The organism is Veillonella sp. KGMB01456 (genome assembly GCF_023051165.1).
In the GTDB taxonomy this organism is placed as follows: Bacteria; Bacillota; Negativicutes; order Veillonellales; family Veillonellaceae; genus Veillonella_A.
Genome location: NZ_JALKIG010000002.1, coordinates 57,672 through 115,342 on the forward strand (window position 1 = coordinate 57,672; position 57,671 = coordinate 115,342).

General features: G+C 42.2%; 52 protein-coding genes, 1 tRNA gene and 1 riboswitch (1 of these 54 only partly in view). Of the genes, 50 read left to right on the forward strand and 3 right to left on the reverse strand.

Annotation, left to right across the window (positions count from 1 at the left end):
- Positions 1 to 155 precede the first annotated feature (155 nt).
- Positions 156 to 431 (reverse strand): hypothetical protein, encoded by a 276-nt coding sequence (locus MXE28_RS00860; RefSeq protein WP_021841034.1) that lies wholly within the window; start codon positions 429 to 431, stop codon positions 156 to 158.
- Between the two features lie 71 nt (positions 432 to 502).
- On the opposite strand from MXE28_RS00860, the gene rpsB reads away from it, so the two are divergent.
- The 46 genes from rpsB (at position 503) to MXE28_RS01090 (ending at position 51,528) form a co-directional block, all read left to right on the forward strand.
- Positions 503 to 1,285 (forward strand): 30S ribosomal protein S2, encoded by a 783-nt coding sequence (gene rpsB / locus MXE28_RS00865; RefSeq protein WP_021841033.1) that lies wholly within the window; start codon positions 503 to 505, stop codon positions 1,283 to 1,285.
- Between the two features lie 271 nt (positions 1,286 to 1,556).
- Positions 1,557 to 2,237 (forward strand): translation elongation factor Ts, encoded by a 681-nt coding sequence (tsf, locus tag MXE28_RS00870; RefSeq protein WP_021841032.1) that lies wholly within the window; start codon positions 1,557 to 1,559, stop codon positions 2,235 to 2,237.
- A gap of 69 nt (positions 2,238 to 2,306) precedes the next feature.
- Positions 2,307 to 3,035, forward strand: a complete 729-nt coding sequence (pyrH, locus tag MXE28_RS00875; protein ID WP_021841031.1) for a UMP kinase — start codon at positions 2,307 to 2,309, stop codon at positions 3,033 to 3,035.
- Positions 3,035 to 3,595, forward strand: coding sequence for a ribosome recycling factor (gene frr / locus MXE28_RS00880; protein WP_021841030.1), 561 nt, complete (start codon positions 3,035 to 3,037; stop codon positions 3,593 to 3,595). Before pyrH ends, frr begins: the two co-directional genes overlap by 1 nt.
- Positions 3,595 to 3,855: a hypothetical protein gene (locus tag MXE28_RS00885; protein WP_021841029.1), complete on the forward strand. Its 261-nt coding sequence runs from the start codon at positions 3,595 to 3,597 to the stop codon at positions 3,853 to 3,855. Before frr ends, MXE28_RS00885 begins: the two co-directional genes overlap by 1 nt.
- Positions 3,833 to 4,609: an isoprenyl transferase gene (locus tag MXE28_RS00890; protein ID WP_021841028.1), complete on the forward strand. Its 777-nt coding sequence runs from the start codon at positions 3,833 to 3,835 to the stop codon at positions 4,607 to 4,609. The genes MXE28_RS00885 and MXE28_RS00890 overlap by 23 nt, the downstream gene beginning before the upstream one ends.
- 1 nt (position 4,610) lies before the next feature.
- Positions 4,611 to 5,423 carry a phosphatidate cytidylyltransferase gene (locus MXE28_RS00895; RefSeq protein ID WP_021841027.1) on the forward strand — a complete coding sequence of 271 codons (813 nt, stop codon included), beginning with the start codon at positions 4,611 to 4,613 and terminating at the stop codon, positions 5,421 to 5,423.
- 143 nt (positions 5,424 to 5,566) lie between these two features.
- On the forward strand, positions 5,567 to 6,712 hold the full coding sequence (locus tag MXE28_RS00900) for a 1-deoxy-D-xylulose-5-phosphate reductoisomerase (RefSeq protein ID WP_021841026.1): 1,146 nt from the start codon (positions 5,567 to 5,569) through the stop codon (positions 6,710 to 6,712).
- Between the two features lie 8 nt (positions 6,713 to 6,720).
- Positions 6,721 to 7,740 carry an RIP metalloprotease RseP gene (gene rseP, locus MXE28_RS00905; RefSeq protein ID WP_127058669.1) on the forward strand — a complete coding sequence of 340 codons (1,020 nt, stop codon included), beginning with the start codon at positions 6,721 to 6,723 and terminating at the stop codon, positions 7,738 to 7,740.
- Between the two features lie 14 nt (positions 7,741 to 7,754).
- The gene (gene ispG / locus MXE28_RS00910; protein ID WP_021841023.1) at positions 7,755 to 8,834 is read left to right on the forward strand and encodes a flavodoxin-dependent (E)-4-hydroxy-3-methylbut-2-enyl-diphosphate synthase; all 1,080 of its coding nucleotides are present in this window, start codon (positions 7,755 to 7,757) and stop codon (positions 8,832 to 8,834) included.
- Positions 8,835 to 8,838: 4 nt separating this feature from the next.
- Entirely contained in the window at positions 8,839 to 10,557 is a 1,719-nt protein-coding gene (locus tag MXE28_RS00915) for a proline--tRNA ligase (RefSeq protein WP_021841022.1), read from the forward strand.
- Between the two features lie 81 nt (positions 10,558 to 10,638).
- Complete coding sequence (locus MXE28_RS00920) at positions 10,639 to 11,460, forward strand: PHP domain-containing protein (RefSeq protein ID WP_247239714.1); 822 nt, start codon at positions 10,639 to 10,641, stop codon at positions 11,458 to 11,460.
- A 111-nt stretch (positions 11,461 to 11,571) separates the two neighbouring features.
- On the forward strand, positions 11,572 to 12,420 hold the full coding sequence (locus MXE28_RS00925; protein ID WP_021841019.1) for a hypothetical protein: 849 nt from the start codon (positions 11,572 to 11,574) through the stop codon (positions 12,418 to 12,420).
- Between the two features lie 138 nt (positions 12,421 to 12,558).
- Positions 12,559 to 13,869, forward strand: a complete 1,311-nt coding sequence (gene miaB, locus MXE28_RS00930) for a tRNA (N6-isopentenyl adenosine(37)-C2)-methylthiotransferase MiaB (RefSeq protein ID WP_156705684.1) — start codon at positions 12,559 to 12,561, stop codon at positions 13,867 to 13,869.
- Between the two features lie 140 nt (positions 13,870 to 14,009).
- Positions 14,010 to 16,742: a DNA mismatch repair protein MutS gene (gene mutS, locus MXE28_RS00935; RefSeq protein WP_021841017.1), complete on the forward strand. Its 2,733-nt coding sequence runs from the start codon at positions 14,010 to 14,012 to the stop codon at positions 16,740 to 16,742.
- On the forward strand, positions 16,742 to 18,949 hold the full coding sequence (mutL, locus tag MXE28_RS00940) for a DNA mismatch repair endonuclease MutL (RefSeq protein WP_021841016.1): 2,208 nt from the start codon (positions 16,742 to 16,744) through the stop codon (positions 18,947 to 18,949). The genes mutS and mutL overlap by 1 nt, the downstream gene beginning before the upstream one ends.
- A gap of 2 nt (positions 18,950 to 18,951) precedes the next feature.
- On the forward strand, positions 18,952 to 19,761 hold the full coding sequence (locus MXE28_RS00945) for a class I SAM-dependent methyltransferase (protein WP_021841015.1): 810 nt from the start codon (positions 18,952 to 18,954) through the stop codon (positions 19,759 to 19,761).
- Between the two features lie 81 nt (positions 19,762 to 19,842).
- Positions 19,843 to 20,775 (forward strand): tRNA (adenosine(37)-N6)-dimethylallyltransferase MiaA, encoded by a 933-nt coding sequence (gene miaA, locus MXE28_RS00950; protein ID WP_021841014.1) that lies wholly within the window; start codon positions 19,843 to 19,845, stop codon positions 20,773 to 20,775.
- Positions 20,776 to 20,812: 37 nt separating this feature from the next.
- Complete coding sequence (locus MXE28_RS00955; protein WP_021841013.1) at positions 20,813 to 22,060, forward strand: methionine gamma-lyase family protein; 1,248 nt, start codon at positions 20,813 to 20,815, stop codon at positions 22,058 to 22,060.
- A 339-nt stretch (positions 22,061 to 22,399) separates the two neighbouring features.
- On the forward strand, positions 22,400 to 23,461 hold the full coding sequence (mnmA, locus tag MXE28_RS00960; protein WP_021841012.1) for a tRNA 2-thiouridine(34) synthase MnmA: 1,062 nt from the start codon (positions 22,400 to 22,402) through the stop codon (positions 23,459 to 23,461).
- 281 nt (positions 23,462 to 23,742) lie between these two features.
- Positions 23,743 to 25,545, forward strand: a complete 1,803-nt coding sequence (lepA, locus tag MXE28_RS00965; RefSeq protein ID WP_021841011.1) for a translation elongation factor 4 — start codon at positions 23,743 to 23,745, stop codon at positions 25,543 to 25,545.
- Positions 25,546 to 25,648: 103 nt separating this feature from the next.
- The gene (gene hemW, locus MXE28_RS00970) at positions 25,649 to 26,827 is read left to right on the forward strand and encodes a radical SAM family heme chaperone HemW (RefSeq protein ID WP_021841010.1); all 1,179 of its coding nucleotides are present in this window, start codon (positions 25,649 to 25,651) and stop codon (positions 26,825 to 26,827) included.
- 152 nt (positions 26,828 to 26,979) lie between these two features.
- Positions 26,980 to 27,055, forward strand: a tRNA-Ala gene (locus MXE28_RS00975).
- Positions 27,056 to 27,201: 146 nt separating this feature from the next.
- The gene (locus MXE28_RS00980; protein WP_021841009.1) at positions 27,202 to 27,786 is read left to right on the forward strand and encodes a hypothetical protein; all 585 of its coding nucleotides are present in this window, start codon (positions 27,202 to 27,204) and stop codon (positions 27,784 to 27,786) included.
- A gap of 227 nt (positions 27,787 to 28,013) precedes the next feature.
- Positions 28,014 to 28,739 carry a hypothetical protein gene (locus MXE28_RS00985; RefSeq protein ID WP_021841008.1) on the forward strand — a complete coding sequence of 242 codons (726 nt, stop codon included), beginning with the start codon at positions 28,014 to 28,016 and terminating at the stop codon, positions 28,737 to 28,739.
- Between the two features lie 253 nt (positions 28,740 to 28,992).
- A complete protein-coding gene (locus MXE28_RS00990) occupies positions 28,993 to 29,616 on the forward strand; it encodes a nitrate/sulfite reductase (RefSeq protein ID WP_021842072.1) in 624 nt (207 codons plus the stop codon).
- A gap of 248 nt (positions 29,617 to 29,864) precedes the next feature.
- Positions 29,865 to 31,238: a potassium transporter TrkG gene (locus tag MXE28_RS00995; protein ID WP_021842073.1), complete on the forward strand. Its 1,374-nt coding sequence runs from the start codon at positions 29,865 to 29,867 to the stop codon at positions 31,236 to 31,238.
- Between the two features lie 64 nt (positions 31,239 to 31,302).
- On the forward strand, positions 31,303 to 31,953 hold the full coding sequence (locus MXE28_RS01000; RefSeq protein ID WP_021842074.1) for a TrkA family potassium uptake protein: 651 nt from the start codon (positions 31,303 to 31,305) through the stop codon (positions 31,951 to 31,953).
- 397 nt (positions 31,954 to 32,350) lie between these two features.
- Positions 32,351 to 34,282, forward strand: a complete 1,932-nt coding sequence (locus MXE28_RS01005) for an oligopeptide transporter, OPT family (RefSeq protein WP_021842075.1) — start codon at positions 32,351 to 32,353, stop codon at positions 34,280 to 34,282.
- Positions 34,283 to 34,588: 306 nt separating this feature from the next.
- Positions 34,589 to 35,611, forward strand: coding sequence for a heat-inducible transcriptional repressor HrcA (gene hrcA, locus MXE28_RS01010; RefSeq protein ID WP_247239715.1), 1,023 nt, complete (start codon positions 34,589 to 34,591; stop codon positions 35,609 to 35,611).
- A 31-nt stretch (positions 35,612 to 35,642) separates the two neighbouring features.
- Positions 35,643 to 36,227, forward strand: coding sequence for a nucleotide exchange factor GrpE (grpE, locus tag MXE28_RS01015; RefSeq protein WP_021842077.1), 585 nt, complete (start codon positions 35,643 to 35,645; stop codon positions 36,225 to 36,227).
- A gap of 117 nt (positions 36,228 to 36,344) precedes the next feature.
- Positions 36,345 to 38,198: a molecular chaperone DnaK gene (gene dnaK, locus MXE28_RS01020; protein WP_021842078.1), complete on the forward strand. Its 1,854-nt coding sequence runs from the start codon at positions 36,345 to 36,347 to the stop codon at positions 38,196 to 38,198.
- A gap of 18 nt (positions 38,199 to 38,216) precedes the next feature.
- A complete protein-coding gene (gene dnaJ, locus MXE28_RS01025; protein WP_021842079.1) occupies positions 38,217 to 39,395 on the forward strand; it encodes a molecular chaperone DnaJ in 1,179 nt (392 codons plus the stop codon).
- Between the two features lie 41 nt (positions 39,396 to 39,436).
- Entirely contained in the window at positions 39,437 to 40,285 is an 849-nt protein-coding gene (locus MXE28_RS01030) for a 50S ribosomal protein L11 methyltransferase (RefSeq protein ID WP_247239716.1), read from the forward strand.
- 306 nt (positions 40,286 to 40,591) lie between these two features.
- Positions 40,592 to 41,335, forward strand: a complete 744-nt coding sequence (locus tag MXE28_RS01035) for an RsmE family RNA methyltransferase (RefSeq protein WP_021842081.1) — start codon at positions 40,592 to 40,594, stop codon at positions 41,333 to 41,335.
- A 143-nt stretch (positions 41,336 to 41,478) separates the two neighbouring features.
- Positions 41,479 to 42,777, forward strand: coding sequence for a tRNA (N(6)-L-threonylcarbamoyladenosine(37)-C(2))-methylthiotransferase MtaB (gene mtaB / locus MXE28_RS01040; protein ID WP_021842082.1), 1,299 nt, complete (start codon positions 41,479 to 41,481; stop codon positions 42,775 to 42,777).
- Positions 42,778 to 42,895: 118 nt separating this feature from the next.
- Complete coding sequence (locus MXE28_RS01045; RefSeq protein WP_021842083.1) at positions 42,896 to 43,243, forward strand: histidine triad nucleotide-binding protein; 348 nt, start codon at positions 42,896 to 42,898, stop codon at positions 43,241 to 43,243.
- Between the two features lie 208 nt (positions 43,244 to 43,451).
- Complete coding sequence (rpsU, locus tag MXE28_RS01050) at positions 43,452 to 43,631, forward strand: 30S ribosomal protein S21 (protein WP_004695751.1); 180 nt, start codon at positions 43,452 to 43,454, stop codon at positions 43,629 to 43,631.
- A gap of 21 nt (positions 43,632 to 43,652) precedes the next feature.
- Complete coding sequence (locus MXE28_RS01055) at positions 43,653 to 44,108, forward strand: GatB/YqeY domain-containing protein (protein WP_021842084.1); 456 nt, start codon at positions 43,653 to 43,655, stop codon at positions 44,106 to 44,108.
- A gap of 133 nt (positions 44,109 to 44,241) precedes the next feature.
- Complete coding sequence (locus tag MXE28_RS01060; RefSeq protein ID WP_021842085.1) at positions 44,242 to 46,134, forward strand: glutamine synthetase catalytic domain protein; 1,893 nt, start codon at positions 44,242 to 44,244, stop codon at positions 46,132 to 46,134.
- A gap of 752 nt (positions 46,135 to 46,886) precedes the next feature.
- Positions 46,887 to 47,681, forward strand: a complete 795-nt coding sequence (gene thiD, locus MXE28_RS01065; RefSeq protein WP_021842086.1) for a bifunctional hydroxymethylpyrimidine kinase/phosphomethylpyrimidine kinase — start codon at positions 46,887 to 46,889, stop codon at positions 47,679 to 47,681.
- A 46-nt stretch (positions 47,682 to 47,727) separates the two neighbouring features.
- Positions 47,728 to 48,573: a hydroxyethylthiazole kinase gene (locus tag MXE28_RS01070; protein ID WP_021842087.1), complete on the forward strand. Its 846-nt coding sequence runs from the start codon at positions 47,728 to 47,730 to the stop codon at positions 48,571 to 48,573.
- Between the two features lie 4 nt (positions 48,574 to 48,577).
- Complete coding sequence (thiE, locus tag MXE28_RS01075) at positions 48,578 to 49,228, forward strand: thiamine phosphate synthase (RefSeq protein ID WP_021842088.1); 651 nt, start codon at positions 48,578 to 48,580, stop codon at positions 49,226 to 49,228.
- 127 nt (positions 49,229 to 49,355) lie between these two features.
- Positions 49,356 to 49,691 carry a hypothetical protein gene (locus tag MXE28_RS01080; RefSeq protein ID WP_247239717.1) on the forward strand — a complete coding sequence of 112 codons (336 nt, stop codon included), beginning with the start codon at positions 49,356 to 49,358 and terminating at the stop codon, positions 49,689 to 49,691.
- 324 nt (positions 49,692 to 50,015) lie between these two features.
- A complete protein-coding gene (locus MXE28_RS01085) occupies positions 50,016 to 50,270 on the forward strand; it encodes a helix-turn-helix transcriptional regulator (protein WP_021842090.1) in 255 nt (84 codons plus the stop codon).
- A 469-nt stretch (positions 50,271 to 50,739) separates the two neighbouring features.
- Positions 50,740 to 51,528, forward strand: coding sequence for a hypothetical protein (locus MXE28_RS01090; RefSeq protein ID WP_021842092.1), 789 nt, complete (start codon positions 50,740 to 50,742; stop codon positions 51,526 to 51,528).
- A gap of 509 nt (positions 51,529 to 52,037) precedes the next feature.
- On the opposite strand, the gene MXE28_RS01095 is transcribed toward MXE28_RS01090, so the two are convergent.
- On the reverse strand, positions 52,038 to 52,625 hold the full coding sequence (locus MXE28_RS01095) for a GH25 family lysozyme (protein ID WP_021842093.1): 588 nt from the start codon (positions 52,623 to 52,625) through the stop codon (positions 52,038 to 52,040).
- A gap of 95 nt (positions 52,626 to 52,720) precedes the next feature.
- Positions 52,721 to 53,332, reverse strand: coding sequence for a sigma-70 family RNA polymerase sigma factor (locus MXE28_RS01100; protein WP_021842094.1), 612 nt, complete (start codon positions 53,330 to 53,332; stop codon positions 52,721 to 52,723).
- Positions 53,333 to 53,998: 666 nt separating this feature from the next.
- Between MXE28_RS01100 and MXE28_RS01105 the strand changes: the two genes are divergently transcribed.
- The 4 genes from MXE28_RS01105 to MXE28_RS01120 all read left to right on the forward strand — a co-directional run.
- Positions 53,999 to 55,063 (forward strand): hypothetical protein, encoded by a 1,065-nt coding sequence (locus MXE28_RS01105; protein ID WP_247239718.1) that lies wholly within the window; start codon positions 53,999 to 54,001, stop codon positions 55,061 to 55,063.
- A gap of 83 nt (positions 55,064 to 55,146) precedes the next feature.
- A riboswitch (FMN riboswitch) is annotated at positions 55,147 to 55,281 on the forward strand.
- 182 nt (positions 55,282 to 55,463) lie between these two features.
- Positions 55,464 to 56,756, forward strand: coding sequence for a bifunctional diaminohydroxyphosphoribosylaminopyrimidine deaminase/5-amino-6-(5-phosphoribosylamino)uracil reductase RibD (ribD, locus tag MXE28_RS01110; RefSeq protein ID WP_021842096.1), 1,293 nt, complete (start codon positions 55,464 to 55,466; stop codon positions 56,754 to 56,756).
- Complete coding sequence (locus MXE28_RS01115) at positions 56,737 to 57,438, forward strand: riboflavin synthase (protein ID WP_156705632.1); 702 nt, start codon at positions 56,737 to 56,739, stop codon at positions 57,436 to 57,438. The genes ribD and MXE28_RS01115 overlap by 20 nt, the downstream gene beginning before the upstream one ends.
- Before the next feature lie 90 nt (positions 57,439 to 57,528).
- Positions 57,529 to 57,671, forward strand: the 5' end (the start) of a protein-coding gene (locus tag MXE28_RS01120; protein ID WP_021842098.1) for a bifunctional 3,4-dihydroxy-2-butanone-4-phosphate synthase/GTP cyclohydrolase II. 1,054 nt of this gene lie beyond the right edge of the window; the window shows 143 of its 1,197 coding nt (coding positions 1-143); its start codon is at positions 57,529 to 57,531; its stop codon lies off the right edge, out of view.

Consider the following 57,671-nt stretch of genomic DNA (forward strand, 5'->3'; position numbering starts at 1 on the left):
TTGTAACCGATGTGTGGGATGGTTGAAGCTGTATGATAGGGAAGACGATAGCCATGTCATTCGAAGCGATTTTTTTGCTTGCAAAACCTGGAGCAAGACCGCACCTAGAGTCCACCTCCCACCAATTGAATACTTTTATAGCACACGAACCTTTGCTAACAGGCAAGCCGTTTAAGAGTAAGTTCTTTGACGGACAGTGAGGCTCTAAACGGAATAGCTGCTATGAAAGGAAAGGCACTAGCCATGTCATTCGCAGCGATTTTTTTGCTTTGCAAAACCTGAGCAAGAATGACATGGCTAATGCCTCTATTATTTCCGTTTAGAGCCTCACAAGTGCCAAAAAGAAATTCTTCTAAACCGCTTGCCAGAGCAACAGTTCGTGTGATATACTCATAAAGTATGAAATTACGCACGCACGTCTGATCCGACATCTGTGTCAGGGCTTTTCCTGATTTTTACTCGGATATGAAGCGGCGGAGGTTTATTAACAGGAGGTGCCAACATGGCAGTAGTATCAATGAAACAATTATTGGAGGCCGGCGTACACTTCGGTCACCAGACAAGAAGATGGAACCCTAAGATGGCTAAGTTCATCTTCACTGAACGTAATGGTATTTATATCATCGACCTTCAGAAAACAGTTAAAAAAGTAGAAGAAGCTTATGACTTCCTTCGTGAAGTTGCTCAGAACGGTGAAGTAGTTCTTTTCGTAGGCACGAAAAAACAAGCTCAGGAATCCGTTAAAGAAGAAGCTATCCGCGCTAACATGTTCTATGTAAACGAACGTTGGTTAGGTGGTATGCTTACTAACTTCAAAACTATCGAAACTCGTGTAAAACGTTTAAAACAGCTTGAAACAATGGCTGAAGACGGCACATTCGAACTTCTTCCTAAGAAAGAAGTAATCGGCTTGCGTCATGAAATGGAAAAATTGGAAAAATACCTCGGCGGTATCAAAGATATGCCTAAAATGCCGGGCGCATTATTCGTAATTGACCCTAAAAAAGAACGCATTGCCATTGCAGAAGCTAAAAAATTGGGTATCCCTGTGGTAGCTACAGTTGACACTAACTGTGACCCAGACGAAATCGATTTCCCAATCCCTGCAAACGATGACGCTATTCGTGCCGTTAAATTATTAACCGGCAAAATGGCTGACGCTGTATTGGAAGGCCGTCAGGGCGAATCCTTGGATGACCAGGGTGAACACCAGGAAGCTGCCGATCAAGCTTTAGCACAAATGGTTTCTGACTCCGTTGACATGGTTCAGGACGGTCAGGGCTAATAAGAGCTTTTAAAAGCACAGCTTTACAAACTTAAAATGTATCATACGTTGAATAAATTTCGGCTCAAAAATATTTGATGAATACACTTTTGACGATAATGCGAAATTGTGAAATCAGCGCTATTGCTTTTTCACAGAGCGGGCTGTCATTTGAAGTATAAAATATTATATAATCGGCAAAAATTTATTTGATAAAAAATGTAGAACGATATAAAATTAAGGTAAGGCTTTATGACCTTACCTTAATTATTGTATAGGAGGTATATATTAAATGGCGATTACTGCTGCATTAGTAAAAGAATTGCGCGAAATTACAGGCGCAGGCATGATGGATTGCAAAAAAGTATTAACCGAAGCTAATGGCGATATTCAGAAAGCAATTGACTTACTTCGTGAAAAAGGCTTAGCCGCTGCTGCTAAAAAAGCCGGTCGTATTGCTGCTGAAGGCGTAGTTTCTTCTTATATCCATGGTGGCGGACGTATTGGTGTTCTTGTTGAAGTTAACTGCGAAACAGACTTCGTAGCTAAAACCGAAGACTTCCAAGCTCTCGTTAAAGACATTGCTATGCAGATTGCAGCAGCAAACCCTGCGTACTTGAACCGTGAAGAAGTTCCTGCCGAAGTTATTGAACACGAAAAAGCTGTTCTTTTAGAACAAGCTAAAGCAGAAGCTGAAGAAGATGTAAAAGCAGGTCGCAAACCAAAACCTCAAGCCGTTCTTGAAAAAATGGTTAACGGTCGCGTTGAAAAATTCTATAAAGAAAACTGCCTTATGGAACAGGTTTTCATTAAAGATGGTGACAAAACTATTACTGATGTTATTACTGAAAAAATTGCTAAAATCGGTGAAAACATTAACGTACGTCGTTTCGTTCGCTACGCTTTAGGCGAAGGAATTGAAAAGCGCCAGGACGACTTCGAAGCTGAAGTTCGTGCAGCCGCTGGTCAATAAGAGTTAAAGAGATAAGAGAACACCGTCACGTGTTCTCTTATTTTGTAATAGCAGAGGAGTAATAAAGCAATGAGTAATAGAAATTTTAAACGTATCGTCTTGAAGTTGAGTGGTGAAGCCTTAGCCGGTGATCAAGGCTTTGGTATTAACCCGTTAGTAGTAGAAGAAATTGCTAAAGAAATCGCTGAAATTGCCCGCACTACGGATTTGCAGATTGCTATCGTAGTAGGTGGCGGTAACATTTGGCGTGGCCTTGCCGGCAGTGCTAAAGGCATGGATCGTGCTTCTGCTGACTATATGGGCATGATCGCTACTGTTATGAACTCCTTAGCATTACAAGACGCCCTTGAAAATGCCGGAGCGGCTACTCGTGTTCAGACTGCCATTGCTATGCAGGAAGTGGCTGAACCATATATTCGCCGTCGTGCTATCCGTCATTTGGAAAAAGGTCGTATCGTTATTTTTGCCGCCGGAACGGGTAATCCGTATTTCTCCACCGACACTACAGCTGCTTTACGTGCTGCCGAAATCGAAGCCGATGCTATTTTAATGGCTAAGAAGTTTGCGGACGGTGTCTATGATTCGGATCCACGCACCAATCCGGATGCTAAGAAATTTGATGAGCTTACATACATGGACGTAATTAGTCGCGAACTTAAAGTTATGGACGCTACTTCTACGACCTTGTGTAAGGATAATAATATTCCAATCGTAGTGTTCAGCATGGATATTCCTGGCAATATCACACGCGCTGCGAAAGGGGAAGTTGTTGGTACTATTGTAAGAGGTGAAGAATAATGGAAATTCAAGAACTGTTAACCCGTGAAGAAGGCCGTATGGACAAAACCATCGAGGCTTTAAAACATGAGTTTGCTTCCATTCGTACCGGCCGTGCCAGTACAGCCTTATTGGACAAAGTTATGGTTGATTACTATGGCACACCATCGCCAATTAACCAGGTCGCTAATGTAACGGCTCCGGAACCGCGTTTAATTTTGGTTAAACCATGGGAAAAATCCATGATTGGACCAATCGAAAAAGCAGTTTTACAATCCGATTTAGGACTTAACCCAAGCAATGACGGTGAAACTATTCGCTTGGCGATTCCGCAACTTACGGAAGAACGTCGTAAAGAACTCGTTAAAGTAGTAAGCAAAAAAGCGGAAGAAGCTAAAGTTGCCGTTCGCAATATTCGTCGCGATGCCAATGACGCTCTTAAAAAAGAAGAAAAAGCAAAAACTATCACCGAAGATGATGCTAAACAAGGTCAAGAAAAAATCCAAAAATTAACGGATAAAAAAATTAAAGCTATCGATGATTTAAAAGACAAGAAAGAAAAGGACGTATTAGAAGTATAATGAATACGCCGAACTTAATTGTTGGATTACCTTGGCAGCTTGCACAGAAGATGTTGCAGGCTGCCAATATCCCTTTTTCAGTAACTATAGGTGAGAACTACAATAGATTTTTTACTGTTGCTGACAATGATTTTTATGTAGGCCGAGTGACCTATGTAGAGGAAACGGGCACATGGCAAGTTTTGCTATATCGCCCTATGATAGCAAGCGGTTTTGAAAACTGCACTGAGGTACAATATGCTAAAGAATTTACTTCGTAAAAAAGAAGGAACTGCGTCAACGTCAGGCGTTACTCTGGATCCTAACAATATACCTCACCATGTAGCTATTATTATGGATGGCAATGGTCGTTGGGCGAAACGCCGTGGTTTACCGCGTACGATGGGACATCGTGCAGGTGCTGATGTATTAAAGAAGATAGTGATTGCCGCTGATGAAATCGGCATTAAAGCATTAACTGTGTACGGTTTTTCCACTGAAAACTGGAAACGTCCGGCTACAGAAGTGTCTTTATTGATGAGTTTAATTCGTGAATATTTGCTTGGTAATGTACGCGATATGCATGAACATAATGTGCGTATTCGTTTTATCGGCTATATCGGTGGTTTATCCGAAGAATTGCAACAGATTATTGCTGATGCAGAACAATTAACTAAGAATAATACGGGTCTTACCTTACAGTTAGCTATTAACTATGGGGGACGCGATGAAATAGTACGAGCTGTTAAAGCTACGGTAGCTGAAGTGACTGCCGGCACTATGACAATTGAAGATATTAATGAAACATCTTTTGGTGAACATTTATTTACCAAAGAATTCAGTGATGTAGATTTATTGATTCGTCCAAGCAATGACTATCGAATCAGTAATTTCCTATTATGGCAATTGGCGTATGCCGAATTTTGGTTTACCGAAACTCATTGGCCTGATTTTACAGCTCAAACTTTATTAGATGCTGTGTATGCCTACCAGCAACGAGAACGGCGCTTCGGCGGTTTAAAGACGGAGGAATAATATGCTGAAAACTCGTGTGATTACGGCATTGATTGGCCTTGTAATAGCCATTATTGCTATTACGGCAGGCGGTTATATTTTTAATGGCATTATTCTTTTACTGGCCTTATTGGGTTGGCGAGAATATGTGCGCATACTTCGTAATATTAAGATAGTATTGCCGGAACGGTGGGGCTATTTATTTACACTCCTTATGATGGGAGCCATAACTTTTGGTTTATATAAATGGGCAATTATTGCGGGGGCAGCTTCAGTATTGGTAATAGGCTTATTGTATATTTTTGGGCCGGCCAGACTGGATTTATCCGTGATCAGTACGTCCTTGTTAGGGTTCTTTTACATAAATGGTGGCTTTGCTGCCTTCATGGCATTACGTGAAAACTCTCTCTATGATTTATTACCGATTGGCTTGGCTAATGCTCATATAGGTGAACTTGTTATTTGGTTATTGTTACTTACCACCTGGGCCAGTGATACTTTTGCTTATTTTGCGGGCGTTAAATGGGGTAAACGTAAGATTGTACCCAATATCAGCCCTAATAAATCATTGGAAGGGTATGTGGGCGGTTTTATCGGTTGTTTATTAACCGGTATTATTTATGCTGTAATCGTAGGTATTCCGTTCTCCTTAGGTCTTGGCGCCGGCCTTTTAACCGGTATTGCAGCACCTTTGGGCGATTTATTTGAGTCTAAGTTAAAACGCGCTTGTGGTGTTAAGGATTCCGGCGTTTTGTTGCCGGGCCATGGCGGTGTACTCGATCGTTTTGACAGCTTGTTATTTTCAGCGCCAATGGTATTGGTTTACCTTTTGTAATCGCGATATAATAAGTAGAGAACAGTATAACAGCGTTAAGTTAGTAAGACTTAAACAGTTAGTGATACTTAAGTCGTTGGTAATACTTAACCGGTTAGTCATATAAATATAGTAGTAGTACAAAGATAAGCAAAGGAGTTTCTATGAAAACACTGAGTATTCTTGGGAGTACCGGTTCTATCGGCACGCAAACTTTGGATGTGGTACGACAGCATCCCGATTTATTTTCGGTAAAAGGGCTGGTAGCATACCGCAATGTGGATATATTGGAAGCTCAAATTAAGGAATTTCAACCGGAAGTAGCAGGTCTGGTTGATGAAACGGCTTTTTTAGAATTAAAAAAACGCTATCAAGGTCCCACAAAGTTGGTAGGCGGTAAAGACGCATTAATTGTTGCCGCCACCTTGACGAGTGCTGAACTTGTGGTCACTGCCGTAGTCGGTGCAGCGGGCATCGAGCCGACTGTAGAGGCTATTAAAGCGAAGAAGACCATCGGACTGGCCAATAAAGAAACCTTGGTGGCCGGTGGGCCGCTTATTACGGCGTTATGCAAAGAATATGGTGTTCAATTATTACCGATTGACAGTGAACACAGTGCGATTTTCCAATGCTTGGAAGGCCAGACTCGTGAAAATGTAGATTCTTTGCTCATAACGGCATCGGGTGGACCATTACGTACATGGCCGTCTGAAAAAATTGCAACAGCCACAGCAGCCGATTGTTTGCGTCATCCGACGTGGAATATGGGCAATAAAATTACCATCGATTCGGCCACTTTATTCAATAAAGGGCTTGAAGTGATAGAAGCTCATTGGTTGTTCGGCTTTGATTTTGATCATATTAAAGTGACTGTTCATCCGCAAAGTATAGTTCATTCCATGATCATGATGAAAGACGGTGCTATTTTGGCGCAGTTAGGTAATCCTGATATGCGTGAACCGATTCAGTATGCTTTGACGTATCCCGAACGTAAACCTCTCAAGATGGATACACTTACTTTTGCCGATGCGTTGACATTGGAATTCTTCCCGCCTCGTTATGATGACTTTCCGGCGCTTAACCTCGCCTATGAAGTCGGTCGTGCAGGTGGTTTTAAACCGGCTGTGTTTAATGCAGCCAATGAAATTGCGGTGTATGCGTTCCTTGACGGTAAGTTGAAGTTTGCCGATATTTATAAAACGGTGTTGGCTGTTTTAGAAAAAATGGAAACAGAACCGGACTTTACGTTGGAACATTTACGTGAAATTGATTTATGGGCTCGTGAAACAGCCAAAGCTTTGATTAAATAGGAGAGATTATGTTAACTATTGTTGCCACAATCTTCGTATTTGGCATTATTGTGTTTATTCATGAATTTGGTCATTTTATTACGGCCAAAGCAAGCGGCATGCGAGTTGATGAATTCGCTATCGGTTTTGGTCCGGCTATTGCTAAAAAACGCAAGGGCGAAACATTGTATTCTATCCGAGCCATTCCTCTCGGCGGTTATAATAAAATCGCCGGTATGGATCCGGAAGAGCCGCTCGATGACCGTTCGTTTTTAAATAAACCGGTATGGAAACGTTTTGTCGTTATTGCTGCCGGTGCAGTATTTAACTTCTTATTGGCATTAGTTTTATTTTTTATAGTTTATGTGGCCAATGGCATTCAGACACCTTCTATGGAACCGGTAGTAGGGAACATGATGAATGGCTCACCGGCTATCAATGCTCAGATGGAGCTTAATGACCGTATCGTATCGATTAACGGAAAGCCTGTAAATGAATGGACGGATATTTCAAAAACACTACAGGGAACGGCTAATACGATTGTGCCGATTGTAGTAAACCGTAATGGTGTCAATCAAGAATTGACGGCTATTCCGGAAGCGGTTGGTGATGACGGGCGTGCCGTCATTGGTATTAATCCGGTTATGCACTCCCAGCCGTTAAGTCTTGGTGAGTCTGCTATACAGGCTGTTCATACAACCGGTTTTGTTTTAGTTAGTATGGTGGATGGCATTTGGTCCATGATTACAGGTCATGCCAATGCGGAACTTGCCGGACCTATCGGGGTAGCCCAAATGGCCGGTCAAGTGGCTGAAAGCGGTTTTTGGAACTTGCTTCAATTCACCGCCTTGTTAAGTTTGAATTTAGGCGTCATCAACTTATTGCCGATTCCGGCATTGGATGGTGGTCACCTAATTGTTTTAATCATTGAAGGAATTACGAGACGACGTTTGCCGGCGAAAGCATTGTATTATATACAAATGACGGGGGTTTTCATTTTATTGGCTCTCTTTGTATATGCTACGACTCATGACATTAGCCGTCTGTAATATAGGAGTTACCTATGATTAACAGAAAAGAAACAACTCGAATTAAAGTGGGTAATGTACCAATCGGTCATTTTGCACCGGTTAGTGTTCAATCCATGATAACTACGAATCCGGTAGAAACGGAGAAGGCCATTGCCGAAATTAATCTCCTCGCTGAAGCGGGCTGTGATTTAGTACGCCTCGCTGTGCCTGATATGGCAGCCGCTAAGGCTATCAAAGCTGTTAAAGCGGGTGCTCAAATCCCATTGATTGCGGATATCCATTTTGACTATACCTTGGCGCTTGAAGCTATCGACAGCGGTGTTGACGGCTTGCGTATCAATCCGGGGAATATCGGCGGCATCGACAATGTGGTGGCCGTTATTAAAAAAGCTAAACCAAAACAGATTCCTATTCGTATCGGCGTTAATGCCGGTTCGTTGCCGGCTCACATTTTGGAAGCCTATGGTGGTCATCCTTGTGCGGATGGCATGGTAGAAGCGGCTTTGGAACATGTGCGCATTTTAGAGTCTTTGGATTACCGCGAAATGAAGTTATCCATTAAAGCGACTGATGTGCCGCTCATGATTGAAGCCTATCAGAAGCTATCTGCCAAAGTTCCGTACCCCCTCCATTTAGGCGTTACGGAAGCCGGTACAATTACGCAGGGAACGGTTAAATCTTCCATCGGTATCGGTGCTTTGTTAGCGCAAGGTATCGGTGATACCTTACGAGTTTCCTTGACAGGGGATCCGATTCATGAAGTGGAAGTGGGTAAAACAATTTTAAGCTCCTTGGGCCTTCGTACCTATGGGGCGACCATGATTTCCTGTCCGACTTGTGGACGTTGCCGCGTTGATTTATTCAGCATGGCAGAAACAGTGGAAGCACGCCTTAAGAGTATTAAAGAGCCGATTCGCGTAGCCGTTATGGGCTGTGTGGTAAATGGTCCCGGCGAAGCGCGTGAAGCTGATTTCGGGATTGCCGGCGGTGATGGCCGCGGTATTGTTTTCCGCAAGGGAGAGGTCATTAAAACCGTTGACGAAAGTGAATTAGTGGATGCTTTATTCCATGAAATAGAAATGTATTTAGAGTCAAAAGCAAAGGAGTCGTAATTCAATGTTAGCCAGTAAATTATATGCCCCTACATTACGGGAAACACCTGCCGATGCAGATGTAGTCAGTCAACAGTATATGTTGCGTGCCGGTATGATTCGCAAGATGGCCGGGGGGATTTATTCCTATTTACCGTTAGCTTGGAAAAGTATTCGTAAAATTGAAGCTATTATTCACGAAGAAATGGCCAATATCGGTGCTCAGGAAATTATGATGCCGATTATTCAACCTGCTGAAATTTGGCAGGAGTCGGGCCGTTGGAATGTATATGGTGCGGAAATGATTCGCTTTAACGACCGTCATGATCGCTCCTATTGCTTAGGACCAACTCACGAAGAAATGATTACGACCCTAGTAAAAGATGAAGTAAAATCCTATCGTCAGTTGCCTTTGACTCTATATCAAATTCAAAATAAATATCGTGATGAACGTCGTCCCCGTTACGGTTTAATGCGTAGCCGCGAATTCATCATGAAAGATGCGTACTCTTTCGACCTTGATGAAGCTGGTCTCGATAAATCCTATTGGGATATGTATCATGCTTATGAAAATGTATTCAGCCGTTGTGGTTTATATTTCAAACCGGTAGAAGCCGACTCCGGTGCTATTGGTGGCAGCAATAGTCATGAATTTATGGCGTTAGCCGATTCCGGCGAAGCTGATGTAATTCACTGTGAGAACTGTGATTATGCGGCTAATATTGAAATTGGTAAACCGGGTGTCATGAAACAGACGGAAGAACCTTTATTGGAACTTACGGAAGTAGCTACACCGGATGCTAAAACAATTGAAGCTGTAGCTGAGCAGTTATCATTGCCTTTGGATAAAACCATGAAAGCCGTTGTATTGTCCATTGATGGAGTGGTAGTATTAGCTATGGTTCGCGGTGACCATGAAGTGAATGAAATTGCCGTGCAACACGCTGTTGATGGCGGTATTGAGCCTGAAATGGCCAGCGAAGAAGAACTCTTGGCTGCCGGTTTAACCGGTGGCTTTATCAGTCCGGTAGGCTTAAAACAAACGGAAACATTCAAAATTGTTGTTGATGAATCCGTTATGGAAATGTTTAATGCTTGCGGCGGTGCCAATAAAAAGGATGCTCATTATATTAATATCAACCCAAAACGTGATTTTAATTTGGAAGATATCATTGTAGCGCCAATTCGCTTGATTACCACTGATGATGTATGTCCAAACTGTGGCGGTCACTTAGGTATCGCTAAGGGGATTGAAGTAGGTCAAGTATTCAAACTGGGCACTAAATACAGTGAATCCTTAAACGGTACTTATCTCGATCAGAATGGTCGCCCTAATCCATATATTATGGGGTCCTATGGTATTGGTGTTTCCCGCACTTTAGCCGCGGCAATTGAGCAATTCCATGATGAAAATGGTATTATTTGGCCACGCGCCATTGCTCCATTTGAAGTGGTAGTCGTACCAATTAATGCTAAAGATGATGCACTTATGGAAGCAAGTACTAAGATTTATGATGAACTTAAAGCGGCCGGTGTGGATGTATTGCTTGACGATCGTAAAGATCGTGCCGGTGTTAAGTTTAAAGATGCTGATTTAATTGGTTATCCTTTACGTATTACGGTAAGTAAAAATACCTTGGAATCAGGTGCTGTAGAATTAAAAACTCGTAAAACCGGTGAAGCTGTGGAAGTAGCTATTACTGATGTAAAAACAGCTGTAATCGATACGTTAAATACCTTATAATCTATGGCAGTCGATGGGATTCTATCGACTGCCTTTGCTGTCATTAATTCTGATTCGGTGTCAATTAAGGAGGTAATTATCATGTTAGTAGATTTTCATATGCATAGTACGGCGTCTGACGGTGTAATGCGTCCTTTGGATTTACGGGCGGCTAACAAGGCGGCGGGGATTAAAATGATGTCACTTACCGACCATGATACGATTGATGGTTTTATGACTATGTTGAAAGAGCCTGATTTAGATATTGCCGTTATTCCGGGCTGTGAGTTCAGCTCTACTTACAAAGACAAAGACGTTCATATCCTCGGTTATGCTTTTGACTACACGAATAAAGAATTGAATGATTATCTAACATTCTTCAAAGAATCACGTGAAAATCGTATTTTTAAAATGATTGATTTATTGGTTAAAGACGGTTACGATGTATCGGTAGAAGAATTTAAAGAAACATTTCCTAATGCCAGCTCCTTGGGACGTCCGCTGTTGGCACAACTTTTGATTAACAAAGGCTATTTAAAAACTGTTGATGAAGGGTTTGAAACTTTACTTCGAAGAGGAAGCCCTTACTATGTGCCTAAATTTAAGGCTGATCCGTTAGATGTAATTAATTTAATTCATGATGCCAATGGTTTAGCCGTTATGGCACATCCGAAATTAATTAAAAACGATGACTATGTTCAAGAACTGCTTCAATTACCATTTGATGGTATCGAAGTGTATCATATTATTCATAAAAAAGAAGATGAAGCTCGTTATCGTAAAATGGCTATTCTGCGTAAATTGTTAATTACGGGCGGTTCTGATTTCCACGGCATTGAAACGAAATTACCGAAAGCCATCGGTGATTATTTGATTCAGAGCGAAAGCGTAGCTGACTTTTTACATGTGCTGCAAGCACATTAAGCTAAGTTAACCGCCATTGGCCGTTGGTGAATTTAAAATTCAAAGTGAGAATATAGCAGAATTTTTAAAAGTTTTAGAATCACGTTAAGTACTGAGAAATCGGAGACAGCTATGGAAGTTATTGCTTTTGTAGGCCCAAGCGGTACAGGCAAAAGTCATCGTGCCCTTGTGGTTGCTCATGAAAATAATGCAGAATGCATCATTGATGATGGTATTTTGATTCACAACAATAAAATTGTAGCCGGCTTTTCCGCCAAAAAAGAAGCCAGTCGTCTAAAAGCGGTTCGTCGCGCTATTTTTCAGGACCCGGAACAAATTCGTTCGGTTAAGGAACAATTGGATATAATAAAACCGGCTCGTATTCTTATTTTGGGGACGTCCGAAAACATGGTTAGTAAAATTTCTACCGCCTTAGGTATCGGTAAGCCGTCCCGTTATATTCATATTGAAGACGTGGCATCTACCCGCGAGATTGAAAAAGCGCAAAATGCACGCCTGAAAGAAGGCAAGCATATTATTCCGGTACCGACGATGGAACTGAAACCTCATTTTAAAGGCTATTTGATTGACCCGATTAAATCTATTCTGCGCCGCACTCGTACGAATAAACCGAATGGCACCGGTGCGGAAGATTTTGAAAAATCAGTCATTCGTCCGGTATTCAGTTATTATGGTCGCTTAACTTTTTCAGACCAAGTCATTGAATCATTGATTAAAAACAGTCTCATCAAAGTGCCGGGCATTGCGGGCTGCGAAGATATTAAAATCAAAAAGACGACGAAGGGGACTAATGCGCTGAAACTTGAAATGGGCGTATCTATTTATCGCGGTCGTCCGGTGAAAAAAATAATGAGTGAAATGCACAAAGCTATCAGCAATGAAATTGAATACATTACAGGCATGTCGGTGGAGCGACTGGCCATTGTAGTGGATAATATGGTAGATCCTAAACGAGCCTAATACGTATAAAAGGTTTGAAATAATTTTACTAAATGTATATACGTAGTAAGATAAGTTAAGCAGTATAAGCTGTAAAGCAGTAGAAGAAGTAAGAAGTAAAAAGTAAAGAAATACAAGAAAGACATCTAAGGAGACGATATGAAGCAGTATTATATATTTACCTATGGTTGCCAAATGAACGAAAGTGATTCGGAGCGTTTGGCCCATCAGTTAGAAACAGCCGGTTATACAAATACAGAAAATTTTAAAGAAGCGGATTTGATTATTTTAAATACTTGTTGTGTACGTGAAACGGCAGAACATAAGATTTATGGTCGTATCGGTGAACTCAAGCATTTAAAAGAGAAGAATAAAAATTTAATCATCGCTATTACCGGTTGTATGGCTCAGAAAAACCAGGCGGATATGTTTAAACGAGCACCTCATATCGATATCGTATTGGGGACTCATAACTTGCGTCATATCAATGAAATGGTTGAAGAAGTACAACGCACGCATAAACATCAGATTAATATCGAAATGGATAATTCCGTGCTTCATGAATTGGAAGCGAAACCAATGGGGACATTCTCCGCTTGGGTGCCAATCATGAACGGTTGTAACAAGTTCTGTACCTATTGCATCGTACCTCATGTGCGCGGTCGCGAAATCAGCCGTCCCATCGCAGCGATTGTGGAAGATGTTAAAAAACTCGGCGCCAGCGGTCATAAGGAGATTACCTTGCTTGGCCAAAACGTTAACTCTTACGGCTTAGACTTCAAAGACGGGACGCATTTTGGCGACTTAATCGACGCCCTTGACGGGATTCCGGGGATTGAACGCATTCGGTACATGACGAGTCATCCGCAGGATATGAATAAAGAAATGATTGATGCACTCGGTCGTTCCTCGAACGTAGTTACGCAGCTTCATTTGCCGATTCAATCCGGCTCTAATCGCATTTTGCAGAAGATGAATCGCCGTTATACGGTTGAACATTATAAAGCGTTAATTGATTATTGTCGTGAAAAAATCGACGGTCTTACTTTGACAACAGACTTAATTGTTGGGTTCCCGGGGGAAACGGAAGAAGATTTTCAGGCAACTTTGCAATTATTAAAAGACATTCGCTATGACATGGCCTATACATTTATTTTCTCCAAACGCTCCGGCACGCCGGCAGCTACCATGGAAGACCAAGTTCCTGAAGAAGTAAAACGCGTACGTTTACAAGCTTTGATGGACGTGCAAAATGAAATCTCCTTGGAACTTAATAAGGAAATGGAAGGCAAAACCTATGAAATTATCGTGGAAGGCCCAAGCCGTAACGATGAGGACGTTTGGTTCGGCCGTACGTCCGGCAACAAGATGATTTTATTTCCTAAGGATGAATCCCTAGAGATTGGCCAAACCGTAAATGCGCGTGTTGACCGTGCGCAAACTTGGATTTTATACGGCACTATCATATAATTAAATTCTGACATAAATTATCATTAAATTTTGATATGAATTATCATTAAATTAATCAGACCTAAACAGCTTACTGTGTAAAGTTTTAGGGTCTGATTAATGACTTACTATACAGTGTTTTTAGAAAAGTGGAGGCGTCTATGAGCAAAAAACAAACGCCCATGATGGATCAGTATTTTTCCATAAAAGATAAATACAAAGAAGAGTTGCTGTTTTTCCGTCTCGGTGACTTTTATGAGCTCTTTTATGACGATGCTCTAACAGCCTCGCGAGAACTCAACATTACCCTTACCGGACGTAATTCCGGCGAAGCGGAGAAAGCGCCCATGTGTGGCGTGCCGTATCATGCAGCGGAAAGCTATATTGAAAAGTTAATAAAAAAAGGCTATAAGGTAGCGATTTGCGAGCAGGTGGAAGACCCCAAAGAAGCGAAGGGCATCGTTAAACGCGATGTAATTCGTGTGATTACGCCGGGCACGGTACTTACGGAAAACGGCACGGAAGCGCGTGAAAACAACTTCCTGGCGCTCTTCTACCGCACCGATGAGGCGTTAATTCAGATTTTTTGCGATGTTTCCACCGGTGAAGTGATATGGGATAGAATCAGTCATGGTCAGCGTCAAAACGCCATTCAGGATGCTTTGTCCATGTATCGTCCTTCGGAAATTGTTACCGTCGGCAGCCTGCCTTTGGGCAAAGAGTTACAGGATTTTATCGATGTTCAATTAGACAATGTAGCCTTATCGCCGTTTATGCCGAACTTACCGGTAGCTGATGTGCGCGAGCAGGGCATGATTCACTTTGCCGACGCCGGTTTATTGGAAGAAGATGTATTGGAAGGTTTGGGGTATTTATTGACCTATCTTTCCACCGTAATTAAAACTGATATTTCTCATATCAACTATATCCATCCGCTCCATATCGGCGATCGTATGGTGCTTGATACATCGAGCCTTCGTCATTTGGAAGTAACTCATAATCTTCGCGATGGCGGTGTTAAAGGTACCCTCTTACAGGTATTAGATAAAACCTTGACGCCGATGGGCGCTCGTCTTTTGAAACAATGGGTGGAAAGTCCGCTCATGGATATTCATCATATCGAACGACGTCAGCGTGCCATTACGGAATTGATTGCTAAACCTACGGAACAGGGACGCTTACGGGAATTGTTAAAACTGATTTTTGACTTTGAACGTATTTTGGCTCGTGTAGAGACCGGCTCCGTATCACCCCGTGATTTCACATCACTTCGTGAATCACTCCGTATTTTGCCTGACTTAGTACATATTGCCGGTGCTTTTGAAAGCACTTTACTGCAAGAAGTGGTGAGCCAGATAGACTGTCATGCCGATGTGTATGATTTATTAAATCGTGCTATTGCGGAACAACCGGCCCTTACTTTAAAAGACGGTCGCGTTATTCGCGATGGTTTTAATCAGGAATTGGATGATCTTCGCTCTATGGCGACAAATAGTCAGGAATGGCTACATCGCTTGGAAGAAGAAGCCCGTTCCAAAACCGGCATCCGCCTAAAAACCGGCTACAATAAAGTGTTTGGCTATTATTTTGAAGTATCTCATGCTAATGCAGCCGATGTACCGGATTATTTTATTCGTAAACAAACGTTGGCCAATGCGGAACGCTATATCACACCGGAACTTAAAGAGTTTGAAGTTAATATATTAAGCGCTAAGGACAAGATTATTTCCTTAGAGCAAAAGCTATATCAAGAACTTCGTGAAGCCGTTAAAGAAGCGGTAAAACCGATTCAGGCAACGGCTAGGGCTCTAGCTAATCTTGATGTTTTATCCGGTCTGGCTCAAGTGGCTTATGAAGAGAATTACATTTGCCCGACTATGACCATGAACGGCCAAATCACAATTCGTGACGGTCGTCATCCGGTTATTGAAAAATACTTGAAACGGGAAGTGTTTGTGCCGAATGATGTAACGCTAAATCACAGCGGCGAAGAATTCTTGCTCATTACAGGGCCTAACATGGCCGGTAAGTCCACGTATATGCGCCAGGTGGCGGTACTCATGATTATGGCGCAAATCGGTTCTTTCATTCCCGCTCGTGAAGCCGTTATTTCACCGGTTGATCGTATTTTTACCCGTGTGGGTGCCAGCGATGATATATCTACCGGTCAAAGTACATTCATGGTAGAAATGAAGGAAGTTGCGTATATTCTTAACAATGCAACATCCAATAGTTTGCTCATTCTTGATGAAATCGGTCGCGGTACCAGTACCTTTGACGGTCTCAGCATTGCGCAAGCCGTGGTGGAACATATTTGTAAACATATTCACGGTAAAACCTTGTTTGCAACGCACTATCATGAGCTTATTTGTTTGGAAGAACAGTATGAAAAACTTAAAAACTATACGGTAGCCGTTAAAGAAAAGGGGAAAGATGTTGTCTTCCTCCGTCGTATTGTACGGGGCGGTGCGGACCGCAGCTACGGTATTCATGTTGCCAAATTGGCAGGTCTGCCAAATTCCGTATTAAAACGGGCAGAAGTTATATTAGCTGCCTTAGAAGGCTCGGCCGTTGAAGAAGCCGCCACATCACGTGGTAACAGCGGTGCCGTGCGGGAAGCTCGCATGAGTACTTCCGGTGGTTCGCAAGAGGCTATGCCGTTGAACGGTGCAGGCGCTTCGGCTAACGCCGGTGCTGATAGTTTCGTCAATGAAAGTGGCAAGGGGAATGGAGCTAATGATACAACCTTTGCCATGCCGACTAATGCCAATTTATTCACTACGTCCGTATTGGATGATTTACTGGCGGTCGACGTAATGAGTTTGACGCCGATTGAAGCACTTAACGTACTCTATAAATTACAGGAAGAGGCCCGCAAGGGAGGTGGCCGTTAATGGCTCTGATTCATGTTCTTGATGAAGTTACAATCAACAAAATAGCGGCCGGAGAAGTAGTTGAAAGACCGGCTTCAGTTATTAAAGAGTTATTGGAAAACTCCCTCGATGCCGGCGCCACTTCCATTGAAGTCGAAATCGCCAACGGCGGGACTACGTATATGCGTGTTACCGATAACGGTTCAGGCATGACCGAAGAAGATGCGCGCTTGGCGGTTTTACGTCATGCTACCAGCAAGATTCGTTCGGTGGATGATTTATTTGATATTGCGTCCTTAGGCTTTCGCGGTGAAGCCTTGGCCAGTATTGCCTCCGTGTCACATTTCAGTTTAATCACCCGTAAAGTTGATCAGGAATTGGGCACACGCATCCTGATTGATGGCGGTAAATTTACCGATTGCCTGCCTTTTGGAGCGCAACCGGGCACGACCATTGAAGTGCGTGATTTATTTTACAATACACCGGCACGTCGTAAGTTTTTAAAAACGGATCGTACGGAAGCGGCTAAGATTCAGGATATCGTCGGCAAATTGGCCCTTAGCAATCCCCATGTGGCCTTTAAATTGATTAATAATGATACTGTGAGTATCGTCGTGCCGGGGAATAGTAATCTCGTCGATACAGTATCCGCTTTATACGGTTATAAAGTGAGTGATGATATTTTCCCCATTGCTTATGAATCGGAAGGCATTACGATTCATGGTGTGGTAAGTAAGCCGACCTTATTAAAAAGTAGTCGTATTTGGCAGACTGTAGTGGTTAATAATCGTGTTATCGGCGATAAAGCCATCACGAAAGCCATCGACAATGCGTATCATGCGTTGTTACCAAAGGGCGGCTATCCTTTGGTGTTGCTAACGATTACGGTACCACCGGGCACTGTTGATATTAATGTGCATCCGCGTAAGAGCGAAGTTAAATTCGAAGATGATAAGCCTGTATTTAAGGCCGTGTATCATGCGATTTTGCAAGCTTTACAAAATCCGATGCAGCAGATGGCCGGCCGTGATAATTCCGGCATGGACGGTTTAGAAGGTTTTGGTGGCGGCGATGACAGTATTACTACCGCCGTTAATTATGAAAAAGCCTTTACCAATCATGATTTGGCAAAAATCAATGATATTGACATCACTTCCGATGGTGGTTCGGCCATTAATCTTGAGTTTGATACGGTCGGTTTTAATGATGCCACAGCTAATCGAAGTAGTACCGGTCAAATAGGTAGTGTCAATTCCACCGGTTCGGCAGCTTATCCGTTCGCGGAAGTTTCTCAGCAGGCTCGTGAAAAAACAAATGAATTTGTGAATCGAATTCGCCGTGAAGGTTTTGAAGCGCCAACGCGGGCGACCTATGAACAAAGTTCTTGGATTGAGTCGGGCGATTTTAACGATGCTGTTGTGCCAAAAAGCTATACGGAAGAAGATAAAGAGAAATTCCGGCAGTTAGCTTCATCCCTACGGGGAAACGCCGGCTATGGTTCCGATGGCACAGGCGGTTACGGCGCTAATGGTGGCGTCGGTTATGCGTCCGATGGTGCAGTCGGATCGGGTTCCAATGATTCCGGTACAGCAGAAATGCCTTCAGGGGTAGATACTGCACTTGGAAGTACAGCAAATGGCAATAGTTTCAACGTCAATACGACCGGGCTCTTGCCATTGGGTCAGGTTGCGGCTTGTTATATTTTGGCAAAAAAAGGCGATAATCTGTATATCATTGACCAACATGCGGCGCATGAACGGATTCGTTATGACCAACTTTGTAAATCCGCTGAGGCTATTCCGATGCAGGAACTTTTGATTCCACAATATATTGAAGCCAATGAGGAAGAGTTAATTATTGCGGAAGAACAAAATAACACCCTTCTTAACTTAGGTTTCCAAGTTGTGCAAGGCGGACCTACTCAGTTAAAAATTGAAGGACTGCCTATCGATCTGGTGGAAAGCAAGGGCGAAGAAATCTTGCGCTATGTTTTTTCATTGTTAAAAGATTATCAGACGCCCACAAAAGCGCAACTTCGTCATGAAATGCTCGCTTATGCATCGTGCCGGGGGGCTATCAAAGCGGGTCATACCTTGAATACCTATCAGATGTCCGTTTTGATTGAGGAATTATTCCATACGGATAAACCGTATGTTTGCCCGCACGGTCGTCCGACGATTATAAAATTTACGCCGGAAGAATTGGGCAAATTATTCTTACGGAGTTAATGATGATTAGTGAAACATTGAATTGCGGAGCCATTGTGACGACGTCGCAAAAAGGTAAGGGTGATTTGATTCCCCGAGCTAAAGGGGCCGCCAAACTGCTTAGGATTCCTTATGTAGAGCGGAAGCGCTTGTCCTTGGCTAATTTACAAGCTAATCATAAAAATAAAGATATTTTAATCTTCAGTCAAAAGGGGCCGCAGCTTTTTACGGGCGAAGGTAAGGCTCATGAATTCCACCTATCTATGGCGCAACTTCGCCTCATCGCTTATGACAGAGGCGAAACCGATCATTTGGTGGAAGCTCTCGGCCCCGAAGCGATATCATCGTTTTTAGATTGTACGGCCGGTCTTGGCAGTGATAGTTTGGTGGTAGCCTATGCTAAACGGTCATGTAAAAAGATGGTAGCGCTTGAAGGTAATCCTTTACTGGCGTATATTACAAATTACGGCTTACGTCATTTTGTCCACGAAAATGACACTGTAACGGCAGCGCTGCGGCGTATTCAAGTTTGCGCCGTGCGATTTGAAACCTTTTTACAAAGGGCCAAAGACGATAGCTTTGATGTTGTCTATTTTGATCCTATGTTTGAAGTGCCCGTTACGGAAAGCCCACAGTTTTTAAGCTTGCGCGGCCATTTAGTGGAAAGCGTTTTTACCGAAGCAATATTACGCGAAGCGAAACGTGTAGCCAAAGAAAGAGTTATTGTAAAAGAACGACCATTCAGTTCGATTTTTCAAACTATGGAGCCTGATGAACTGTTAGGCGGTAAATATAGCCGCGTAGCCTATGGCGTCTATAAAGTAAAAGGGTAGCCGTGATTCGGTTTATATAATAAAACAGCTTGAATCTTACAAGATGGCTTACCAATAGTTTTCATAGGAAGGAGGTATCGTATGGAACAATTGATTACTATTTTAGGGCCTACGGCTGTGGGCAAAACCGATTTAACGTTGCGACTCGCAGAGAAACTTAATGGAATAGTTATTTCCGGCGATGCCTACCAAATTTATAAAGGCCTTGATATTGGTACAGCGAAACCGTCTCGTGAAGAACTCGAAGCGGTGCCGCATCGTTTGATTGATATTCGGTCTGCCGATGAATCGTATAGTGCCGCCGATTTTCAGGAAGAAGCACGTCGGGAAATTACAAAAGCTCATACAGAAGGCCATATGCCGATTCTGTCAGGTGGTACCGGTTTTTATGTACAATCCTTGTTGGAAGGCTTTGATTTTTCAGTGGAAGGACCGAATACAGGCATTCGTGAACGGCTCGATGAATTATGGCAAACAAAGGGCGATGAAGGTCTTTTGGTCTATGCCGAAGAATTAGCCAAAAAAGGCGGTATTGAGCTTCGCTTCACCGATAAACACCGCTTATTCCGTGCCATTGAATTGATGGAGCAGGGTAACTATGAGGCCTTGACTAATCAGACGAAAGCAGGCTTATCCTTTGAAGGTCCGGTTATCGGTTTGCGCCGTAATCGTGAGGAACTGTATGAACGAATTAATTTACGGGTCAACATCATGGTAGAGCAGGGCCTTTTTGAAGAAGTGGAAAGGCTCGTGGCGGCCGGTGTATCGCCTGATTGTCAGGCGTTTAAAGGCATCGGCTACAAAGAAGTGGTGGCATATTTTAACGGTGAATGCACCAAAGCCGAAGCCATCGCTGCCATACAGCAAAATACGCGCCGTTTTGCCAAACGTCAAATTACTTGGTATAAACGTATGCCTTATATAGTTTGGATTGATTGCGATAATGGTCGCAGCGGTGATTCGATTTTTGAAGAAGCGATGAGTTTAATTCAAAAATCGGGCATCATAGTATAAGTTGAATTTAATTTTTAAGTTAGGATGTTTTGAGATAATGAATTTAGATAGTATACGGGACGAAGCTTTGCGTATGGCAGAGCCTCAATTTAAACAGTTTGAACCAATTGCCTTGCACAATACTAAGAAGGTGTTGGAAGCCTTTAAAGAATGTCAGCTCAGTGATTATCACTTCAACGGCTCCAGCGGTTACGGTTATAATGACAGTGGTCGTGAAAAGTTGGACGAAGTGTTCGCACATGTGTTTAAAGCGGAAAAGGCCTTAGTACGTGCCCATTTCGTGTCGGGCACGCATGCTTTGGCAACGACGTTAATCGCATTGCTCGGCAGCGGTAAGCAAGGTAAAGAGTTTGTGTATGCTGTAGGCGCCCCGTATGATACGATGCAGTCTGTCATCGGTGTACCCCATCCTGTGCGCAATTCTTTAGTGGAACGGGGCTTTATTTATAAAGAAGTACCGCTAAAAGACAATACCTATGATTTGGACGGTATTGCCGAAGCCGTAACCGAAAATACCCGGGTAGTCGTAATTCAACGCTCGCGCGGTTACAGTACCCGTGAACCACTTTCCGTTACGGATATTGAAAAAATCTGTAAAGTAGTTAAAGCCAAGAATCCCGAAACAATTTGTTTCGTAGATAATTGTTATGGCGAATTTACCGAAATGTCGGAACCGCTTGAACACGGTGCCGATATCATGGCCGGTTCTCTAATTAAAAATGCCGGCGGCGGTATTGCTCCGACCGGTGGTTATGTAGCCGGTAAAGAATCGTTGGTTGAAGACGTGGCTTATGAATTGACCGCACCGGGCTTAGGTGACCACATGGGTTCCTATTCGCCGGGCTATCGCTTGTTCTTCCAAGGCTTATTCTTGGCACCTCATGTTGTGTTGCAGGCCTTGAAGGGGGCTGTATATACAGCAGCGGTGGGTACACTTCTTGGCTATGAAGTATTCCCTAAAGTGGATTCCCCTCGATTTGATTTAATTCAGGCAATTAATTTGCATAATGCGGATGAAATGGAGCAATTCTGCCGCGGTATGCAAGCTTACTCGCCGGTAGATGCTCATGTGCGTCCCGTACCGGGTGATATGCCGGGCTATACGGATCAAATTATCATGGCCGGCGGCACCTTTGTACAGGGTTCATCCATCGAACTCAGTGCGGACGGTCCGGTTCGTCCACCGTATACTATCTTCATGCAGGGCGGCCTTGTATTTGAACATTCAATGCTCGGTATTTTGGGCGCTGCGGAAGAAATCTTAGCTAATCGTAAAGCCGAGTAAGCTTTCAGAGCCTGTGAGGGTTATCCTTAAGTTTTAGTATAATTGTAAATTTAAGACGTAAAATAAGGCGTAATATAGGATGTAATGTGATTCCAAAAATCATAAGATTAAGATATCTCTATATATTACGCCTGTTTTATGGTATACTAACTGTTGCTTTAGTATAGTGATACTGCTAATTTTTATAATTGTGAGCTTCGGTTTTTATATGAATTAGCAATCATTTTAAAGCATTTGTGTATTTTATATTTTTATTGTCGGTATATACATATTCGGACTTTCACTCTGTATGATGTATTATTGAGTTTACCAGGTCAAGCGACCACAGAAGGAGAAAGCATGGAAAACGTTGTAGCAGTTGCAATGAGTGGGGGCGTAGACAGCTCCTTAACAGCGTCGATGCTGTTAGAACAAGGGTATAAGGTATTTGGGATTACCTTGCGTTTATGGGTAAGTGACACGGATCCTGATGATGTGCCACTCGCCGTAACGGACGCTAAGAAAATGTGTGATTTTCTTGGCATTGAGCATCATGTAGTCGATGCTCGAGATGTTTTTTACGATAATGTCGTAGATTATTTTGTTAATGAGTATGCCGCCGGGCGCACACCGAATCCTTGTGTATTCTGTAATAAAAATATAAAATTTGATTTGTTATTAAATCGTGCTCTTGAATTGGGCGCATCCCATATGGTAACCGGTCACTATGCACAAGTGCGTTATAATGAAGCAACGAAGCTCTATGAACTTCACAAAGGTGCGGATCCGTCCAAGGATCAGAGTTATGTATTGTATACCTTAAATCAGCACATTTTGAGCCATTTGATGTTCCCATTAGGTGCGCAGAAGAAGACATTGACTCGCGCCATGGCTAATGACCGTGATTTACCGGTAGCGAATAAGCCGGACAGCGAAGATATTTGTTTCTTGCCTAACCATAATTATCAGGGCTTTATTCAGAAGCAGTTATCTGAACCTGCTAAATCGGGCAATATTGTTCATGAAAATGGTGAGATTTTAGGCCGTCACAACGGTTTATTCAACTATACCATCGGCCAGCGTAAAGGTCTCGGTGTTGCCTATAAATATCCACTTTATGTAGTTCGTCTTGATGGTGAAAAGAATGAAGTCATTGTAGGACCGGACGAAAGTTTGTTTACAAACCGTATGATTTGTAAACATTACAATTTCTTATCCGGCATGATTCCTCAGGAATTACATGCATCCGGTAAGATTCGCTATGCAGCCGAACCTTCGCCATGTGTAGCCCGTATTCTTGATGATGAAACAATGGAAGTTATTTTTGAAAAGCCGCAACGCGCGATCACACCGGGCCAATCGGTAGCCTTCTATGAAGGAACTCAATTACTTGGCGGCGGTGTTATTGAAACTGTTTGCTAGTTTAAGCTAAAGCGGTAACTTAAGAAGCTGCTAACTAGTCAAGAAGCCTGTAACCGAGAGGGGTTACAGGCTTTCTCATTGCACTAATAGACGATATGCCATAGTAATGTTATAATATTATGATAGATTATATTATATGTATATAGTAAGCACACTTAAACTAGAATTATTCAATAATTTTAGTTCTTTTATATTGGTTTAGATTTATTGATTGCTCAACCGTTGCTCATCCTAAATTATTGAGAATGACGTGGTTAAGCTAACTATGAGGAGAATGGAACATGGTAACTGAACATATTCGCAATTTCTGCATTATTGCCCATATAGACCACGGGAAATCCACCTTGGCTGACCGTTTAATAGAAGCAACGGGAACGCTCACAAAGCGTGAAATGGAAGCTCAGGTGCTTGACTCCATGGACTTGGAAAGAGAACGTGGGATTACAATCAAAGCGCAATCCGTTCGTTTATTGCATACAGCTAAAGACGGCAAGCAGTACACCTTAAATTTAATTGACACTCCGGGTCATGTTGACTTCAGCTATGAAGTATCCCGTTCCTTGGCTGCCTGTGAAGGGGCTTTGCTTGTTGTGGATGCCGCGCAAGGCGTAGAAGCGCAAACCTTGGCTAATGTATATTTGGCATTGGAACATGACTTGGAAATTATTCCGGTTATTAACAAAATCGACTTACCGAGTGCCGACGTAGATCGAGTAAAAAAAGAAATTGAAGATATTATCGGTCTCGATGCATCCGATGCTATTTTGGCCAGTGCCAAGTCCGGTATTGGTATTCAAGATATCTTGGAAGCCATCGTAGAACGCATTCCGGCTCCGGAAGATAAATCCGATCAGCCGACCAGAGCCCTTATTTTTGACTCCCGCTTTGACTCTTACAAAGGTGCTATTGCCTATGTACGAGTTAAAGAAGGGTCCCTCAAAAAACGTGACATTATTCGCATGATGCACGATCAAAAAGACTTTGAAGTGACTGAACTCGGTGTTTTCACACCGAACTTGTTGCCGGTGGATGAATTAACTTGTGGCAGCGTAGGTTGCGTGGCCGCAAGCATTAAGAACGTAGGCGATTGTCATGTAGGCGATACCATTACGAAAGCGGATGATCCGGCGGCGGAACCGTTACCGGGCTATCGTAAAGCCGTATCCATGGTGTATTGTGGTCTCTATCCGACTGACAGTAAAGATTATGACAACCTCCGTGATGCCCTTGAAAAGCTGAATTTGAACGACGCGGCTCTCGAGTACGAACCGGAAACATCTATTGCCTTGGGCTTCGGTTTCCGTTGCGGCTTCCTCGGCCTCTTGCACATGGACGTTATTCAGGAACGTTTGGAACGGGAATACAATTTAACGTTAATTACGACGGCACCGAGCGTAAACTACAAAGTGCATAAAACAAACGGTGAGATTTTGGAAATCGACAATCCGTCCAAATTGCCGCCACCAACAGAAATTGACTTTATCGAAGAACCGTATGTTAAGGCTACGACCATCGTACCTAAGGACTTCGTCGGGGCCATTATGGAATTGTCCCAGGATAAACGCGGTGAATACCAATCCATGGAATATTTGGATGAAACTCGTGTTTCTATCGTATATCATTTGCCATTGGGCGAAATCATTTACGATTACTTCGATAAATTGAAATCCGCCACTAAGGGTTATGCATCCTTAGACTATGAACTCATCGGTTATCAGGCATCTCCGATGGTTAAAATGGATATTCTCTTGAATGGTGAACCGGTGGATGCGTTGAGTATCATCGTTCATAAAGATAGAGCGGCTACCCGCGGTCGTGCGTTGGCTGAAAAGCTTAAAGAATTGATTCCGCGTCAAATGTTTGAAATTCCGATTCAGGCAGCTGTCGGTAATAAAATCGTAGCTCGTGAAACGGTTAAAGCATGGCGTAAAGACGTTTTGGCTAAATGTTACGGCGGTGATATCAGTCGTAAACGTAAATTGTTGGAAAAACAAAAAGAAGGTAAGAAGCGTATGAAGGCAGTAGGTAGCGTAGAAATTCCGCAGGAAGCGTTCATGGCTATTCTTAAAGTTGATGACAAGTAAGGCAGTAAATGAGTTGGCAAGCCTAGATGGATTTTTAAGAATACAGGTTATACTGACTCTGCTGTTTGACTGATTTATATTAAAAAGATAAAGGAGATTGTGTATGGATTCCACATTCACACCCTCTTTTGCGACGTCTCGGGATATGGGGGTGTACCTTCATATCCCGTTTTGTCGTAAAAAATGTTCCTATTGTGACTTTGCCTCTTACGAAGGGTTAGAGGCGTATTACGATGATTATGTTGATGCCTTGTGCGATGAAATTAAACTATGGGCTTCGACGTATCCGGAAAGTGCCAAGATACCGGTGAATACCATCTACTTCGGTGGGGGTACGCCTACACAGTTATCCCTCAGTCAATTGGAGCAGATTTTAAATACCCTATATACCTATTATCCTTGTGATTCGGTGCGCGAATTATCCATGGAAGCTAATCCCGGTGAAATCGACATTGAATATTTAAAAGGGCTGAAATCTTTAGGCGTTACTCGTCTGAGCTACGGCGTACAGACCTTTGACGATAATTTGTTGCAGCTACTGAGACGTGGTCATAATGCGCATATGGCCAAACAAGCGATTACCGATGCACTGTCGGTAGGTTTTCAGTCGGTAAGCGGTGATTTGATTTATGCCTTACCGGGACAGACGTTAAAAGACATAAAGACCAATGTAGCAACATTGCTTAATTTAGGTGTCAGTCATATATCTATTTACGGCTTACAGTTGGAAGAGGGGACCAACCTTCATAAACAGGTGGAACTTGGTCAGCTCGATTTGCCATCGGATGATGAAAATGAAGCTATGTACGATTGTATGCTTGATGAATTGAAGGTTCATGGCTTCGAACGGTATGAAATTTCCAATTTTACCAACAATGGATCTTATAGCTATCATAATCTACGCTATTGGCAGTATAAAGAGTACTTGGCTTTTGGTGCCGGTGCCTATTCTTTTTATAAAGATGTACGGCGCAATAATGAACCGTATGTGGTGCCTTATATTAATCGGCTGCGCCAGAATTTATTGCCCATTGTATTCGAAGCGACTATCAGTGAAAACCGTGCGGTAGAGGACTTTTGTTTCTTAGCATTGCGGACCAAGTGGGGCCTTTCTGAAAAAGCTTTTAAAGAACGATTTAATGAGTCTGTTCAAGATATTTTCGGCGATGAAATAGTGCACTTAATAAAGCAAAGGTTATTGGTAGAAACCGAAGAAGGCTGGCGACTCACGCGTGACGGCGCTAAACACGGTAATTATGTGTTCAGTCAATTTATACGCTAAGTAAAAGGTGTAAAGGCTCTTAGAAGTTTTACGAAACTCAAGACTTTTAAGAGTCTTACATTCAGTATATGATTCTTAAATTGCAATATGAAATTTAAAATTTATATTGACAAACAGGTGAGAGTTTTAGTATTATGTAATCTGTAATGCACGGGGGTATAGCTCAGCTGGGAGAGCGCTTGAATGGCATTCAAGAGGTCAGCGGTTCGATCCCGCTTATCTCCACCACATTAGAAACCGCACAGAGGTGCGGTTTTTTTATTTTCATCTTTGCAGTTCAGATATTATTAAATTATTGATTAATATGATAAAATAATGAAAATGATTTTATATCATTATTTTTTATATTATTGTTTTAGCTGGGAGGTTGGAGAATGAAAAAGTTAGTGTTACTGTTAGTGGTTTTAGTGTTTGGCATCATTGTGGGTGGCTGTAGTAATTCGATAGATAGCTTAATCGGTGGGGACAAGAATGCCAATGTATTTACCGATCAGGGTTTAGCCAATAAGATTATGGATGACCTGAAGAATAGGCCGGAGTTGAAGGGCCATGATTTGAAAGCAATGGACGATATTTATCTGATGTATCATAAGGAAACCGGCATGACCGGCAGAATTGATGTGCAAAAACCGGGCACAACAGATCAGGTTGTTCGTTATGATTATAAGGACGGAAAATGGTCTGATCCGAAACCGCTCGAATTAATCGGTCCCGGTAAATTAGAAGAAAATCTGGGAGATTTAAACAGTATTGATTTTAATAAAGTAACAGATATCTATAAAGTCGCCGAAGAAAAAGCTAAGAGCATTGAAGGCGGTAAAGTAGAAGACGTTATATGGTACGATTATCGTATTAATCGGGGCGTTTTTGAAGCCACTATAAAAATAAACGGCACCAAGGAAAGATATGCATTAAGATTTGATGCGCAAGGCAATTTTATAAAGGAAATTAAAGAGTAAATTGCGGAGAGTAGTAGCCTCAGAGCTGCTACTCTTTTTCTGTAATATAATGGTTAAGGCGCGCATAATAGAGAGAAACAAATAATTAAATCATTAGAGTCGTTGCCGTAACTGACTTATTTATAGTTTTCATTGGTAATCTAACTTAACTTGTCATAGATATACATTCGTGGTATGCTTTTACTGTTATAAAATATGTTAAACTTATAAGGTTAGGAAGATAAAGTATGAAAGATTATGTAAATTTTGGCTGGCGAGCCTGCTTTGCCGGCATTATTTTTGATTTGTTAAGTTTATGTGCCGTATTCTTAGTGAGTAAAGGTATTTACGGATATGTAACGGGTGACAGATTCTACCTCGTTTCCGGTGTCGTATTGTTTGCGGTTATTACTATTGCAGGGCTCTTATGCCGCAATTTATATACTAAAGGACTGACAAAACGTTTTCCCGACACCAATGTATCCAACAGTGCCTTTCTTTTTGTTTTGTATGGTGTAGCTTTGACGATAGCCATTGTGTTGGGGATTATAGCCATGCTCATTATGGTTCTTTTGATGCAGGAAATGCAGTCGGGGCAGTTGGCCGACACCTATAACGGCATTAACATTTACGTTCTTTATATGGGGGCTTCCGCAGCTACATATTTTTATTTCCTTCTTTATACAACAGCCAGCGTCGAATATGTGTGGCGCCGCTTTTTACAAAAGAATCTCGCCTTATTGCAAACGGAAGCAGCCAAAGATACGGTGGATGCTTCCGATGTGGTAACGGCCATTATTGAGGCCGGTGAATCAGGTTTAGATAACAGTGGTCTAAAGAAACTGGGCGATGTGGATGATTTTAAAGAAAAAGTCCAAAGCGCCACCGGTAAAAAGGTTTATAACGCTGATTCCGATGTACATACTGCAGATGACGAAGCCATGGAAGTGGAAGGCTCTAAGAGCTCGATTTAATGCTTTTTTACGATTTAATCCCGGTTTAATTGAACCGGGATTTTTTTTAAAATTTTTTAGTCAGTTTAATCATAACTTTTAGTTATTTTGTGATATATGTCACAACTCGATAAAATAATAATATGATACAAATATAATAGTGAATTATAGGTAACGGCATACGATGTAAGGCTTGCCGATACAGTATCCGTTTGTATCGAATCGAGATACAACAATATACGTTTATTGTTAATCAAATGACTAAGGAGTACACATGAAAACATCCGTTATTTTACATTCTTTATTCAGTGAGTTTTCACGCGTCCAATTACATGCCATTATTGATTTGGCTGATAAATATAAGGGGAATTTCCGCATCGTAGCTACAGGCATTCAGATTTATGACATTACCAAGGAAGATAAGGCAGCTATTTTAGAACAATTGCCGGAAGGGGTTCAACAAGTTAAGCATGCGGCGGTTAATTCGGTGACCGCTTGTCGCGGTACGGACGGTTGTTCCCACGCCTTTATGCAGACGATTCCGGTAGCTAAATATATTGATGAACATCATTTCGGTGAAGATATGCCTAATAAACTTCGCATCGGTATCAGCGGTTGTCCCCGTTGTTGCGCCGAACCGATGATTAAAGATATCGGTTTATACGGCTTGCCGGACGGCTATGTGCTGGTGGCCGGCGGTAAAAGCGGTAATCGGCCTAAAGGCGGCGAAGTATTTGCCAAAAAACTAACGCCTGAAGAAGCACAAGACAAAATCGAGTTTTTATTACAATGGTACAAAGATAACGCTATGCCGAAAGAAAAATTCGATCATATGTTGGCCCGTTTGGGTAATCCCTTTGAAAACGCTGAAGTTGCGCCGCAGGTAGATGCTGAATAAAAGCAAACCGGTCTTTGAAATACACATGATTTAAAGTTATATAGCAATAAATTTATGAACTCTTTTAAGGTGGAATTACATTTCCCTTAAAAGAGTTTTTCTTTTTCCAAGACGATTGATGTATAATATGGATATGAAAAATAGCGTTTTTGGCTATTACTGTTTTACATGCATTAAGACGACTATATAGTGATATTATGGGGTTAAAGCAGAGTATCATTCTACATAGCCGGTGATTCGAGGACATTATGATATTAGGACCGAATTTTACACGTCGACCGTTAACGTGGCAAGAAAAAGTCAGGAATTCGCTGATGACGAATCCGCAACGCTTATTAGCTTTAAGCTTCGCCGTACTTATGTTGTTTGGAGGATATTTGCTGACTTTGCCATGGGCTACCCTTGACGGTAGCCGAACACCGTTTATTGATGCTCTTTTTGTGGCCGTATCCTGCGTGTCTGTAACGGGGCTTACGACGGTAGATACGTTTCACCATTGGAGTATTTTCGGACAGACTATAATGATTTTGCTGATTCAAATCGGCGGTTTGGGGACGATGACCTTTACAACGTTTATCTTTATAGTACTGAGACGCCGTGTAGGGCTGGAGAATAAATTATTACTTCAAGAAGATATTGGGCAAGATAATATTTCGGTGCAAACTGTGCTTAAACAAATTGCCATTCTCACATTTGGCTTTGAATTTATCGGCGGGGTAGCCTATACGTTAGATTTATATCCTTATTTAGGGTATAGCGCTATATATTACGGCTTTTACCAGGCTATTTCTACATTTTGTAACGCCGGCTTTGTGTTTTTTGACAATGATTTGCCTTATAAAATGGTAGGTGATTGGGGCTTTACGCTGATAACTTGCAGCCTTATCCTTATTGGCGGCTTTGGTTACATGGCGTCCTTCGATATTTGGAACAATCGCCAACGGGGATTCGCTCAATTAACATTGCATACGAAAGTGATGCTTGTTGGTGAATTGATTCTCGTTGTAGCCGGTACACTTAGTATTCTTGGCTTGGAATGGACGCAAACATTAGCCGGATTACCGTTCACAACTAAAATTCAAGGCGCTTTGTTTCAAGCCATAACGCCGCGCACGGCCGGTATTCCGACGTTGAATTACGCGGATTTGCATCCCATTACGGTTTTTATTACGGTGGTACTCATGTTTATCGGGGCCGGGCCAAACTCGACCGGTGGCGGTATAAAAATCAGTACCATGGCTGTATTATGGGCCACATCACGTTCGTTGTTCACTAATACACGACGTGTCGAAATCTTTGAGCGAAGCTTAAGTCAGAGCGTTATTTATAAGGCCGTGGGCATTGTATTCTTTTCATCCATGCTCGTTGTGCTGGCTACTTTTGTCTTGGCCGGTGTAGAATCATTTCCGTTCTTGGATTTATTATTTGAAGTGACCTCCGCTTTTGCTACGGTAGGCCTTACCATAGGGATTACGCCGGAGCTGTCAACCATCAGTAAGCTAACGTTGATTATCGTGATGTATACAGGCCGTATCGGTGTGCTTACTTTGATTGGCGCCTTTTTCTTAAAACGTCGTGCCACGACTACGGCATACTATCCGGAAGATAATGTGTTGCTATAGTTTAGCTGGTTATTATTGATGGAAGATGTAGCTTTTTATTTTTTCATAAAACAGAGGTAATAATATGAAGCGTAAAACAATCGGTATTATAGGTCTTGGCCGTTTTGGCGGCACTTTGGCAAAACAGGTAGCGGCTATGGGGCATGAAGTAGTAGGTATTGATATTGAAGAGGGGTTGGTACAAAAACTGGCGCCCTATTTGACGCACAGTATCGTAGCCGATTTCAGTGATGAAGATACGATTCGTCAGTTAAATTTACAGGAATTGGACGTAGTTGTTATTGCCATTGGAGATAATTTAAAAGCTAAATTATTGTCCGCCATGGTACTCAAGGAATTACATGCGCCGTACATCGTGGCGAAAGCATCTACCGAAATGGAAAGTAAATTACTGGAGAAGGTAGGGGCCGATTTGATCATTTTCCCGGAAATGGATATGGCCGAACGAGTGGCTCAAATGTTGACTCGTGAAAATATTGTAGACTATTTCCAGCTATCCCAGGACATCGGCTTGGTGGAAATGGGGATTCCTTCATTCATGATTGGTCACACTTTGACTGAATTGGATATTCGTAAGAAATATAATGTAAATATTGTGGCCGTAAAACGTGATAAAAATGTCATTGCACCGCCAAACCCGAATAATCCGTTACAAGATGAGGATATGTTGATTGTTATCGGTCGTAATGAAGATATTACTAAGCTTAGTCAATAATTTTTGGCGGTTGTTTTACGGGGTATTTGAAGTATATTGGATTTTCTCAAAAATAATCTGAAAATGAGATATGACTAAAGTTAGTAATGCATTCTTTTTGAAGGGGCAATATACTGATTATGCATGCTATGTACACTACTCGTTGACAAAGAGTAACATTAAACATATAATTCAAGTAGAGAAAAAAGGGGCATCCACGGTGTGGAGAGCCCCTTTAGTTGTGTAATAGCGAAAGAGAAAAGTTTTTATGTAGTGGACTTGATAAGAATCAGTTCGGAGCAGGTGGGATTCTTGGTTGATTGTAGGCAGCTAACGAAATTTCCTTAGGTAAATCTTTTAATTATCTTTATTTTTTCACTTTTGTATTTCTGTTTTATTTATCTAAGGAGATGATTTTATGGCATCAAATGAGCATCACAATGAGGTTCGTCCGATTATGGATCCAACCAAAAATTATGAGGAAATTAACAGTTATGTTATTTTCTGGGGGCTCTTCTTTGCCGCGTTATTTGCCTTGGCCGTTGGCTATTTATGCTTAAAAATCGGCCAGACCGTAGATGCGTTTGCACCGGTATCAATTCTATCCATGGGGATGGCGGTTTTATTCAAACGTAAAAATGCTTTCCCGGAAACCGTTCATATTCAGGCCATTGCCAGCTCCGGTACTAACGTACTGGCAGGGGTAATGTTCATTTTACCGGCTCTTTTTATTCTTGATATTCATACTGTATCGGTTTTCCAAATGATTGTGCCTATCGTGTTAGGCGGTTTATTGGGGGTATTCCTTTGCGTATTCTTCCGTCAGTATTTCTGTGAAGAAATGCATCATGCCTATCCGTTCCCAAGTGGCCGTGCCGCTGCCGAAGTATTGAGCAGTAATGATGGCGGTAAGGCTAAACTCATGGCGCTTAGCGGTTTATTGGGTTTAGGCTATGATTTCGTATTAAACTCCCTTGGTTGGTGGCGTGAAGTTTTCTCCACTACCACATTCCGTTGGGGCCAAGTATTCCAGCAGAACAGTAAAATGCACTTATCTTTAGACAGTGACATTGCTTTATTAGGTTTAGGTTATTTTACCGGTATCCGTTATGGTTCTATTATTGCCGCCGGGTCTTTCTTTGCCTGGTTCGTAATGGTTCCATTGTTCTTCTTCATCGGTGGCGATCACATCATGATGGTAGGGGGCAAAGAAATCTTACTTGCCGATGCTTCCACCGGTGATGTATTTAAGACTTATGTGCGCCATATCGGTATTGGTATGCTTGCCATGGCCGGTGTTATCGGCTTATTGACCATGTCCAATGTAGTAAGCAAAATTATGAAACGCGCCATCGTTGATATGTTCAGCCGTGGTAAAACTACGACAGTTAACGTATTGCGTACGCAGATTGATTTGCCTTCTTCCGTATTGGGCTTAGGTATTGTATTAACAACAGTTTTATTCTCTATTTTCTTCCATATTTATTATGCTGATACATTCCTACAAACAGTGTTGGCATTCTTCATCGTTTTGATTTTATCTTTCTTATTGTCTGTAGTAGGTATCAGTTCTATCGCCTTTACCGGTAATGAACCGGTATCGGGCATGACAATTTTCATGATTTTAATTAGTGCCGTTATCATGACCAGTGTTGGTATGGGCGGTACAACCGGTATCATTGCTATCTTGATGATGGCTGCGTTCTTAGCAACAACTATCGGTGTAGCGGGTAACTTCATGTCTGAATTGAAAGTTGCACACTTAACCGGTGCTACACCTGCCAAAATGCAATTATGGCAATTAGTCGGCGTTGTAATCGCCGGTATTGTATGCGTAGGCGTTTTAATCTTGCTTAACAATGCATACGGTTTCGTAGGCGACGGTGCTTTAAATGCGCCACAAGCTAATGCTATGGCCGCTATTGTTGAACCGTTGATGACCGGCGGCAGTGCTCAATGGGAATTATATATTCTTGGCGCTATTTTTGCCGTATTACTTTGGATGATTGGTGTTCCGCCATTGGCCTTTGCCCTCGGTGCATACTTACCAATGGAAATCAATACGCCAATCTTAGTGGGCGGTTTCATTTCTTATTTGGTTAAACGCAGCAGCAAAGATGAAGCTGAAAGTGAAGCACGCGTAGCTGAAGGCGGTACCGTAGCTTCCGGTTTCGTAGCCGGTGGTGCCATTGGTTCCTTAATCAGTGCGGTTCTTAAAATCGCCGGTGTTGATTGGTTCTTGGATGCGTGGGAAAAAACACCGGAAGCAACATACCTTGGTATTGTGATTTATCTTGCTTTGTGCGTAATGATTTATAAAATTGCTACCCGTAAACGCGCTGCTAACTAATTACGGCGATGTAACGGTTGATGAGTCATCGTAATCGAGTAGCCAACTAATTGCTGCCGATGTGACCGGTGATGAGTCATTTTGTAAAATGACCGGTGATTTATAAGTTAATTTAAAAAGTTTTACATAAGGGCTTTTAAAGGTCAATGATCTTTAAAGGCCCTTTGATTTTTTGACTAAACAGTAAATAAGCGAGTTTTTACGAAATCTGTATGAAATATTTGCTTGACATTTTGACGTTTTATGATAACATTATAGCTGTGATTAGCACTCGATGTTAATGAGTGCTAACAATGAGGTGTGAATATGGATGAACGTAAACAGCGCATCTTACACGCTATCATACAGGACTACATAAAGTCGGCTGAACCGGTCGGTTCGAGGACTCTGGCGAAGAATTATAATTTGGGCGTCAGCCCGGCCACGGTCCGCAATGAAATGGCCGATTTGGAAGACCTGGGCTTTTTGGAACAACCGCATACATCAGCGGGTCGTATTCCATCAGCCAAGGGTTACCGCTTTTATGTAGACGCTATGTTGCATTCGAACGGCACAGAGCGCGAAGATGCAGAAAAAATCAATAAAATATGGCAAGAAAAACCGGCTAACTTTGAAGATTTCTTCTTAAATGTAGCCAAACTGATTTCACAAATCAGTCATAACATGAGTTTATTCCTAGCGCCGGCTCATGACACGTCGGTGTTGAAATTTATTCATGTCTTACCGATTGGTGAAAACAGAGCTATCATGGTTGTTGTAACCGACCAAGGTGCTTTGGATAATGAGCCGATGTATTTCAAAGAGGCTGTGGCCGATGATGTTTTGGCAAGTATGGCAATTCGCATGACAAATGCGTTAAAGGATGTTCGCTTGTCGAGCATGACCTTACAGAACTTGGAGGCAACAGTTCAGCTTATTGAAGGGCCGCGAGCGGTATTACTTATACTGGCAGAGGCTTTGTATCGCGCCATTGCCAAACGTAAACTGTTCTACTCGGTTGGTACGACCGAGCTGTTGGAACAACCGGAATTCAAGGACATCAAGAAGGTTCAACCGATTCTGTCGATGTTGGAAGAACAAGATCAACTGAATCAGCTCTTGGCGGCGTCTAAGAAGAACGGTATCGGCATTACCATCGGCAGTGAAAATCAGGCGGAACCGCTTAAAGATTTAAGCGTTATTCAAGCTGATTTCGGTGATAAAGATGAGCGTATCGGTACGTTGGCTATATTAGGACCTACTCGTATGGAGTATGGCCGAATCATTGGTATTTTATCGTATATGCAAGATTTTATGCGTGCATTAGCGGAAAATAACAATAGAAAGTAATGAGGTGATACTCACGATGGGAGCAGACGAGATGAAACAGACTGAAGACTTTACACAGGATACAGTAACTGATGAAATGAACGTTGCCGGCGAACCTGACGTGACGGTAGAAAGCGCTGAAGACGTAGCTGCTACTGAAGCAAAAGCGGCAGGTGAGACAGTAACAGCCGAAGCTGATGCCGTGAAAGATGCATTGGCGGAAGCGGAAAAAAGATTTGTTCGTTTGCAAGCCGACTTTGATAATTTCAAGCGACGCACATTGCAGGAAAAAGATCAATTGGCAGGTTTTGTAAAAGCGGATGTAATGAAAGATTTATTCTCCGTGCTGGATAATTTTGAACGAGCTTTACAGGCACCGACTAATGCCGAAACAAAAGCATTCCTTGACGGTTTCGTAATGATTCATCAGAACTTAATGGCTATGCTTAGCAAACACGGCTTAGCGGTAATTGATGCTGTAGGCAAACCGTTCGATCCGAATTATCATCAAGCAATCATGCGTGTGCCGTCTGATGAATATGAAGACGACACAGTTTGCGAAGTATTGCAAACCGGTTATACCGTAGATGGTAAGACGGTGCGTCCGGCCATGGTTAAAGTAGTACATAATGATTAATTTCGCCTAAGGCGTGCGATAGCGGAGGCATTCCAAGTGAGTGATCCGAGTCGCAGCTTACATTTGAAATTAACATGACAATAGATGGCATAAGATAAAAATAGGAGGTCATTTAAAATGGCAAAAGTAATTGGTATTGACTTAGGTACAACAAACTCTGTAGTCGCTGTAATGGAAGGCGGCGAACCGGTCGTTGTTACAAATCAGGAAGGTTCCCGTTTAACACCTTCCGTAGTAGGTTTTGCAAAAAATGGTGAACGTTTGGTAGGTCAGTTGGCAAAACGTCAGGCTGTATCCAATCCTGAAAAAACGATTTCTTCCATTAAACGTCACATGGGTAGTGACTACAAAGTAAAAATTGACGACAAACAATACACGCCGCAAGAAATTTCTGCCATGATTCTTCAGAAATTGAAAGCCGATGCAGAAGCCTATCTTGGTGAAACAGTAACTCAGGCCGTAATTACGGTACCTGCTTACTTCACCGACAGCCAACGTCAGGCTACTAAAGATGCGGGCGCTATTGCAGGCCTTGATGTTCTTCGTATCATCAACGAACCGACAGCAGCTGCTTTGGCTTACGGTGTAGATAAAGACGAAGAAGGTAAAGTACTCGTATTCGACCTTGGCGGTGGTACTTTCGACGTATCCATCCTTGAACTTGGCGACGGCGTATTTGAAGTAAAAGCTACCAGCGGTAACAACCACTTGGGCGGTGATGACTTCGACCAACGCATCATGGACTGGATGATTGCAGAATTCAAAAAAGATACGGGCATTGATTTGTCTCAGGACAAAATGGCGGATCAGCGTTTAAAAGAAGCTGCCGAAAAAGCTAAAATTGAATTGTCCGGCGTTATGAGCACGAACATTAACTTACCATTTATCACAGCTGATGCTACCGGTCCTAAACACTTGGACTTGACTTTGACTCGTGCCAAATTCGAAGAATTAACTCACGACTTAGTTGAAGCAACTATTGAACCTACTCGCAAAGCGTTGGCTGATTCCGGTCTCAGCGTAGGCGAAATCGATAAAATCTTACTCGTTGGTGGTTCTTCCCGTATTCCGGCTGTTCAAGAAGCTATCAAACGCGTTCTTGGCAAAGAACCTACCAAAAACGTTAACCCTGACGAATGTGTAGCCGTTGGTGCTGCTATCCAGGGCGGTGTACTTGTTGGTGAAGTTAAAGACGTATTACTTCTCGACGTAACTCCATTGTCCCTCGGTATCGAAACTTTGGGTGGTGTTTTCACACGCATTATCGATCGTAACACTACGATCCCTACATCCAAGAGCCAGGTATTCTCCACGGCAGCCGATAACCAACCGGCAGTAGATATTCACGTATTACAAGGTGAACGTGATTTTGCTGCTGACAACAAAACACTTGGTCGTTTTGAATTGACCGGTATTCCGGCAGCTCCACGTGGGGTACCTAAAATCGAAGTTACATTCAACATCGATGCTAACGGTATCGTTAACGTAAAAGCTAAAGATATGGGCACCGGCAAAGAACAAGCTATTACCATTACTTCTTCCGGCGGTTTACAACAGGACGAAATCGACCGCATGGTTAAAGAAGCAGAAGCACATGCAGCTGAAGATAAAGCTAAAAAAGAAGAAATCGAAGTTAAAAACAATGCCGATTCCTTAGTATACCAAGCTGAAAAAGCTGTTAAAGACTTCGAAGGTAAAGCCGATGCAGCAACTCTTGAACAAGTTACTAAAGCTAAAGATGCTTTGAAAGCCGCTATCGAATCCGGCAATGTAGAAGACATCAAAGCTAAGAGCGAAGAATTGACTAAACCATTGTACGAATTGTCCACTAAGATGTATGAACAAGCTCAGGCTGCTCAGCAGACTGCCGGTGATGCTCAGGGCGCGCAAGGTGCTCAAGGCGGCGCACAGCAGAATGATGATGTAGTTGATGCTGAATACACTGAAGTAAAAGACGATAAAAAAGACTAAGAGGACGGTAAGTAACTGATGGCGAAGGATTATTATGACGTCTTAGGGGTCGACAAAAACGCCTCTCAAGACGAAATAAAAAAAGCGTTTAGAAAAAAAGCGCGCCAATACCATCCTGACGTAAACCGCGACAATCCGAAAGAGGCGGAAGAAAAGTTTAAAGAAGCTAACGAAGCCTATGAAGTATTGTCTGATGAAACCAAACGTGCCCAATATGACCAGTACGGTCACGACGCCTTCACCCAAGGTGGCGGCGCCGGGGCCGGTGGTTTCGGCGGCTTTGGCGGTCAAGGCGGTTTTGGTGGGTTTGGCGGCCAGGCCGGCGGCTTTGGAGATATTTTTGACATGTTCTTCGGCGGTGGCGGTCAACAAAATAACGGTCCGCAAAAAGGTGACGATCTTCGTCATGATGTGGAAATCAGTTTTGAGGATGCCGCTTTCGGTCGTAAAATGACCATTGATGTACAGCGTCATGAAGAATGTAATCACTGTCACGGCACCGGCGGTGAACCGGGCAGTAAGGTAGAAACTTGTCCGCGTTGTCACGGCAGCGGTCAGGAAACAGTGGTACAAAATACACCATTCGGTCAGATGCGTTCCGCTCGTACATGCTCCGTTTGTCACGGTTCCGGTAAAAAGATTGAAAAACCTTGTAAGGTATGTCACGGCAGTGGTGAAACCGTGGGCCGTAAGAAGATTGAAATCAAAATTCCGGCCGGCGTTGACAGCGGCTCCCGTTTGCGCGTAGCCAATGAAGGCGAACCTGGCATTAAAGGCGGTCCTAAAGGTGACTTGTACGTATACATTTACGTAAGACCAAGTCGTGAGTTCGAACGTCAAGGCAACGAAGTAGTAAGCGAAGCTAAGATTTCGTTTGCCCAAGCTGCAATCGGTGCGACTATTATGGTCAACACCTTGGACGGCAAAGTTGAACTTAAAATTCCTGAAGGAACCCAGACCGGCACAATCTTCCGTTTGAAAGGCAAGGGGATTCCGTACTTACGTAACCCGAGCCAGCGCGGTGACCAACATGTTCGCGTAACGGTTGTAACACCTAAGAAGTTAAACCAGAAACAACGTGAACTCTTGGTACAATTTGCCAAAGAAGGCAAAGAAGATGTAACCGTGTTAAAAGAGAGCAAGAGCATTTTGGAAAAAATCGGTGATAAATTCAAAGATGCCTTATGTGGTGATTGAAAAGCTCGCCTGAACTTCTTGTTCGGGACCGGAGGTATATAATGAAATGGATAGAAATATCCGTTGCCATCGAAAGAGTAGTCATTGAAGAGGTGACTACTCTTTTTGATACATATAGCAGCAACGGCTTTATAGAAGAAGATATTCCGAATGAACCTGCTTGGGTGCAACTTACCTTGTATGGTGATGCTGAGAAAACGCCTAAAGAGTGGGAAGAATTAATTGCAGGGGCTCTAAAAACGGCTCAATTCACTTACAAGCACCTGTATGCCAAAGAAGTAACCGATACGGATTGGTATAACAATTGGCAACAGTATATTGAGCCGACTGAAATTTTACCGAATGTAGTAATCCATCCGGCGTGGAAAGAATATACACCAAAAGGCAATGAGACAGTGCTGACCATTGATTCTGATTTATCTTTTGGTACCGGTGCTCATGAAACAACTAAAGCTTGTGCCGAATTAATGGCTAAATACGGTCAAAGTAAACAGACCTGTCTTGATATCGGTACCGGCACGGGGATTTTACTCCTCGTTGCTCATACCTTGGGAATTCCTAATCTGATTGGTATTGATATTGATGAAAATGCGGCTGAACAGGCTAAGCTTAATTGTGAAACGAATAAGGTAGCGGCCAAGATAATCTGTGGAGATTTAGCTAAGGATTTTGACGGTAAAGCGGATTTAATCATGGCCAACCTTACGGTAGATCCTTTAAAGATTCTATTGCCTACTATAAGCACCAAATTAGCCTCTGACGGCATTTTAATTATCAGCGGTATCATCGATGACCGTTACAATGAAATCATGCCGTATATCAAAGAACATTGGCAGATAGTGGAAGAAGTTGTCAAAGGGTCATGGCATACTTTGGCACTAAGACAATAAAGTAATGACGCAATGACGTTTTTGTGTAAAGTATCGTATGCAATCTCATTATCTTTCTTCGTAATGAATACTATAAAATTATAAGAATACAATTAAGCATCAAAACGCATTAAGAGTAATTTCTCGGTAATTCATGGTTAGGCTATGAATTCGCCGAGGGATTACTCTTTTTATGATATAATAATACATAGAATTATTTAGAAATAAGAGTTGAATTGTCGAGTTCCTTGATATATGATAATAAGGTTGATTCCGATAATTTAACGTATTTAACCTGTCATAGATTACTCACGAAAGGCTCAGATAATGAAAAAGATATTTATCGATGCTCCTTTAGATACAATGATAACGATACCGAAAGATACAACTCACCATCTCTTAACCGTGTTCCGACATAAGATGGAAAAGCCGGTTTTGGTTGGCGGCAGTGACGGTCGAACCGGTGTGTACCAAATACAGGACGTCGTAGACGGAGAAGCTTCCGCTAAGCTGGTAGGCGATATTCAGGACGAAAGTGTCAGCGAAGTTGAAGTGGTATTGGTACAGGGCTTTTTGAAAGCTGATAAATTGGAATGGGTTTTGCAAAAAACAACCGAACTCAATGTTCATTCCGTGTATGCTGTGCCCATGAAAAATTGTGTAGTACAATATAAAATGGACAAACTACCTCAAAAAGTTCAACGCTGGGAGAAAATCATGAAAGAGGCGGCCCAACAATGCGGTCGTTCTAAATTACCGGAATTCACGGCTGATATTACCTTAGCCGATGTTTTAGCGAGAGAACAAGCTAATGGCAGTCTTTTGTTGGTAGCTTATGAAAATGAGCATAGTTTGACCTTAAAAGCAGCTTTGGAACAAGCGGAATCGGAAGATGTGATTCAGCGTGTTGTTATTTTTATCGGGCCGGAAGGCGGTTTGAGCAACGATGAACTGACGCAATTTGAAGCAGCCGATGCCCGTGTGGTAACGTTAGGACAGACTATTTTGCGTGCCGAAACGGCTGCTGTAGGCGCTGTAAGTATGTTGCAATATGCACTAAATATGGACTAAATAGATTCTAAATTGGAACTGAATATGCTCTGAATTAGAACTAAATATGTTCAAAGTATGGACTAATATATTTTAATTTTTACTAGAGATGTTCTTAGTATGGACTTTTTTAGCATAATAGATAGGAGAATGAGCAAAAAGATATGAAAACAGTAGCATTCACTACCTTAGGCTGCCGTGTTAATCAGTATGACACGGATGCCATGCGTGGTTTATTTATACAAGGTGGCTATACGCCGGTAGATTTTGATGAAAAAGCGGATATTTACGTTATTAATACTTGTTCCGTTACGAACATGGGGGAACGAAAATCCCGCCAGTTGATTCGGAAAGCCAAGCGTACCAATGAAGATGCGTATATTATTGTTACCGGCTGCTATGCACAGCTTGCACCGGAAGCCATTGCCGCCATTGACGGTGTTAATCTCGTTATCGGTACGAATAACCGTCATCGCGTAGTAGAGTTGGTAGAACAGCTCGAATCTACAGAAAAACAAATCAGTATCGTGCGTAACATCATGGAACAGGCCACCTTTGAAGAAATGCCGCTTTACGGTAATGAAATCGACAAGGCGCGTGCTTTTATGAAAATCCAGGAAGGCTGTAACAACTACTGTACTTTTTGTATCATTCCGTACACCCGCGGTAAATTGAAATCCCGCCGCGTGGAAGATATTGTAAAAGAAGCTAAACGATTGGTAGAACATGGTTACCATGAAATTGTGTTGACTGGGATTCATCTCGGCAATTACGGCATCGAATTACCTGAAAAGCCTAATTTAGCCGGCGTTGTGAAAGCTTTGCTGGAGATTCCGGGCTTAGAACGTATTCGTTTGGGATCCATTGAATCGGTGGAAGTATCGGAAGAGTTGGTTGACTTAATGGCAAACGAACCGCGCTTCTGCACGCATTTGCATTTGCCGCTCCAAGCCGGTTCCGATCATATTTTAAAACTCATGAACCGTCATTATAATCTTCAGGAATTTAAAGATTTAATTGCCCGTTTACGCAGTCGTATTCCGGGCCTTGCCATTACGACCGATATAATTGCGGGCTTCCCGGGTGAAACGGACGAAGACTTCGAAGAAACGATGAAAACCGTGGAAGAAATAGGCTTCACCCATATTCATGCATTCCCGTATTCGAAGCGTGAAGGTACGCCGGCTGCTGCCATGGAAGATCAAGTTCCTGAAGCTGTTAAAAAGACGCGAGTGGCTCTTTTGAATAGTCTTGGACAAAAAGGTTTACAAAACTTTGCGGAACAAATGATTGGTAAACCGGCCGAAATCCTCATCGAACGTGAAGAGGACGGTTATTATCTGGGCTTTACGAATGAATATATTCACGGTAAAATAAAGAAAGGGACAACTGCACACGACGTAGGGACAATCATAGGCGGTACGGTTACTGCTTTTGACGGTGAAACCTTGATTATTGAATAATCGATTTTAGCATGTATACTATGATTATTGATGGTCATAATTATGATTGAACCGGCGAAGTTTTAGTGTAGGCAGTTATCAAATTTCAATCCGTGTTCTATAAAAGGAGCGATGACGCATGAGCGACGAATGTATTTTTTGTAAAATTATCAAAGGTGAAATTCCTTGCAACAAAGTATTGGAAAACGATAAATTTTTAGCTTTTCACGATATTAACCCGGTAACCAAGGTACATATTCTTGTGATTCCTAAAAATCACGTAGCCAACATCGCTCATTTGACTGATGAAAAAGCAGCTTATGTGGAAGGTATTTTGCCATTCATCAAAGAAGTAGCTAAAGAAGCGGGTCTTTCTGCCGATGGCTATCGTGTTGTATTCAATACCGGAGCTAAAGCAGGGCAGTCCGTATTCCACTTGCATGCTCACATTTTAGGTGGTCAGGAATTAGGTTGGCCTGAAATTTAACGAATAACAATCAAACTTGTAACCGGTATATGAATTTCAGACTTACATATCATGATTTTTTATACCGATTTATTGTAAAAAAGTTGCATAAATACAGTGCATAATGATGTTCAAATATTGACAAACATAGTGTCAAACATTATAATATCTTTATGTGCGTATAGTAAATACCTGCACTTCCATCGAATAATTGGAGGGAGGGATATAGATGTCTGAAATTAAAGTCGGTAAAAACGAAACGCTTGAAAGTGCTCTTCGCCGTTTTAAACGCTCCTGCCAAAAAGCGGGTGTTTTATCTGAAGTAAGAAAACGCGAACACTACGAAAAACCAAGCGTAAAAAGAAAGAAAAAATCTGAGGCTGCACGTAAGCGCAAATTCAGAGCGTAAGATTTATCTTGGAGGCACGGTATGTCCTTAAAAGAACAGTTAAAGGCGGACATGAAAGAAGCTATGAAAGCTCGCGAAGCGGGTAAAGTGGCCTTATCGGTAATCCGCATGGTTAACGGTGCAATTAAAAATACAGAAATTAACGAAAAGCGTGAGCTTAGCGATACAGATATACTGGGAATTTTGGCCAAAGAAATGAAAATGCGTCAAGATTCACTGGCTGAGTTTGAAAAAGGTCAGCGTGACGATCTCGTGGCCCAGACTAAAGAAGAAATGGAAATATTGAAGAAATATTTGCCGGCTCAACTGAGTGAAAGCGAGATTCGAACTATCGTAGTCAATGCTATCAGCAGCTTAACGGCACCTGTGAAAATGGGTGACGTAATGGGGAAGGTAATGCCTGAAACCAAAGGTAAAGCGGATGGCAAATTAGTTAATACGATTGTACGAGAAGAAATTGCAAAGGTTAACGGTTAACCTTTTGTTGACATACTAAAGTGAGTATGTTAATATACCCTTAAAGATAATATTAGGTCAATGAAGACCCCTTGAACATTGTTGTATGACAGTGTCGAGGGGTCTTTTTGCGTTTTTAGAAGGAGGAATTCTTATGGTAAACGAATTGTTGTATTACATCCCCGCAGGTCAGTATGGTAAAGAAGGGGTGCTTGCCCTATTGGAACAGCATCCGGAAATTAAATTCGTGTCCTTGGTAGGCGTAGATTTAGCCGGTAATGATACGGATGAAAAAATTCCTATCGCTATGTTCTTCGATGATTATGAATCATTCTTTGAAGGCCGTGCCGTACAGACTGACGGTTCCTCCGTTGTGTTGACCGGTATTGCTACCTTGAATAACGCCCGCGTAGATATTTGGGGCGATCCAAGCGTTAACTGGTTCATCGATTACAACTATGAAAACATCGACCCGGCTACAGGTTTACCAACCGGTACCCTTCGTATTCCGGCTTTCTTGATGCACAATGAACGTTATGTAGATTCCCGTTCTATTTTGAAAGAAACCTTGGACTTTGTTAAAGCTGAAGTGATGGCTCTTTTGAAAAACAACAAAGTTAAAGGCATGGAACATGTGAATGTGGATGACATTGCGGACTTAGTTTTCACAACCGCTACAGAATTGGAATTCTGGGTAAAAACACCATCCAAAGTAGTTAGCACCAAAGAATTATCCACCTCTCAAAAATTACAGGAACAATATTGGCAGCGTACTCACGGCACCGTTCGTACCGCTATGGAACAGGCCGTTGAAATGCTTGAGGCGTATGGCTTAAACGCTGAAATGGGGCATAAAGAAGTAGGCGGCGTTAAAGGTAAAATCGACGATGAAGGCCATATGGATCATGTTTTGGAACAGCTTGAAATCGACTGGAAATACACCGGCAATCCATTACAGACTGCCGATAACGAATTACAAGCGCGTATCATCGTGCGTGAAGTATTCCGTGAAAACGGCCTTGACGTAACCTTCCAGGCAAAACCTATTATCGGCGTAGCCGGTTCCGGGGAACATACTCATTTCGGCTTGATGGCTAAAATGAAAAACGGCAAAATGGTTAACTTGTTCTCCCCTGAAGATATGAAAAAAGCCTTCTTGAGCCCACTCGGTATCGGCGCTATTATGGGCCTTCTTAAAAACTATGAAGTTATTAACCCATTTATCTCTTCCACAACCGACTCCTTAAATCGTTTAAAACCGGGCTTCGAAGCACCGATTTGTATCGTTACATCTTTAGGTAATCAGCCGGACGAACCAAGCCGTAACCGTACTATTCTCTGCGGTTTGATTCGCGATATCGGGAACCCTATGGCCACTCGTTTCGAACTTCGTTCGCCAAACCCTTACACCAACACCTATACAGCTATTGCGTTGATTTACTCCGCTGTGCTTGACGGTTTGCGCTATGTAATTACCTCCGGTAAAACTCCGGATGAATTATTGGCTGAATTGTCCAAGAATCCGGAAGATCCGGCAGATTACTTAGAAACAGGTCGTGCCTATCGTTCTGAAAAGAATGTATTTGAAGATTACACCGAAGAAGAACGTAACAGTCGCTACGGCATGCCACCGGCTACTGTTTGGGAAAACATCTTAGGCTTCAAAAACAATCCTGCAAAAGTGGAAGCTTTGGTTAACGGCGGTGCTTTTGCCAAAGACCTTATGGAATCTTTCATTGCCGGTATCTTGAACCGTTGGAAATTGGAATTAATCAATCGTTTGATTCCGGCCAACATCAACACTATCCGCGCTATGAAACCAATCCATGATGATGACGGTTTGGATATTTCCCGTTGGGAAGCTATTAACGAAATGCGTTACTATTTAGCGAAAGACACCGGTTCCAATACATCTTTATTCACTCGCATCGGTCACGCTATCGCTGAAGGTGACTATGATACAGCTTCTAAATTGCAGATGGAAATGAATGAAAAAATGCTTGATTTAGAAGCAAAATATGCGGAATATACACGTAATGTATTATAATATTCTTTTGCCGGCGCTGGGTTCGTATCCCTTAGGGCGTTAGCAAGAAGTATGTTAGTCGTTTGTTGCGACTTTCTATGAGAATCAACAATATATAGGAAAGCAATACAGGTCCTCTCGCAGTTCCGAGTTCTTACGAACAAAGTCGCTGCTTTGAGGACCTGTATTGTTTTCCTTAATAATAGTGCATCACCTTCAGTGAAAGTCGCAACTTTCTAAAATATCTCCTTGCAACACGCCCTAAGTTCTTGCGAACAAGGCGCCGGTCAGAAAGTATATGGGGACTGAGGGGGAGGACCTGTTTTGTTTCATTGTTCATAGTGCTTTTAACCTTATTAAAAGCGCAACAGAGCAATATCGATAGCGCTTTACGGATTCAAAAGAACAAGGCGCCGGTCAGAAAGAATATCGGGGCTGAGGGGGAGGACCTGTATTGTTTTCCTTAATAATAGTGCATCAACTTCAGTGAAAGTCGCAACATTCTAAAATATTTTCTTGCGATGCGCCCTAAGTTCTTGCGAACAAGGCGCCGGTCAGAAAGAATATCGAGGCTGAGGGAGAGGCGTTGGGCAAATAAAGGTTGCGGTGAAGTAGCATGATAAGCATTAGTAAAAGCAATATGGGGTCGGAGATAAATTGTTTTGAATTATTTTTCTGAATAACGTAAAATAGTAGTAAGTATTGGGTTGTACCGTATTCGTATTTGGCTCGGGATTAAGGAGAGTTCCGGGCTCACGTAATTGGAGGACAACATGAATAAAAATAGCTTTCCAACAGCTTTAACGATTGCCGGCACGGATCCGTCCGGTGGTGCCGGTATTATGGCGGATTTAAAGTCGTTTCAGGCCCGTCAGGTCTATGGCATGGCGGCTGTAACGAGTGTGGTGGCGCAGAATACAAAGGGCGTTCGCCTCATTCAAAATGTGGATTTGGAGATGCTTGAGGCACAATTGGCTTGTGTATTTGAAGATATTCCGCCATTGGCTTTAAAAACGGGCATGATTCCGAATGTAGATATGATGCGCATCATTCGTAAATATGTGGACGGCTCTGTGCCATATGTAATGGATCCGGTTATGGTGGCGACCAGCGGCGATCATCTCATCGATGCGCAGGCACGAGACCAATTTAAAGCGGAATTAATGCCGGTAGCCACATTGGTGACGCCTAATTTGTCGGAAACAGAATATTTGGTAGGTTTTGCCATTGAAAGCGAGTCTGATGTTAAAAAAGCAGCTCAGTTTGTTTTAAATGAAATGGGCCCTAAAGCCGTTATTATCAAAGGCGGCCATTTCGGCGAAACAGCGAAGGATTATCTGTATATTAAAGGTGAAAAACTCGTTACCTTTGAAAGTCCACGCTATGATACGCCAAACACCCATGGCACGGGTTGCACGTTCTCCGCTGTCATCACGGCGGAACTTGCTAAAGGTAAATCTTTGGTAGAGGCCGTTGGCATCGGCAAGGATTTTATCAGTAAAGCCATCAAAGAAAATCCGGGACTCGGCAAAGGTCACGGCCCGGTAAATCACATGGTCATCGTGTGAGATGAAGCTGATTTTAAGATTGAATAATAAATAGGAATGAAGAGTTATGTCATATATAAAATTATTACGGGAGCAAAATCCCCTCGTAATTTGTTTAACCAACGATGTGGTAAAAAACTTTACCGCCAACGGTTTGTTGGCGGTTGGTGCGTCACCGGCCATGAGTTCCTGCATCGAGGATTTGGAAGACTTATTGCCATACGCCAAGGCATTATTGGTAAATATTGGGACCGTAAATCCGGAGTTAGCGGCTTTTTACAAAAAAGCTGTAGCATTGGCCAATAAGCTAAATGTGCCGGTTGTGCTGGATCCGGTAGCCTGCAGCGCCGGTGCATTTCGGAAGCAGATTGCTATGGACTTATTGGAACAGCATACAATTATTTTATTGCGCGGTAATGCCGGTGAGATTGCCGCCTTGGTTAGTGAAAAGTTTAGTAAATTAAAAACTGATAATCCGGCAACGGGTGACGGTTTGGAAGCGCAAACGGTAGCAACTAAAGGCGTCGACAGTGAAGGCGTAGCTAATCCGGGTAAGTTAGCTGAACAATGCGCTAAGTTATTTGGCGTCACAAGCATTGCCACGGGGCCGGTTGACGGTATTTCGAACGGCAATAGGACGGTAGAATTTGAACACGGCTCATCCATGATGCCGCTCATTGTCGGCACAGGCTGCTTATTGGGCGGATTTTTAGGCGCCTTTATCGGTTCTACACAACTACAAGACGATGAAATCTTTAATTCTGCCTTATGGGGGCTCAAAGCCTATTCCATAGCCGGTGAAATGGCGGAGACAGAATGTCAACACCTATATAACAAGGTTGAACCAGGTAGTTTTCAAATTGAATTCTTGAATGCTTTATATCGGATTCAGGATTCGGACGTGGAGGCGTAAACTGATGAAAAATAGTTTTAAAGCCGAAGAGTTAAAGGTATACTTTATTTGCGGTACACAAGATTTTAAGTCCGCAAACAATCCGCTTACAGCTGCACTCACTTGTATTGAGACCGCTTTAAAGGCCGGCATTACTATGTTTCAATTCCGTGAAAAAGGTCATGGCTCTTTAACCGGTGAAGCTAAATTGGATTTTGCCAAACAGGCGCAAGCCTTATGCAAAGAATATAAGGTGCCATTTATCATGAATGACGATATGGACTTGGCAGAAGCATTAGACGTGGATGGCGTTCATATCGGTCAAGACGATGATCCGATTGAAGACGTGCGCCGTCGTTTTCCACATAAAATTATTGGTTTATCCATTCACTCACCGGAAGAATATGCGGCTTCCCGTGTTGATTTAGCTGATTATATCGGAATCGGACCTATTTACGGTACCCAATCAAAAGACGACGCAAAAGCGCCTATTGGCCTTGACGGTGTAGAAGAACTTCGCAAGGTGGCAGGAAGCTTGCCGATTGTTGCCATTGGCGGTATTACGGTCGATAACGCGGCGGATATTGTTAAAAGCGGCGCCGACGGAGTATCGGTTATATCGGCGATTACGCAAGCTGCGGATGTAACGGAAGCTGTGCGAAAATTAAAACTGTAGAATAAACATGAAAAAATTTCATTGTTTATTATATTTAAGAAATTCGATAAAAAAGGTATAATTGTCTTGTAAGGCAATTATACCTTTTTTACTTTGAAATACGTTATCTCTTGAAAGGAGATTAATTATGAAATGTAAACACGCTACTCGTGAAATTCCAACAGATCCACATGGTAAAGCTCGTTATGAACGTGCGATGCGTCACATGGAATTGGCAAAAGAACAGGGGATGTCCAGTGAAGAAATACATGCTTTATTTAAGCTCATCATGGATTTTGATCCTAAAAAAGATTTGGACAAAGTTCCTAATGATGATGCTCATAAAAAATTCCGTCAAGCCTTATCCCATGCTAACCGTGCCGTAGAAGAAGGTGAATCCGACGAAGAAGCCCATGAAATCTTCCGTCGCATTATGCATGGTGAAACAGCGGGTAAGTGCAAACATCGTAAGGAAGAGGCTTAATATATAGGCGTTTACCGGCGAAGGGAAGGCAATCAGGTTTATTTCTGTATAATTATAGAATTCGCTATGCGAGGTCTTTATAGGAGAGTGGCGATTGATGTCGCCACTTTTTTCGTTGTCAAAATACATTTTAATTTGATAAAAATAATCCTATTATTAACATGATTTTCATTAATTTTACACATTTTTTAATATGTAAAATTTGTTGATTATTAAGATGCTATGTGGCATATATCATATTAATAAGGGTTTTATTTATGTGCTACATGATGGGCTCATTTATGTCATACTGTGTAGTAAGATATGAATGAGGAGTTTGATAATATGGACGAACAAAAGAACAGTTTATTTAAGTGTATTGGCGCCAAAGTTACATATTACCGTACCCTGCGTGGCTTGACGCAACGCGAACTGGCCGAAAAAATAGGCATTAGTCCCAGCACTTTAAATAAAGTGGAACGCGGTGCCTATAATCAGAATGTATCGATTGCTATGTTACTGGACATTGCTGAAGGGCTGGACGTAGACGTAACATATTTTCTGACTATAACCGAAGCAGATAAAAAGGTATTGTTCTAACAGTACTATTTTGCGGTAACATATTGACTAAGCTAAGACCGTATTATTGCGAGTTTGCCTGTTATGGTTAAGTAATTTTGCACATTTTTGGCTTGAAATAGCTTGTAATAACTTGTTATTTCGCATAACCCGTTAACAACGTATGGAAAGTAGGTTACTTATGGCAGATGTTATTGATTTTGAAAAGGCTTCACAGCGTAAGAAGCAAAAGTTGATTACTAAGCTGGATGATATTTTAAAACATAAATAAGAAATTTTAGACAGGTCAACATTAGTGAAAGATTTGACCTGTTTTTTATTGGGCCACCCCTATGTCCGGGTACTATGTTATATTAACCATGTAACCGGATGTAGGGGTGATTTTATATGCTCAAAAGTAGCCCATGGCACTGCGACGTGAATCCTCAAAATCCGTAACAGTATTGATACACTAATTCTTTTGAGTAAGGTAACGTAGGGGGTAGAAAGTATGGAACGTATTAAGTATTTATTTTTCCTAAATGACAATAAGCCATTAAAAGAGCGGTTTATTGACCGGTCCGAGTCTAAAATATTTATGTTTCTGTCGTTTTTCTTTGTATTGTTGCTACCGATAGCTGCTATATTCCATAAAGTAGTTGGCGTAGGGATGCCCCTGTTTGACGCTTTTATTGTTGTCATCGGAGCGTGGGTTTTGAACACGGTTTGGATGCTGGTTAGTAATCGTGGGGAAACTCAAAAAGCTCGATTTTTCGTAAATATTTTATTTTGTTTGGGCAGTATACCGATTTTAGGTTCCTTTTTATATACGCCGCCTTACTATTCACTGCCGATCTTAATAGTTGCGCTCTTATGGCTTGGCATTTTAACAGTAATAAGAGACTCCATGCAGACATATTGGGATACACTTATCAAAATGCGTTGGTTCTTTTTAGGACTGATGATTTTATGCTATGGTACGGTAATTTATTATGAAACCGGTTACCGTGACTTGCCACCGACCATAGTTAAGCCGATTATTTATGCACTGGAGTTCTATGTTGTAAGTTGTTTTACAATGCTGCAATTAGTGTATCTGAAAAAGGACATTGCCGGTTTTTATGACGAAAAGAAGATTACGGAATGTTACAATTGCGGCAACGTATCCGATATCTGGGATCAACCAGGCGGTAAGTTCTATGTGTTAAAATCCGTTGTCGGTATTGTTATCAACTTTATGATGCTATTAATCGTTTGCATCAAGATTGGGCTCTATATATTGATACATTATATTTGGTAAATAATTTCTTAACACTAATGTTGAGATAGGGCAAGAAAGAGTAAGTTAATTCCCTTAGCTTAGTCAGTAGTTGCTTTACTTGACGCTTATATGTTAATGCGTTAAGATATATATAAGACGAGCCGTCATAGTGTGTAGCAACGCTAGGCTCATCTCCAGTAAAACTAGTAAAATGAGAAATGGCCTAGTCGTTACTTTTAGCGATTTAGGTCATTTTTCATTTAAGAATCAAGACCACTAGAGTAGCAAAAGCTATCATCAGGGATAACGCTTCGAATACACTCATGATCTCACCTCCTTAAAGGAGATGACCTAGTCACACTACAACGGCTCTTGATTATTAGTATACTCCTTTGTTGTTCATAATTAAAGATTATTTCGAAAATATGTTCTTGAGGAAAGTTGAAAGAATATGGAAAATAAAAACCGGCAATGTTCTTACACTGCCGGTTCTACTATAAAAGTATATTATTCTTTGAATAAGTCTTTATAACTTCAATAAAGTTACTTTACGACCAAAACACATCCCCGTCAAACATCTTTTCACCAATCCTCAGTGAATCGGTATATTGCCACATGTGAGCCGATGGTAGATCGCAGCTGCTATTATACTGGGCGCACCATTTAGGGCACATGAGCTGGGTACCGTCGATGTGATGGGTCCACCAATCAAAATTGGCGTACACCCCGGCATAGGCGTAGCCGGCTTGCCAGGCTGTATTGATGAAGGCACTGCAACGATTGGTGATTTGTTGTGTGTCCCAGTAGGGGGCTTCTTCCGCATCATACCAAAGGCCCATAGTCAGTCTTGCCGGGACGAGACCGCAGTCATTTAAGATATGGGTAGCAAAAGCAGCTTCTTCGATGGCATCATTGCAGTTTTGCGCATAGGAATAATAGTATACGCCAATGCTTATGCCCGCATTCAAGGCACCGTTTACATTGTGATAAAATTGACTATCCAAATGCCCGCGACCATAGCCAAGGCGTATGATGGCAAATTCGATGCCTGCATCACGTACCTCTTGCCAATTTACAATGCCATTATGTTCGCTTACATCAACTCCGTAGTGTTTATTTAACTGATTCATTTTCATAGTATCTTTTGCAACTCCTCACTGACGTACTTATAACTATTATTGTTATTTCTTGTTATTCATTGCTATTCATGGGTATTTATTGCTATTCATAGTTATTGATTCAGTTCATCGTTAAAAAATACGGTCAATGCAGCTAACGCTCGATGTTTATGTTGCTGCATGGCCTGGCGGCTGATGCCGTGTTGTTTGGCCAGTTGAGCCAGGGGAATGTTCTCAATATAATAAGCATAGAGTAGTTTTTGTTGCTGTGGCATGAGTCGCTTGAAGGCTCGTGCTACGGCTTTTTTATTTGCATTAGCTAAAGCCGTTGTTTCGGCACTGTCGGAAGGAGCTAAGATATCCTCAAACGTCATGGTTTTATTGTCACCGTCAGTAGCCTGATCCATAATAAATGTTTCCCGCTGCCATTGTTTTCTAAGTTTTCTAAACGCATTGTATTGACCGTATTTAATCCGACTTTTGACAAAACCGGAGAAGGGGACGTCGCCGTTAATGTCGTATTCTTTGACAGCCCTAATGAACACTTCCCACAGTAAGCTTTCTATATCATTGGCTTCGCATTGCACGGCGCTTACATGAGCGTACTTGTGAATAAGACCCTCGTATTTGTGACATAATGCTTTGAGAGCGGCCTCATTATTTTGCTGCGCTGCGTTAATAGTTGCCATTAATTGATTATCGCTCCATGCTACATTAGGAGTCATAGTAAAAACCTCTTTTCCTTATACGTTTAAATTAAAGAATTCCTCGAGGATGTTTCATTTTTAAGTTTTTCAGCCTGCTGTTACAAACTGATTTGTTATACTGTTACGAACTGATTTGTTTTACTGTTACGAACTGAGTTATTCGCCGGTAACAAACAGAGTCGTTCTGATATTACAGATTAATTTGTTGAAACGTGTATTGCAATCACTAGTCTTAGTATAGTAAAGCGGCGGTTTTCAGGCAAATCCGGAGAAAACTCGAAAAAGTTTACCACTTATGAATCTTGATTTATTGCGTGCCAAGGTATAGAGTAGAGCATGTCGGTAATATGTCTGATTTTTTCATGATTGCAGTTTCATAATGACTAATAAATGATGATATTAGTACGCTATTTTTTGGGAAATATATCGGATATGGAGAGCCGGTAGTTGGGGGTAAGCAAATCCATTGGAACAGCTTAGTAACGCATGTATTAAGTGTAGCGAATTTCAAATGGGTACGATGATTCGGAAGAAGGCGGCTAAGTATTTTAACAAAAACGAGGTCAGTTGACAGGTTCTAGTCTTGTTTATGACTAAGAGTATGCATTATTGCGTTGGTAAGAATCTTCTGAATTTAAATTAATTGACCGCGGGGATTTATCGTTATAGGGGAGTGTTGTATATATGGCGGAAAATGACACGTATACTTCGATTGAGCGAACGTATTGTATTGATGCCGGTAAAGATTTTATAATTCCACAGTATCTTAATTTCTTCCTGTGTATTTTGGAGGAGCGGCTGCAGGAGTCGTTGCTCGATACTGCGCCTATAGAGTCTGTAATGAAGCCTTTTAATGAAGGATACATGCTCTTAGTGGAGTATTTGAAATTAAATATTTTTTCCAGGCGGCATGCGGATAAAATCGTGGATATGTTCAACGATGGTTATATGAAAGCCATGGATCCTGAATTGCTTTGGGAGCGAGAAGAATACGCAGCTTATGTCGAGGATGCCCATATCATTATTTCTAAAATATGTCACTTAGTGCATTATGAGCAGCGTTATACCTGTCTTACTCATAATCGGTACTCCATGTTAGCCCCATTTTCACTGCATGATTTAATCGATGCTACCAGGCTAAGCAATAAAGAAATGACTTGTAAATCTCAAGAGAGACGGGAGTTTACGTATGGTCGCATTTATCTCAAGGGATGCCGGCGTATCATACGCGATATCAATGTAGCTTTAGTTAATTTTGGTTATAAAGAATTGCCCTCGCCGTTCCAAATTTTATTATGCCGAACTATGGATTTGTATGACATAGTAGAGCGTTTGAAGAACATGGTAAGCTACATTGAAGTTTCGAAAAAGATTCCACGGCCTTATATACGCCGTGAAATAGAATCGGTCCATCAGTCTTTTCATGCCTTTGAAGCCGCCTTTTTGAATGCGTTTTCACAACAAGCGACCAAGAACGATGTACCGGCGGGTACTAATAATCAGTCACATCAAGGCGGACCGAAGTTTCTTAATTCACAGCCTCATAAAGAAAAAGTGGCACGCGTTTTGAAAAGTTTAGCCGTCAATTTAGCTTCGCTCCGTTGGGGCCTATATTTTCTCACACTTAGTTACGGCAGCGGTTATATTAACCAATTTGGCGAACTGGCAATCAAAAAAGGAAATGTGAAAAATAGAGCCGCCGGTAGAAGACAAAAACGGATAGTGCAAACCTCTTGCACTATCAGCTAAATGATAGTATAATCAACTATAGAAAAGATGCTCGATTTGATACTAATTAGATTCGGAAGAGTCATCTTAAATAATTATATATAGATAGTCTTTGAGGCAAGGTGCGGAATGTAAGCATTCCAATTCCTGACCGGCGGTCATAGTCCGCAAACTCTGAAATGGGTTGACTCGGTGCGATTCCGAGACCGACAGTATAGTCTGGATGGGAAAAGACACGCTATACGTTTGCGTTTTAATTAAGCTGTTAGGATTCAAGGCGTTTGCCTTTTGATTTGCTGTGAATCAATTAGAGGTAATTGAAGGCTTTCAGCAATTGTAAACAATAAACGATATATAACGTAAATAACTCAGGGACTATAGATACTATAGTTCCTTTTTTGTTAGGAGTTGAGTTCATAATATGAGAGATGAACAATATACGGGGAAGCCGCAGACAGCTGAATATGAACAAGATAAGCAGTATATGTTGCGGGCATTAACGTTGGCCAAGCGGGCGACCGGATTTACCCATCCCAATCCAATGGTGGGTGCCGTTGTTGTGAAAAACGGTGAAATCATCGGCGAAGGGTATCATCAAAAAGCCGGCGAGGCTCATGCCGAGGTACATGCTCTAAAGGCAGCCGGTGAAAATGCCAAAGGGGCGACACTTTATGTAACGCTCGAACCTTGTGCGCATTACGGCAAAACACCGCCTTGTGCGAAACGAGTTATCGAAGCGGGCATTAAACGTGTTGTAGTTGGTTTAATCGATCCGAATCCGTTGGTTGCCGGTAAAGGTATTCAGATGATTCGCGAGGCGGGGATTGAAGTGACTACCGGCATTTTGGAAAAGGAATGTGCCAAACTGGTGGAAGGTTTTCTGACGTTTATAAAAACGGGCAAGCCCTTTGTTACCTTGAAGTCGGCTATGTCGCTGGACGGTAAGATTGCCACGCGGACCGGTCATTCGCAGTGGATTACGAATGAAACGGCACGCAGGGACGGGCATAAACTTCGAGCCCTTCATGATGCGATTTTAACCGGTATCGGCACGGTATTGAGCGATAATCCGAGTCTTAATTGCCGTTGGCAACCGGAGGATGTCAATGAGTATGCGGTGCATCAGCCGGACGTAATTGTTCTCGATAGTATGGGCCGTACACCAACGGATGCCAATATATTTAAGCAGGATCATCGCAAAGTATATATCTTTGTAAGTTCTGCGTGTGAAACTTCACGTATAAAAGTTCTTGAAGATGTGGGGGCGCAAGTGATTATCTTGGATGATAGGACTAATGTGACTAATACGACCGATACGACTAATACGACTAATACGACTAATACGACTGTCGCGACTGACACAGGCGATGCTACAGCGATAAAACAATCCGGAGCGACGAAAGGGCAACTGCCGATTGAACAGATTTTAACAAAAATGGCTGAACTTGGTTTTACTTCGGTCCTTGTAGAAGGGGGCAGTCAGGTTATTGCCTCATTTGTGGAAGCACGAGCTTTTGACAAAATCGTAACTTATATCGGTAACACCATAATCGGCGGTCAAGCCGCTTTAGGTGCCATCAGCGGTACCGGCATTGATCAGTTGGCCGACGGTGTTGATTTAGTCTTTGAATCGGTTGAAATTTTAGCTAATAATATACGAATAGAAACCTATTTAGCAGGAAGGAGCGGTGCCTATGTTCACGGGAATCATTGAAGAAGTGGGTCATGTGGTCAGCGCTCAACGGAATGCGCAGGCCATGCGGCTCACCATTGCGGGTGACGTGATTTTTTCAGATATGAAAATCGGGGATTCCATTGCGGTTAACGGTGTTTGCCTTACCGTAACATCTTTTGCGGGCAAACAGTTCGTGGCTGATGTCATGCCTGAATCGGTGAATATGACGACGTTTTCTAAATTTACATCCGGCCAGCCGGTTAATTTGGAACGAGCTATGGCGTCAAACGGGCGCTTCGGTGGTCATATGGTAGCCGGTCACGTAGACGGGCAAGGACGAATTCGTCAAATCCGCAAGTTGGATAATTCGGTAGTGTTCACCATTGAAACAACGCCGGATGTACTTGATTACATCATTTACAAAGGCTCTATCGCCGTTGACGGAGCGAGTCTTACTGTTTCTAAACGAGAGCGCACGTATTTTGAAATTTCTATCATTCCTCACACCATCGCCAATACTGTATTGGCTAATGCCAAGGTTGGTACGGTGGTGAATTTAGAAACCGATATAGCCGGTCGCTATATCCGTCATTTTATGACGCTCGACAAAGAACCTAGTTCGGGTTCCGAAGCAGGCAATGCTTCGAGGGCAACCGGTGAGGCCAAGCAGGAGTCAAAGAGTTTTTCAAAAGACTGGCTCATGAGCAAAGGTTTTATCTGATAAGTAGCAATACATAATTAACAAGCAATAACAAACTCATAACAGTTTATTTTTATAGATTTACAATTCATGTTTTAAGGAGATGCTAGTATGGCAAAAACATTGAACACCATTGAAGAAGTATTAGAAGATATTAAGGTTGGCAAACCGGTTATTATCGTGGATGACGAGAAGCGTGAAAACGAAGGCGATCTCATGGTTGCCGCTGAATTTGCCACTATGGAGAATATCAA

What these genes read in the sequence shown, in the direction of transcription:
- MXE28_RS00860 (WP_021841034.1), bottom strand. Translation starts at nt 431, where the DNA reads ATGTCGGATCAGACGTGCGTGCGTAATTTCATACTTTATGAGTATATC.
- rpsB (WP_021841033.1), top strand. Translation starts at nt 503, where the DNA reads ATGGCAGTAGTATCAATGAAACAATTATTGGAGGCCGGCGTACACTTC.
- tsf (WP_021841032.1), top strand. Translation starts at nt 1,557, where the DNA reads ATGGCGATTACTGCTGCATTAGTAAAAGAATTGCGCGAAATTACAGGC.
- pyrH (WP_021841031.1), top strand. Translation starts at nt 2,307, where the DNA reads ATGAGTAATAGAAATTTTAAACGTATCGTCTTGAAGTTGAGTGGTGAA.
- frr (WP_021841030.1), top strand. Translation starts at nt 3,035, where the DNA reads ATGGAAATTCAAGAACTGTTAACCCGTGAAGAAGGCCGTATGGACAAA.
- MXE28_RS00885 (WP_021841029.1), top strand. Translation starts at nt 3,595, where the DNA reads ATGAATACGCCGAACTTAATTGTTGGATTACCTTGGCAGCTTGCACAG.
- MXE28_RS00890 (WP_021841028.1), top strand. Translation starts at nt 3,833, where the DNA reads ATGCTAAAGAATTTACTTCGTAAAAAAGAAGGAACTGCGTCAACGTCA.
- MXE28_RS00895 (WP_021841027.1), top strand. Translation starts at nt 4,611, where the DNA reads ATGCTGAAAACTCGTGTGATTACGGCATTGATTGGCCTTGTAATAGCC.
- MXE28_RS00900 (WP_021841026.1), top strand. Translation starts at nt 5,567, where the DNA reads ATGAAAACACTGAGTATTCTTGGGAGTACCGGTTCTATCGGCACGCAA.
- rseP (WP_127058669.1), top strand. Translation starts at nt 6,721, where the DNA reads ATGTTAACTATTGTTGCCACAATCTTCGTATTTGGCATTATTGTGTTT.
- ispG (WP_021841023.1), top strand. Translation starts at nt 7,755, where the DNA reads ATGATTAACAGAAAAGAAACAACTCGAATTAAAGTGGGTAATGTACCA.
- MXE28_RS00915 (WP_021841022.1), top strand. Translation starts at nt 8,839, where the DNA reads ATGTTAGCCAGTAAATTATATGCCCCTACATTACGGGAAACACCTGCC.
- MXE28_RS00920 (WP_247239714.1), top strand. Translation starts at nt 10,639, where the DNA reads ATGTTAGTAGATTTTCATATGCATAGTACGGCGTCTGACGGTGTAATG.
- MXE28_RS00925 (WP_021841019.1), top strand. Translation starts at nt 11,572, where the DNA reads ATGGAAGTTATTGCTTTTGTAGGCCCAAGCGGTACAGGCAAAAGTCAT.
- miaB (WP_156705684.1), top strand. Translation starts at nt 12,559, where the DNA reads ATGAAGCAGTATTATATATTTACCTATGGTTGCCAAATGAACGAAAGT.
- mutS (WP_021841017.1), top strand. Translation starts at nt 14,010, where the DNA reads ATGAGCAAAAAACAAACGCCCATGATGGATCAGTATTTTTCCATAAAA.
- mutL (WP_021841016.1), top strand. Translation starts at nt 16,742, where the DNA reads ATGGCTCTGATTCATGTTCTTGATGAAGTTACAATCAACAAAATAGCG.
- MXE28_RS00945 (WP_021841015.1), top strand. Translation starts at nt 18,952, where the DNA reads ATGATTAGTGAAACATTGAATTGCGGAGCCATTGTGACGACGTCGCAA.
- miaA (WP_021841014.1), top strand. Translation starts at nt 19,843, where the DNA reads ATGGAACAATTGATTACTATTTTAGGGCCTACGGCTGTGGGCAAAACC.
- MXE28_RS00955 (WP_021841013.1), top strand. Translation starts at nt 20,813, where the DNA reads ATGAATTTAGATAGTATACGGGACGAAGCTTTGCGTATGGCAGAGCCT.
- mnmA (WP_021841012.1), top strand. Translation starts at nt 22,400, where the DNA reads ATGGAAAACGTTGTAGCAGTTGCAATGAGTGGGGGCGTAGACAGCTCC.
- lepA (WP_021841011.1), top strand. Translation starts at nt 23,743, where the DNA reads ATGGTAACTGAACATATTCGCAATTTCTGCATTATTGCCCATATAGAC.
- hemW (WP_021841010.1), top strand. Translation starts at nt 25,649, where the DNA reads ATGGATTCCACATTCACACCCTCTTTTGCGACGTCTCGGGATATGGGG.
- MXE28_RS00980 (WP_021841009.1), top strand. Translation starts at nt 27,202, where the DNA reads ATGAAAAAGTTAGTGTTACTGTTAGTGGTTTTAGTGTTTGGCATCATT.
- MXE28_RS00985 (WP_021841008.1), top strand. Translation starts at nt 28,014, where the DNA reads ATGAAAGATTATGTAAATTTTGGCTGGCGAGCCTGCTTTGCCGGCATT.
- MXE28_RS00990 (WP_021842072.1), top strand. Translation starts at nt 28,993, where the DNA reads ATGAAAACATCCGTTATTTTACATTCTTTATTCAGTGAGTTTTCACGC.
- MXE28_RS00995 (WP_021842073.1), top strand. Translation starts at nt 29,865, where the DNA reads ATGATATTAGGACCGAATTTTACACGTCGACCGTTAACGTGGCAAGAA.
- MXE28_RS01000 (WP_021842074.1), top strand. Translation starts at nt 31,303, where the DNA reads ATGAAGCGTAAAACAATCGGTATTATAGGTCTTGGCCGTTTTGGCGGC.
- MXE28_RS01005 (WP_021842075.1), top strand. Translation starts at nt 32,351, where the DNA reads ATGGCATCAAATGAGCATCACAATGAGGTTCGTCCGATTATGGATCCA.
- hrcA (WP_247239715.1), top strand. Translation starts at nt 34,589, where the DNA reads ATGGATGAACGTAAACAGCGCATCTTACACGCTATCATACAGGACTAC.
- grpE (WP_021842077.1), top strand. Translation starts at nt 35,643, where the DNA reads ATGAAACAGACTGAAGACTTTACACAGGATACAGTAACTGATGAAATG.
- dnaK (WP_021842078.1), top strand. Translation starts at nt 36,345, where the DNA reads ATGGCAAAAGTAATTGGTATTGACTTAGGTACAACAAACTCTGTAGTC.
- dnaJ (WP_021842079.1), top strand. Translation starts at nt 38,217, where the DNA reads ATGGCGAAGGATTATTATGACGTCTTAGGGGTCGACAAAAACGCCTCT.
- MXE28_RS01030 (WP_247239716.1), top strand. Translation starts at nt 39,437, where the DNA reads ATGAAATGGATAGAAATATCCGTTGCCATCGAAAGAGTAGTCATTGAA.
- MXE28_RS01035 (WP_021842081.1), top strand. Translation starts at nt 40,592, where the DNA reads ATGAAAAAGATATTTATCGATGCTCCTTTAGATACAATGATAACGATA.
- mtaB (WP_021842082.1), top strand. Translation starts at nt 41,479, where the DNA reads ATGAAAACAGTAGCATTCACTACCTTAGGCTGCCGTGTTAATCAGTAT.
- MXE28_RS01045 (WP_021842083.1), top strand. Translation starts at nt 42,896, where the DNA reads ATGAGCGACGAATGTATTTTTTGTAAAATTATCAAAGGTGAAATTCCT.
- rpsU (WP_004695751.1), top strand. Translation starts at nt 43,452, where the DNA reads ATGTCTGAAATTAAAGTCGGTAAAAACGAAACGCTTGAAAGTGCTCTT.
- MXE28_RS01055 (WP_021842084.1), top strand. Translation starts at nt 43,653, where the DNA reads ATGTCCTTAAAAGAACAGTTAAAGGCGGACATGAAAGAAGCTATGAAA.
- MXE28_RS01060 (WP_021842085.1), top strand. Translation starts at nt 44,242, where the DNA reads ATGGTAAACGAATTGTTGTATTACATCCCCGCAGGTCAGTATGGTAAA.
- thiD (WP_021842086.1), top strand. Translation starts at nt 46,887, where the DNA reads ATGAATAAAAATAGCTTTCCAACAGCTTTAACGATTGCCGGCACGGAT.
- MXE28_RS01070 (WP_021842087.1), top strand. Translation starts at nt 47,728, where the DNA reads ATGTCATATATAAAATTATTACGGGAGCAAAATCCCCTCGTAATTTGT.
- thiE (WP_021842088.1), top strand. Translation starts at nt 48,578, where the DNA reads ATGAAAAATAGTTTTAAAGCCGAAGAGTTAAAGGTATACTTTATTTGC.
- MXE28_RS01080 (WP_247239717.1), top strand. Translation starts at nt 49,356, where the DNA reads ATGAAATGTAAACACGCTACTCGTGAAATTCCAACAGATCCACATGGT.
- MXE28_RS01085 (WP_021842090.1), top strand. Translation starts at nt 50,016, where the DNA reads ATGGACGAACAAAAGAACAGTTTATTTAAGTGTATTGGCGCCAAAGTT.
- MXE28_RS01090 (WP_021842092.1), top strand. Translation starts at nt 50,740, where the DNA reads ATGGAACGTATTAAGTATTTATTTTTCCTAAATGACAATAAGCCATTA.
- MXE28_RS01095 (WP_021842093.1), bottom strand. Translation starts at nt 52,625, where the DNA reads ATGAAAATGAATCAGTTAAATAAACACTACGGAGTTGATGTAAGCGAA.
- MXE28_RS01100 (WP_021842094.1), bottom strand. Translation starts at nt 53,332, where the DNA reads ATGACTCCTAATGTAGCATGGAGCGATAATCAATTAATGGCAACTATT.
- MXE28_RS01105 (WP_247239718.1), top strand. Translation starts at nt 53,999, where the DNA reads ATGGCGGAAAATGACACGTATACTTCGATTGAGCGAACGTATTGTATT.
- ribD (WP_021842096.1), top strand. Translation starts at nt 55,464, where the DNA reads ATGAGAGATGAACAATATACGGGGAAGCCGCAGACAGCTGAATATGAA.
- MXE28_RS01115 (WP_156705632.1), top strand. Translation starts at nt 56,737, where the DNA reads ATGTTCACGGGAATCATTGAAGAAGTGGGTCATGTGGTCAGCGCTCAA.